Source organism: Nonomuraea sp. MTCD27 (genome assembly GCF_041950495.1).
Taxonomy (GTDB): domain Bacteria; phylum Actinomycetota; class Actinomycetes; order Streptosporangiales; family Streptosporangiaceae; genus Nonomuraea.
In genome coordinates this window covers 1-55,638 of the sequence record NZ_JBGNUW010000038.1, presented here as the reverse complement: position 1 = coordinate 55,638, position 55,638 = coordinate 1, and the positions used below count along the sequence as shown (strand labels likewise).

The window sequence follows — 55,638 nt, the reverse complement described above, 5'->3', positions numbered from 1 at the left end:
GTGGGCGGGTTCGGCGTCCTGCCCTCGCTCATCGCCACACCGCTGGCCATGGCGCTGACCGAGCTGTTGCAGAACGCGCTGCAACACGGGCGCCCCAAGAGGCTGGAAGTGGTCGTCGAGCCTACCCTCGAGCGGCTGAACGTGACCGTCTGGGACGACGGCCGGGGGCTTCCCGGGGGCTTCGATCTCGACAGCTCGACCAGCCTGGGGCTGCAGATCGTCCGTACGCTGGTGGAGGGGGAGCTGTCGGGGCGGCTCACCATCGAGCCACGCCTGGAAGGCGGCACCGAGGTCGTGCTGTCGATCCCGCTCCCGTCCAGCTGACGGCCCAGTTGACAGCACTGGGTGCCGTCGTTGTGTGAGGGTTTTCAGGCGGTGGCGCGGGCGCGGGCGCGAGCGGAGCGGCGCTTGACCGCGCGGCGCTCGTCCTCGCTCAGACCGCCCCAGACGCCGGCGTCCTGGCCGGACTCAAGTGCCCACTTCAGGCAGGCCTCGACGGCCGAGCAGGAACGACAGACCTGCTTGGCCTCCTCGATCTGCATGAGTGCCGGGCCGGTGTTGCCGATCGGGAAGAACAGCTCGGGGTCCACGTCACGGCAGGCAGCTCGGTGGCGCCAGTCCATGCGTCCACTCCTTAGTAGATGGAACCTCTGGTCGGCTCCGTGCGGCTACTTTGTGAAGAGTTTCACTAACTCGCGCGAACAATTACCCGGATCCTGTGTGGGACCGGGGTCGTCCGCTGGTCATCGGAGGACCTGGGGTTGTTAAAGGTCCTACGTTCCGACATCCAGAGCTTTTCAGCCACGGAGAGTGCACGCAAGGGGGTTGACGGGAAGTTTTGGCGGTTATGGATGTCGGATGCGTCACACAATGACCGAATGTAACCATCTAGACCAAAACTTGTAACGCGTTCGGTGTAGACCGGAATGTTACGGTTTCGCGTTCCCCCAGGTAGTCCCCGTCCAGCTGGAAGGCCACAGGGCGGCTCGCCGTGAGGGTGAACTCGGGCTCGTCATGGAGCTGGACGAGGTGCCGGCCGGACGGGAGGATGTCACTCTCCGTGAGGATGTGCCGGATCACCGGCGCGAGCGTCATGAGCCCCATGCGCCGTAGCCCCAGGAGGTCGAGCCCGGTCTCGAAGCCGGCCCACGGGGTGGGCCGGACGGGCCTGCTGCCCACGTAGGTCCACGGTGAGGTGTTGGAAACGATGGCCATGAACACCCCTCTGGCCGTCGGGATCCCGGGACCGGTCACGGTCATCGCGGGATGCCGCTTGTCCGTGGCCAGATAGTGCCGTAGAGCGGTGTTCACATACCGGGTCGGAGTAGCTTTACGGCCGGTGCCCCGCAGGCCCTCTACGGCCCGTACAACCTCTGCGTCGTATCCCATTCCCGAACAGAAGGTGAAATATCTGCTCTGGCCCTCCCAAAGGGCTTGGCCCAAACCCACGGTCCTGCGCCGGCCCTCCCTGAGCGCCTCCAGCACCACGCCCGTGGACTCCACCGGGTCGTTGGGCAGGCCCAGCGCGCGGGCGAAGACGTTCGCGCTGCCTCCGGGGATGACGATGAGCCCGGGCCGCCCGGCGCTGGGATCGCCGTCGGGCCGGACCTCCTCGCCGTTCACCGGGTTGAGCAGGCCGTTGACGGCCTCGTTGATCGTCCCGTCGCCGCCCAGCACCGCCACGACGTCGTAGCCCTTGGCGCGCGCCGTGGCCGCCAGCGACGCGGCATGACCGCGGTAACGGGTCTCCTCGACGGCGAGCTCCACGGCTGCGCCGAGCGCGCGGATCAACACGTTCCGCGTACGGGCGTTCGTGGTGGTGGCCTTGGGATTGACCAGCAGCATTGCGCGCATAGCGCCAGCGTAACCGCTGATCCTTGTCCGCCTTATCGGCCGAACGTCCTATTTTCCGGCCCGACCGGCCCGAGAGGTAGGGTACGGACCGTGAACGGTCGCCCGCTTACCCTCCTCGCCGCCGCCGCAGTCGTCGCCCTGGAGGGCCTGATCGCGCTCGGACTCGGCGTCTTCGTCGTGGTGGAGACCCTGACCGGGACGCCCGACGACCTGACCACCGCGCTGGCCGAGGCGGCGTTCGGGCTGCTGATCGGCGCCGGCCTGCTCTGGGTGGCCTGGGGCGGGCTGTTCAGGATGGAGCGGTGGGGGAGGGCGCCGGCCGTGCTGACCCAGATCTTCATGCTGCCCGTCGGCGGCACGCTCGTCACGTCGGACCAGCCGCAACTCGGGATCCCGCTGATCGTGGTCGCCCTGGCGGGGCTGGTGACCCTGCTGGCGCCTCCCACCACCCATGCTCTCTACGGCGATGGCTGATGCCCTTTCCGCACGTGACGTGCGGAAAGCCGGCTAGTCGTCGGCCGTCAGGCCCTCGCGCAGCTGGGCGAGCGTGCGGGCCAGCAGGCGCGAGACGTGCATCTGCGAGATGCCCAGCTCGGTCGCGATCTGCGACTGCGTCATGTTGCCGAAGAAGCGCAGCAGCAGGATGCGCTTCTCGCGCGGTGGCAGCCGCTCGAGCAGCGGTTTGAGCGACTCGCGATATTCGACGCCCTCGAGCGACTCGTCCACGATGCCGAGCGAGTCGGACACCGCGGGGGCGTCGTCGTCTCCCGAGTCGGGCGCGTCGAGGGACACGGTCGAGTAGGCGTTGGCCGACTCGAGCCCCTCCAGCACCTCCTCCTCGGTCATCTTCAGGTAGGAGGCCAGCTCGGCCACGGTCGGGGCGCGTCCCTCGCGCTGCGACAGATCGCTTATCGCCTTCGTCAGCGAGAGCTTCAGCTCCTGCAGGCGGCGCGGCACCCGGACCGCCCAGCCCTTGTCGCGGAAGTGACGCTTGATCTCGCCGACGATGGTGGGCGTGGCATAGGTGGAGAACTCCACGCCGCGATTGAGGTCGAAGCGGTCGATGGACTTGATCAGACCGATGGTGGCGACCTGGGTGAGGTCGTCGAGCCACTCGCCCCTGTTGCGGAAGCGGCGGGCCAGGTATTCGACCAGAGGAAGGTGAAGCTCGACCAGCTCATCCCTGATGCGCTGGCGGCGCGGCTCCTCGGGGCCCAGCTCGGCCAGCTCGGCGAAGAGCATGCGGGCGCGCACCCTGTCGGGCACGGCGTGTTCGCTGGTGGCCATGGCTCCAGTCCTTTCCGTCACGCCGGCCCCGCTGCACTCTGGGCCGCGCCTCGGCGCTTACGCAGGACGATCGCCATCCGATCGGCGGAGTCGGTCACCGCGTCGACGTCGTCGGCCAGGGCGGTCAGCACCATCCAGGCGAAGTCGTCGCGCTTGGGCGCGGAGCTGCCGACGGTGGCCACCTCGACCCTGACCTGCATCTCCTGCCCGGTGAGCTCGAACTCGGCGGTCAGGTCGGTGCCCGGCACCGCCTCGCTGAGCAGCATCGCGCAGGCCTCGTCGACCGCGATCCGCAGATCCTCGATCTCGTCCAGGGTGAAGTCAAGCCGGGCCGCCAGGCCGGCGGTAGCCGTACGCAGCACAGACAGGTAGGCACTCGCGGCGGGGAGCCTGATGCTCACCACATCGCGGATGCCGGCCACGCCCTCCGCGCGCGTCTCGGTTTCCTCGGTCACGTTCCTCCTCGCGAATCCGACGCTGACTGCAACTTACCGCCCCTGAGCGGTGGTTGGACTATTCAGACTCGCCATCAACGGAAAAGGCTCTGCGCGGCAGGTCGCCGCACAGAGCCTTATGTGCCGTTTTAGGCGGCCTTGGTCTCCCAGAAGATCTTGGAGATTTCGTCGATCTTGCCCAGGAGGTCCTCAGCCTTGGCGACCTCGACCGTGCCCTTGGCGCCGGCGGCACCCGCCAGCTTCGTGGCGTCCCAGAAGAGCTGGTGAAGCTGCGGGTACTGCTCGAGGTGCGGCGGCTTGAAGTAGTCGGTCCACAGCACCCACAGGTGGTGCTTGACCAGCTCGGCGCGCTCCTCCTTGATTTTGATCGCGCGGGCGCGGAAGACCGGGTCCTCGTTGGCCGCGTACTTCTCCATGATCGCCTTGACCGACTCGGCCTCGATGCGGGCCTGAGCGGGGTCGTAGACCCCACAGGGCAGGTCGCAGTGTGCGGAAGCGACATGCTTGGGTCGTAGCAGTCGTGCGAGCATCAGAAAGTCCTTCCTGGATGCTGAATCAGCTTGGTCCACAACCGACCTTACTCGTGTCCCAACGCCCGTGGAGTAGGGGGTCACAGCCCATGAGAGTGCGTGTCGAAGGGGATTCGATGCGTCCCGCGCTGGTGCCCGGTGACTGGCTCCTGGTCCGCCGGGGCGCCACCGTGCACCCGGGTGACCTCGTGGTGGCCAGGCTTCCGGACGATCCCGGCCGACTCATCGTGAAGCGGGCGCAGTGGCACGGAGAGGACGGCTGGTGGCTGGAGAGCGACAACCAGCGGGCCGGCGGTCGCCGTGACAGCTGGGACTTCGGTCCCGTGACCGACATCGTGGGCCGCGTGGTGCTGCGCTACTGGCCGCTCGTGCGGCGGGCCCGCTAGCGGCCGTCCAGGCGCCGCTCATGCGGCTGGCCCGTCGCTCAGGCGCCGTCCTTGCGGCGGGCCCGCCGTTCGGGCGCCGTCCTTGCGGCGGGCTCGTCGTTCAGGCGCCGTCCTTGCGGCGGGCGCGGAAGGCGGCCACGTTCGCGCGGCTGGCGCAGCGGGCCGAGCAGTAGCGGCGGGAGCGGTTGGAGGAGGTGTCGAGGAAGGCCAGCCCGCAGTGCGGCTCCTGGCACCGGCCGAGACGGTCCACGCCCAGCTCGGCGACGACGGCGGCCAGGCCCATCACGGCGGTCGCGGCCGGGTCCTCGGCGAGGTGGAGGTGCCAGCGGCGGCCGTCGTGGTCGGACAGCTGGGGGCGTACGGGATGGCGGTCGAGCAGGGCGTTGAGCCGCTCGGCCACGGCCCGCTCGTCACCGGCCGCGTCGAAGACGGCGGTCAGCTCGTCGCGCAGCCCCCTGAGCTCGGGTGGCGGGTCGGGGTCGTTCGCCAGCCGGACCGCCCACTCGGCGTAAGAGGTGAGGTCCATGCCGGTCTATTACAGCAGAGAGCGGGGCGACCGCGCGCGCCCCGCCCTCCGCGGTGGGCTACTCCTCGGGATGCAGGACGCGGCGCAGGAACGCACGGGTGCGCTCATGCTGCGGGTCGCCGATCACCTGGGCGGGCACGCCGTCCTCGACGATCACACCGCCGTCCATGAACACCACCCGGTCGGCCACCTCCCGCGCGAAGCCCATCTCGTGGGTGACCACGAGCATGGTCATCCCCTCCTCCGCCAGCTTGCGCATGACGGTGAGCACGTCGCCGACCAGCTCGGGGTCGAGCGCCGAGGTGGGCTCGTCGAAGAGCATCAGGTCCGGGTTCATGGCCAGCGCCCTGGCGATCGCGACGCGCTGCTGCTGCCCGCCCGAGAGCTGGCCCGGCAGGGAGTCGCATTTGGCGCCGACGCCGACCTTGTCCAGGTTCTCCCTGGCGACGACCTCGGCCTCCTTCCTGCTCCGCTTCAGCACCCGCTGCTGGGCGATCATGACGTTCTGCAGCGCGGTCATGTGCGGGAACAGGTTGAACTGCTGGAAGACCATGCCGATGCGGCGGCGTACGGCGTCGATGTCCACGTCGGGGTCGGTGACCTCGATGCCCTCCACGAACACCTTGCCCCTGGTGGGCGTCTCCAGCAGGTTCACGCAGCGCAGCAGGGTGGACTTGCCCGAGCCCGACGGGCCGATGACACAGACCACCTGGCCGGGCTCGACCGTCATGTCGATGCCCTTGAGCACCTCGTTCTTGCCGAAGTATTTGTGCAGGTCCCTCAGCTCGATGGCGTGCGTCATCGTGTGCTCCCCTTACGTCCCTCGAGCCGGGACGCGAGGTATCCCAGCGGGATGGTGACGATCAGGTACGTCACGCCGGCGACCATGATGGGCGTGGCGTTGGCGTACTGGGAGGCCAGGTCGTTGCCGAACTTGGCCAGCTCGACGTACTCGCCGGAGACGCCGAGGAACAGCACCAGCGACGAGTCCTTGAGCAGGGCCACGAACTGGTTGGTGGTCGGCGGGATGACCATCCGGACGGCCTGCGGGATCACCACGGTGATCTGGGACCGGGTGGCCGACATGCCCAGCGACCTGGCGGCCTCCGTCTGCCCCTTGGGCACGGCCTGCAGGCCGGCCCGGAACACCTCCGCCTGGTAGGCGGCGCCGACCAGGCCGAGCCCGAGGATGCCCTGTCCGTACGTGCCGAAGGGCACCTGGAACCCCGGCAGTGCCAGCGGCAGGAACGTGATCATCAGGAAGATCAGCAGCGCGGGCAGGCCGCGGAAGATCTCGATGTAGACGAGCGCGATCCACCGGTACGGCCGGACCTGCGAGAGACGCATGAGCGCCAGCAGCAGGCCCAGCACGAACGAGCACACGAATCCGCCGACCGCGTAGATGATCGTGTTGCGCAGCGCGACGGTGAACAGGTCGGGCAGCGCCTCACGCGCCACGTCGGGCTTGGCGAAGTTCTGGGCGAGGCTGCCCCAGTCCGCGTACAGGACGACGCCGACGAGCGCGGCGACCAGGACGAGGTACTGGATGCCGCGGCTGACCTGCTGCTTCTTCCGAGGGCTGAGCCTGGCACGCCCAGGCTCAGCCGTCTTCGGCTGGTCGGCCATGGATCAGCCCAGCTCGCCAGGCTTCTTGCCGAACCACTTCACGTAGATCTGCTCGTAGGTGCCGTCCTGCTTGGCCTTGGCGATCTCGTCGTTGATCGTCTTGAGCAGCGTCGGGTCGGAGCCCTTCTTCAGGCCGATGCCGTACTGCTCGCCGGTGTCGAGGCTGCCGATCAGCTCGAACTTCGCGGCGACATCGGGCTTCTTCAGCCAGGTGAGCACCACCGGGAGGTCCTGGATGATCACGTCGGCCTGGCCCGCCTGCAGGGCCAGCAGCTCCTTGGCCGAGTCGGCGTACTCGGTGGGGTCGAAGCCGTTCTTCTTGACGTACTCGAGGCCGGTCGTGCTGGCCTGGGCGCCCAGTTTGAGCCCCTTGGCCTTGACGTCCTCCAGCGACGTCGCGCCCGTCCCCTTCTTGGCCAGCAGTGCCTGCGTGGCGTCGAAGTAGGGCTCGGAGAAGTCGATGTTCTGCTTGCGCTCGTCGGTGATCGTCATGCCGGCGGCGGCCACGTCGCACTTGCCCGCGGCCATGGCGGCGCCACTCTTGATCACGGCGAAGTCGATGTCCACGATGTTCTGGGTCACGCCCAGCTTCTTCGCGGCGAGGTCGACGATGTCCACGTCGAACCCGACGATCTTGCCGCTCGCGTCCTTGAACTGGAACGGCTCGTACGGGATGTTCGTGCAGACCGTGAGCTTGCCGGGCTGCACCAGCTTGACGCCGCCCGCCGCGGAGGCGCTCGCACTGGTGGTGCCGCCGGAGCTCGAGCCGGTCTCGCCGCCGCACGCGGTCAGCGCGAGAACAGCTGTCAAGGCGAGCGCGCCGGCGGCGTAGCCACGGCGGCCCTTGGGTCTGAGGGCCATGTACGGCCTCCTCGATGTGAAATACCACGAAACTTGCGTTTTGTGCAGTTTAAGGGGGGTTTACCAGCGCTCCGTCATCCGGCGTTTAACGATGCGTCAACAGAACGGCGTCGTCTCCGACACCGAACACCATCTCACCATGTGGCACTATGGGGAGACGGGTGACCCCCGAACCCCCTCTCGAGATGATCGGCGAGGGGATCCTGGCAGCTACCGAAGCCAGCCCGCTCGCGCTCGTCCGCCGAAGGTCTCTTCCGCTACCAATGACTACAGGGGTCGCTGTGGCTGCCACGCCCGCTTCTGCTTCCGTCGAATCACTCGACCTCGATCCGGCATTCGCGCTGCACCGCGGAGGCAAGATCGAGATCCGCTCCACCGTTCCCGTCCGCGACGCGGACGACCTGGCCCTCGCCTACACGCCCGGGGTCGCCCGGGTCTGCACCGCCATCGCCGAGACGCCCGCTCTGTCCGACGACTACACCTGGGTCTCCAGGGTGGTCGCCGTCGTCTCCGACGGCACGGCCGTGCTCGGCCTCGGAGACATCGGCCCCTCGGCCGCCATGCCGGTCATGGAGGGCAAGGCGCTGCTGTTCAAGGAGTTCGCGAACGTCGACGCCGTCCCCATCTGCCTCGACTGCACCGACGTGGACGCGCTCGTCGAGACCGTGGTGCGCCTCGCGCCGTCCTTCGGCGGCATCAACCTGGAGGACATCAGCGCGCCCCGGTGCTTCGAGATCGAGGCCAGGCTGCGCGACCTGCTCGACATCCCCGTCTTCCACGACGACCAGCACGGCACCGCCATCGTGGTGCTGGCCGCCCTGCAGAACGCCGCCCGCCTGACCGGCCGCTCGCTGGGCGACCTGCGGGCCGTCGTGGCCGGCGCGGGCGCCTCGGGCGTGGCCGTCACCCGCATCCTCCTGGAGGCGGGCATTGGCGACATCGCGGTCTCCGACTCCAAGGGCATGATCTACGAGGGCCGTGAGGGCCTCAACCCGGTCAAGCAGGCGCTGGCCCGCGACACCAACAAGGCCGGCCACGCCGGCTCCACGGAGGAGGCGCTGGCCGGCGCCGACGTGTTCGTCGGGCTGTCGGGATCGACCGTGTCCGAGCAGGCCATCGCCTCCATGGCGGCCGACTCCATCGTGTTCGCCCTGTCGAACCCGACGCCGGAGGTGCACCCCGACGTGGCCGCCAGGCACGCCGGCGTGGTGGCCACCGGGCGGTCCGACTTCCCCAACCAGATCAACAACGTGCTGGCCTTCCCGGGGGTGTTCCGCGGCGCGCTCGACGTGCGGGCCACCACGATCACCGAGAACATGAAGGTGGCCGCGGCCAACGCGCTGGCGGGCGTGGTCGGTGACGACCTCTCGACGACGTACGTCATCCCCAGCCCGTTCGACGAGCGCGTCGCGCCCGCCGTGACGGCCGCGGTGGCCGCCCAGGCCCGGGCGGACGGCGTCGCGCGCCTGTGAGCCTCTGAGCTTGTGAGCCTGTGAGCGGGGGTCTTTCGGCCCCCGCTCACCCTTTTTGCGTCTCCACCCAGCTCGGAGGGGTCTTCGGGTTACTAGGCCGAGCCATGGGTAGGTGAGGTCCCCGTCCAGGAGCAAGAGCCGTCGGCCTGACCATGCGCAGAACCGGCGGAGGGTGTGGGTTGGAGTTGGAGTTTGGGTGACCTTTGGGAACTGCCGTAAATCGTTAACGCAAGGTGCTATAACAGTAGCTCTCTGTAAGGATGTGGGCGCCGACTCCTGTGACGAGGAGAGCGATGGAACGCGAGCCGAATCGACTGCTGCAGCAGCTCATCGCAGAGGCGGGTTTTTCCCACAAGGGATTGGCCAGGCGCCTCAACGATCTGGGAGCCGCACGCGGTACACCGGGCCTCAAGTACGACCACAGTTCAGTGCTGCGCTGGATCGGAGGTCAGAGGCCGCGTGATCCGGTGCCGTGCTTGCTCACCGAGATTTTCGCCCTACGGCTCGGCAGACAGATCACCTCGGAGGATCTGGGCATGCCGGCCGTCATCACGCCCCTCGACCTCGGACAGGAGTTCACGCACACGTGGCAGGAGGGGGTCGCGACCGTGACGGCGCTGTGGCGGGCCGACGTGGAGAGACGGAGGTTCCTGATCGATTCGACGTTCGCGATCGGAGCCGGCTCCGTTGGAGCCGTACGCTGGTTGACGTCCCCTTCCGAGGGACGCCCGAGCGGCATGGGCATGCGGCGGGTGGGCCGCGCCGACATCGCCGCCATCCACGAGGTCACCCGATCCTTCGGTGAGCTCGACAATCGCTTCGGCAGCGGCCGGGTCCGCTCGTCCGTGGTCAAATACCTCGACACCGCCGTCTCCCCCCTGCTCAAGGACGGCTCGTACGGCGACTCCACCGGCAAGCAGCTGGCCGCCGCCGCGGCCGAGCTGACCCGGCTGGCAGGCTGGATGGCGTACGACATGGAGCAGCACGGCCTCGCCCAGCGCTACCTGATCCAGGCCCTGCGCCTGGCCAGGGGGGCCGACGACCAGACCCTGGGCGGGGAGATCCTGGCCGGCATGGCTCACCAGGCCATCTACATGGGCCAGCCGGCGCACGCCCTCGACCTGGCCAGGGCCTCCCAGATCGCGGCCCGCAGGGCCGGGGTGCAGACGCTCCTGGCCTCCGCGCACGTCCTGGAGGCCCACGCGCACGCCGGCCTGGGCGACGCCCGCGCCTGCGGCATGTCCCTGCACGAGGCCGAGTGCGCCTTCGAGGCCCGCAAGCCCGCCGAGGAGCCCAAGTGGCTCAGCTACTTCGACGAGGCTTACCTGTCCGCCAAATTCGCCCACTGTTTCCGCGACCTCGGGGAGGGCGAGCGGGTCGTACGCCAGGCGCGCCGCTCCCTCGACATGGACTCCCGCTACGTACGGGGCCGCATGTTCAACCTGTCACTGCTGGCCGCCGGGCTGTTGCAGTGCGGGGAACTGGAGGAGGCGTGCTCGGCCGCGGCCGGCGCGCTGACGCTGGCCAGCGACCTGCAGTCGGCCCGGTCCCGCTCCTACGCCGCGGATCTGCGGCGGCGGCTGGAGCCGTACAAGAACGAGCGGCCGGTGCTGGCGCTGCGCGAGCGCACGCGGGAGCTCACGGCCGTGTGACCGCACGGGACGGCCCGGGCCTCATGGCCCGGGCCGTTGTGCGGGTTACTTGAGCAGTTCGCCGTTGGGGCCGACGATCGACTTCGTCTCCGCGTAGTTGGCCTTGTCGTAGACGGCGGCGGTCTCGCCGTCGAAGATGGCCGAGCTGATGTAGTCGATCCGGTTGTTGCCGTCGTTGTCGTGGAACATGCTGGTCACGCCGTTGACGTAGCCGGTGCGCTTGCCGTTGTTGTACTTCATGAGCCAGGGGCCGCCGTCGGCGCCGGCGGTCATGGAGCACTTGAGCACCTGGTGGGTCTCCACCTTGAACATGTTGACCTGGTAGCTCTTGGTGTTGGTCTTGCCCGCGCACCACTTGGGGGTGACGCCCGAGAACGGGCGGTCGCCGTCGGGGTGGGGGGCGCTGGGGTAACCGAAGACGGTCACCGGCTGGCCCAGCGGCTGGTTCCAGGCGAAGCCCTGCCCGCCGACCACGTCACCGAGACGGCCGAGGTCCTTGGCGATGCCGATGAAGTAGTGGGCCTCGTAGTACTTGCGGGAGGTGCCGGGCTTGACCCACTTCTGGGTGTAGTAGTGGGTGATGGTGTAGTTGCCGACCTTGTCGGGGCCCGCGCCCTTGTCACCAAGCCCCTTGTAGGCGTCCCACTCGTCCTTGGAGACCTGCTCCACGACCGGGTCGCCGAACTTGAAGCCCTGCCCCCTGCCGGTCTTCGCCTCGGTGTATGCCTCCTTGGAAACTTCCACCTTCTCCAGGGCGGCACCCGGGTAGTCGGGCCCGACCAGGTCAGCGGGCTTGTCCTCGCCTTCCGACCAGCAGTCGCCCAGGTTGATCAGGCACTTGCGGTATCCCTCGGCATCGATCTCGCGCGGCTTGATCCACTTGTCACCCGCCCACGCCTTGAACGCGTTGCGGGTCACTTCCTTCTCGCCCGCCAGCGCGAAGCCGTTGTGGACGGCCACGAAGGCGTAGTCGCCGTCGTAGTCGTCATAGGTGTCGAGGTCGAAATGCGTGAAGGCGTAGGCGCCCGCGTAGACGCCCCAAGGGGCCTTGCCCTGGTAGTAGCCCGGTACGAACACCCACTTGTCGTAGACGTCGTCCTTGCTGTTCTCGTAGACGCAGTGGCCCGCCGTGGCGACCAGGTTGCGGTGCCTGGACTGGATGGACGTGGCCGAGCACCAGCGGTAGTTGCCTCCCTTGTCCAGGAAGAAGACCTTGCCGATGGTCTTGGGGAGGTTGACGTTCTTGCTGGCGGCCGGCTTGGCGGCGGTCGTCGGGCCGGTCATGCCGGGCTTGCCGTCGGGCGCGCCCTGGCTGCCCGAGGAGACGAGCTTGGGGACGTCCTTGGCATCGACACGATATTGGGTCGCCTTGCGGAGGGCGGCGCCGTTGGCGTCCAGCCAGAAGTAGGCGGCACCGTACGCGTCGGCCGGCTTGGGGAGAAGGTTGTCGGTCGCCCAGTGCGGCTCCGCGCTGGCGGGCGCGGCGAGGACGGCGGCGCTCAGGCCGACGGCGGCTAGGGGGATGAGCAGGCGCTTCACGAGAGGCTCCACAGTTGTCAAAAGGGGTGTAAAGACCCTATCGACCCATTAGTCACTCTGGTAAGGGGAATTATCAATTTTCACCAGAAAGGCCAAAGGGCCCGGCAGGATGCCGAGCCCTTTGGTACTGCTACCGAACGAAGACCAGGTCGACGTTCCGATCCGCAGCGAACTACTTGATGAGCTTGCCGGACCACACGGCCGCAGCGGCCTTGTAGATCACGTTGGTCTCACCGTCGAAGTACGCCGAGGTGATCGTGTCGTAGCGCTTGTTGTCGTCGGTGTCAGCGATGAGGCTGGTGACACCGTTGACGTAGCCGAGCCGCTTGCTGTTGCTGTACTTGTACAGCCACGGGCCACCGTCGTAACCGGCGGTGACGGCGCACTTCAGGGACTGCTGCTCCTCGACCTTCTTGGACGGGATCAGCAGAGCCTTGCTCGCGGTCTTGCCGTAGCACCACTTCGGCGTAACGCCCGTGTAGGGGCGGTTGCCGTCCAGGTGCGGACCGTACGGGTAACCGAAGGTCCGGACGTACTTGCCGGCGGACGGCTGGTTCCACGCGAAGCCCTGCCCACCAACGTTGTCGCCGAGGCGGCCAACGCTCTTGAGCTTGTGGGAGATCACGTAGTAGTCGAGGCGGTAGAACTTGGTGTCCGTGCCGGGGACGTACCACTCCTGCACGTAGTAGTGCGTGATGAGGAAGTTCCCAGCGGCGTCCGTGGACTTGACACCCAGGCCCGAGTACGCGTCGTACGTGGCCTTGTCGACCTGCTCGGTGACCGGGTCGCCGTAGACGAAGTCCGTGCCGCGGCCGACCTTGCCAGCCGCGAGGGCCGCGTCGTAGGTAGCCTTGGTGACTTCCTTCTTGTCAACGACCGCACCGGCGTGGTCCGGGCCGGTGACCTTCTTGGCGGTGCCGGGCTTGATGTCGTAGTACGGGAAGGTCTTCGGGTCCTTGATGCCCGAGAGGTACTCGGCTTCCGTGACCTCGGTGCCCTTGATGTCAGTCTTCTGACCCTTGGCCGTGGCAGCCTTGTACTCTTCGAACGAGACCTTGTCCGCGCCGTACGCAACGCCGCCGATGCCGTCGTAGACGGTGACGAACGCGTAGTCGCGGTCGAAGTCCTCGTACACGTCGAAGTCGTAGTGGGTGAAGGCCTGCTTACCCACGTAGATGCCCCAAGGAGCCTTGCCCTGGTAGTAACCGGGGACGAAGACCCAGCGGGACACGACCTCGTCGTTGCCGGCGATGTCGTACACGCAGTGACCGGCCGTGGCGACCAGGTTGCGGTACTGCGCCTGGATCGAGGTGCCGGAGCACCAGTACAGCTTGCCGTCGCGACCCTCGAAGAAGACCTTACCGATGGTCTTCGGCAGGTTCACGTTCTGGACCTTGACGGCCGCCTTCTTCTCCTCGCCAATCGGGGCGGTGGAACCCGGCTTGGTGTCCGAGGTATAGCCACCACCGCTCTTGATCTTGGAGACCTCGAGGGCGTCGGGGTTGAAGGCGATGGCGCCCTTGAGCGCCGCGTTGTTGGACTTGGTCCAGAACTCGACGGTCTCGACGGCCTTCGCCTCGGCGGCGAGGACGTCAGAGGAGACGGTGTCGTCGGCCTGGGCGGTGCTGGCCAGACCAGCAGCCAGCAGACCGGTGGCCAGAATGGCGCCACCGGCGGGGAGGAGGATGCGCTTCAAGGTAACTCCTTGCGCTGTCGTGGAACGCCTCTTGCGTCCCATGCGTCAGTAAAGGGATAGCCAGGAACATACAGTGTCGATCTTGATAACCGGAAGCCGCTTTGGTGGGAAAAGATGCGACAAGCCGGTCGTGATCGTTCTGTGATGTTTAAGGGGCTGATGCGCAGGAGTCGAGGGAAGCTCGCCTTGTCCTCGTTTGCCCTGATCAACATAAGGAAGTTGTCAGTGTGACTCGCGGGGTGCGCGTGTCCTCATGATCCGGACCCCGGTGGCTATGTGACGCAGATCACATCAAGTTCATGGCACCGTCTGAGCGTCCCGTGCGTCCAAACGCCCTTCACTTTCGGGGCGAACGCAGAAGGGCCCGGCAGGATGCCGGGCCCTTCGCTTGCAACGGTTACACGAACGGTCTAAGTCCGGTCGCTATCCGTTACTTAGACAACCTTGCCGGACCACGCGACAGCGGCGGCCTTGTAGACGACGTTGGTCTCGCCGTCGAAGTACGGCGACGAGATGTAGTCCACGCGGCCGTTACCGTCCTGGTCGTTGAAGGTGCTGATGACACCGTTCAGGTAGCCGAGACGCTTGCTGTTGCTGTACTTGTACAGCCACGGGCCACCGTCGGCGCCCTCGGTCATGGCGCACTTGAGGGCGACGTGCTCCTCGATCTTCTTGGCGGCCGAACCCACGAGCTTCTTCGTCGTGGTGCCGTAGCACCACTTCGGCGTGACGCCCGTGTAGTTCTTGTTGCCGTCGGGGTGAGGAGCCGCCGGGTAGCCGAACACGCGAACCGGCTTGCCGGTCGGCTGGTTCCAGGCGAAGCCCTGACCGCCCACGTTGTCACCGAGGCGACCCGCGTCCTTGGCGAAGTCCTCGATGACGTAGTAGTCGACGCGGTAGTACTTGGCGTCGGTGCCGGGGACGTACCACTCCTGCACGTAGTAGTGCGTGATGTAGTAGTTCCCGAACTTGTCGGGGCCGTCGCCCTTGTCACCGGGGCCGTCGTACTTGGTCCAGGTGTCCTTGTCGACGTTCTCGGCGACCGGGTCGCCGTAGATGAAGCCCTGCCCGCGGCCGACACCCTTGGCCTTGGCGGCCTCGTAGTCAGCCTTGGAGACTTCCTTCTTGTCGACGACGGCGCCGGGGTAATCCGGTCCGGTGACCTTCTTCGCCGTGCCGGGCTTCATCTCGTAGTACGGGTACTTGTTCGGGTCCTTGACGGCCGACTCGTACTCGTCCTTGCTGACCTCGGCCGCCTTGATGTCGGTGACCTGGCCCTTGGCCTGGGCCGCCTTGAACTCGTTGATGGTGACCTTGGTGGCCTTGCCACCGTCCAGCTTGACGCCGTTGTACACGGTCACGAACGCGTAGTCGCGGTCGTAGTCCTCGTAGACGTCGAAGTCGTAGTGGGTGAAGGCCTGCTTGCCCACGTAGATGCCCCAAGGCGACTTGCCCTGGTAGTAACCGGGGACGAAGACCCACTTGGACATGACGTCCGTGTTGTTGGCGGTGTCGTAGACGCAGTGACCGGCCGTGGCGACCAGGTTGCGGTACTGCGACTGGATCGAAGTGGCGGAGCACCACTTCTTCTCGCCCTTGCTGTTGATGAAGAACACCTTGCCGATGGTCTTCGGCATGTTGACGTTCTGCACCTTGGTCGAGGTCTTCTTCTCCTCGCCGATCGGAGCGGTCGAGCCCGGCTTGGTGTCCGAGCTGTAGCCGCCCTTGCTCTGCAGCTTGGCGACGTCAGCCTTGTCCCAGACGTTCGACTCGGTAGCGGCCTTGAGGGCAGCACCGTTGTTCTCCGCCCAGAAGCTCGCGATGGCCTTCGCGTTGGCCGCGCTGGTCGCCAGGTTGTCCTTGGCGACGTCGCTGTCGGCGGAGGCCGTACCGGCGAGGCCGGCGGCCAGGAGGCCGGTGGCCAGGATGGCGCCACCGGCGGGGATGAGGATGCGCTTCAAGGGAACTGCTCCTTGCTCTGTCGTGGGTCGCAACATGCGTCCCATGCGTCAGTAAAGGGATAGCAAGGAACATAGCGTGGTGATCTCCGCAGGTGGAACTCGCTTTGGGCGGTTCGGTCGGCGCCGTTACCGCCGTGACCGTCCTGTTATCTGTCAGAGATCTTTGCGCGTTGTGATCATTGCGTTACGTTTTCGCAGGGTATGAAGGGGTTGTTGCTGCCGGTACGAATGTGCCGTTAGGGTCTCGCCACATAACGTAGCCGCCAAAACGTGACTTAGATCACAGGAACCAGATTGAAGCCTGTCCCGTCTAAGTTGACTCATTTCTCACAGGTGATCTTCAGGTTCGGGGTTTCAAGGCGGGTTCACTGCCTTCTTGGCTGCACCACGTCGCCCAGGAGGGCCTGGAGGCTGGCCAGGACTGCCGCGTCCCTGAGGTGGGAGAGGGGTGGCGGGGCGGTGTGGGGGCTGCCGGGGGCCGGTTGGTGCGTCCTGGGGGAGGCGTAGGCCGGTGGGGTCGTCGCCCTGCTCGTGGGGTCGCCGCCGCTCGTCCGCAGGGCGAGGGTGAGGCGTTGCCAAGTGCCGTCGGCGGTCCAGCGGCGGTGGCGCTTGTAGGCGGTGACCCAGCAGCCGTACCGGTCGGGCAGGGAGCGCCAGCGGACACCGGTGCGGGCCTGGTAGAGCAGTGCGTTGATCACCATGCGGTCGTCGGGCGACCGGTCGCCATGGTCGCCGTACGTGGAGAGCAGCGGCGCCACCCGTTCCCATTCGGCGTCTGTCAGATCATCACGACGCATGCGCCCATCGTGACAACGTAAACACTGTCTGTCAGGAGATCAAAGAAAGATCTCCGTGAAACGCCGAAGCGAGGACCTCGGGCGTGTGCCGAGGCCCTCGCTGAAGGGCTCTGAAGGGTTCTGCGGGGGCTTACTTGTACAGCTCGCCGTTCGGGCCCACGATCTTGCCGGACCACACGTTCTTGGCCGCGTTGTACACCGCGGCCGTCTCCCCGTCGAAGTACGGCGAGGTGATGTAGTCGACCCTGTCGTTGCCGTCCTGGTCGGCGAAGGTGCTGGTGACACCGTTCACGTAGCCGAGGCGCTTGGCGTTGCTGTAGTTCAGCAGCCAGGGGCCGCCGTCGTAACCGGGGGTCACGGCGCACTTGAGGCCGATGTGCTCCTCGATCTTCAGCCAGGAGGCGCCGACCGTCTTGGCGGTGGTGTTGCCGTAGCAGTGCTTCGGCGTCACGCCGCTGTACGGCTTGTTGCCGTCCGGGTGCGGGGCCGCAGGGTAGCCGAAGGCGCGCACGGGCTTGCCGGTGGGCTGGTTCCAGGCGAAGCCCTGGCCGCCGACGTTGTCGCCGAGGCGGCCGGCGTCCTTCGACAGCAGGATGTAGTAGCGCCCGCCCCACGACCGCTTCGGGCCGGTGAAGCGCTGGAAGTCCTTGCGGTCCACCTGCTTGACGCCGTTGAAGTGGATGCCGTTGTAGACGGTGACGAACGCGTAGTCGCGGTCGTAGTCCTCGTACGTGTCGAAGTCGAAGTGCGTGAACGCCTGCTTGCCCACGTAGATGCCCCAGGGAGCCTTCCCCTGGTAGTAGCCGGGGACGAAGACCCAGTTGTCCATCGTCGCGGCGTTGCTGTCGGTGTCGTACACGCAGTGGCCGGCCGTGGCGACCAGGTTGCGGTAGTTCGACTGGATGGAGGAGGCCGAGCACCAGCGGAACTTGCCGCCGGCGTCGACGAAGAAGACCTTGCCCACGGTCTTGGGGAGGTTGATGTTCTGGGCCCTGCCGGTCGACTTGGACTCGCCGGTCGGCGCCGTGGTGCCGGGGCGGCCGTCGGGGTCGGCGCCGCCCTTGGAGACGACCTTCCGAACTTCCTTGGAGTCCCACGGGTACTGGGTCGCGGACCGGAGCGCGGCGCCGTTCGAGGCCAGCCAGAAGGAGGCGACGGAGACGGCATCGGAGGTGTTGCGGGCCATCGGGTCGTGGGCGACGTCGCCGTCGGCCTGCGCCGTGCCGGACAGGCCGGAGGCGAGCAGACCGGTAGCCAGGAGGGCTCCGCCGGCGGGAAGAAGGATTCGCTTCAAGGTAACTCCAGGTTGCGCTGACATGAGGCGCCTCGTGCACCCCCAGAACTCAGCAAACGGACAGCCCGGAACCTACAGCTTTGACTAAGTGAATGTGAATTTTCGGTAGATCATGTCAACGCTCCCAAGTGGCGTCGTGACCTTGCCGAGACACAGAACTGGCTGATCACCCGTAGTGACCGGATGGTTGCTATGACTTACGTCACATTTGGGATGGTGGTCAGCCCCGCGGCGCGTCGGTAGACCTCGCCGGTGGTGGTGTCGAAGTAGGGGGAGGACACCGCGTCGTAGCGGCCCTTGGCGTCCCTGTTCCAGGTCAGGCTGTTGACGCCGTTCAGCGTGCCGAGCCTGCGCGAGTCGTCGTAGCCGATCAGCCACGGGCCGCCGCTGGCGCCGGGGCTGAAGTCGCACGGCTGCAGCTCGACGCCCTTCTGCAGGTCGCGGCCGGGGGCCACGGTGAAGCGGGTGGCGCGCTCGGGGCACTTGCGCAGCGTCTTGCCGTTGAACGGGGTCGAGCCGTCGGGCTGCGCGCCCGCCGGGTAGCCGAACGCGGCCACCGTGTACGAACCGGGCTCCTTGTTCAGGTCGATGCCCAGCCCGCCCACGTTGTCCTGGAGCCGGCCGACGTCCTGCATGACGTAGCCGCCGTCCTTGGCGACCCAGGTGAAGCCGCGGTGCACGGTCACGAACGCGTAGTCGTAGTCGTAGTCGGCCTTGCCCGACCAGTCCTCGTGCATGTTGATCGAGGCGCCCACGTAGATGCCGTCCGGCGTCTCGCCGTTGGGGCCGGGGTTAGGGACGAAGATCCAGTAGTCGGCCGGCTTGGCCTGGCGCGAGTCGTACGCGCAGTGCCCGGCCGTGGCGACGACGCTGCGGTTCTTGGCCGCGACCGCGCTGGCGGAGCACCAGTACTCCTTGTCCCCGAACCGGAAGAAGACCTTGCCCATCGTCCTGGCGGTGCCCTTGCGCGGCGGCACGGGCGCCACGCCCTGTGCGGCGGTCGCCTGCTTGACGGCGGCGACGGGCGCACCGGGGCCGGAGGCGGCGGCGGCCGACGAGGTCGTCGGGGCGGCAGCGGCGGCGGGCGTGGCGGGGCTGTAGTTGTCGGCCTGCTTGAGGCGGTCGGGCCGCCAGTAGGCGGCGACGCGCTTGACGTCCGAGAGGGTCTTGGCCAGCGGGACGGCGAACACCTTGCTGGCGGGCGCGGCATCGGCGACCCCCGTGAAGGCAGGCAGCATCAGCAGCGCGCTGCTCAAGGCAGCGGCAACGATGTGCCTGGCCCGGGGGATCATGAAATGCCTTTCTTGGGGTCGTAAGGGTGGATTTTTCCAGATGTACAGACTGTATTGCAGCTTGGATAGAGATTCGTTACCTGATCAAGGGTGCATCGCGAACTATAAGGATGCCGTCAGCCGAACGGTCCCGATACGTGTAAACGATCATTACTTGATGGCGTTTGCGCAGGTGGGAGCGGGTGCCGGGCGACGTTCGCGGGGATGGAATTGCGCGCATTCCCGGCCTCTTTCGAGCCGGTCGAGTGGCGCACGCCACGTCGTCGCCATCCCATTCCGATCCCAGGGGAAGGCCCCGGATCCCGAGGGAACCGGGGCCTGGTGCCAACTTGATCACGGCATGTTGCCGGTCCACCGGTTGGCGGCGGCCTTGTAGACCTTGTAGGTGTCGGAGTTGAAGTACGGCGACGAGATGTGGTCGTAACGGTCGTTGCCGTCGGTGTCCCACGCGACGCTGTTGACGCCGACCAGGTAGCCGGTGCGCGACGCGCTCTTGTAGTTGTAGAGGAACGGTCCGCCGCTCGCGCCGGCGGTGAAGGAGCACTTGAAGCCGATGTGCTCCTGCAGGTTGTACTTCTTGGCCTCGGGCATCGCCTTGGTCTTGCCGTAGCAGTACTTCATCGTCCGGCCGGTGAACGGCTTGTCGCCGTCGGGGTGCTCGCCCGCCGGGTAACCGAACGAGAACACGTTCAGCTTCGTGCTCCGGTTCCAGGTGAAGCCCTGGCCGCCGACGTTGTCACCGAGCCGGCCGGCGTTCTTGACGGTCCACTTCCAGCGGCCGTTGACCTTCTCCCAGCTGACCTTGATGCCGTTGTAGACGTTGACGAACGCGTAGTCGAAGTCGTAGTCCTCCTTCACCACGAAGTCGTCGTGCGCGTTGAAGGTCTTGGCGGCGTAGATGCCGTAGGGCGCCTTGCCGTTCCAGACCTTGTCGCCGTCCCAGTACGACGGGATGAAGATCCAGTTGTCGTAGAAGGTGTTCTTCTTGGTGTCGTAGACGCAGTGGGCGGAGGTCGCCACCAGGTTGCGGAACTTGCTCTGCACGGAGCTGGCCGAGCAGTAACGCCAGTTCTTCGGGTCACGCGGGTCGGCCTTCGGCAGCGTGAAGAACACGCGGCCGACGGTGTTGGGCAGGTTGACGTGCTTGCTCTTCTTGCTCGTCGTCTTCTCCGCGCCGATCGGCGGCACGGAGCCGGGGGGTCCGTCAGGGGTGTCGTTGCTGCCCTTGACGCCCTTGGACGACAGGTCGAGCCCGTCGTCGTAGTCACTGGCCAGCTTGATGCGGTCGGGCGTCCAGAACTGGATCGCCTGCTCCGCGGGGGTCGCCGCATTCTTGGACACGACATCGGAGGGTGCGGTCGCGCCCGCGGCGCCGCTGACCATGCCCGCCGCCAGCCCTATGGCCACGAGGCCGGCGAGGGGGATCGCGATGCGCCTTGCTCGGGAATACATGGAGCTCCTCTCAGCTTTCGGCGGCCCAGAGCGGGGTACTGCGCCCCGGTGGGCCAGGAAAACGATGGGAACGTTAATGAATGGCTCGATCCGGCGGCCAGGAAACGACGTGAAAAAGCATGGGCCGGTTCCGTTCCGTTATAGAAATAGCGAATCCGCATGTATTCCTGATTGGCATTTCTGCAGGTGGGGGCGTTGTTAATTCTTCTGCAGTAACACCGGTAACGTTTATTATCAGACGCCACTCCGCGTTTGTTCCGGATGGTGGGGCTCATTGGGCCCGTCAATCTCTTTGGGGCCGGTGCGGGTGCGGGTGCGGCTCGACGCCGACGAGGAGTGGGCTGAGGGGGCCGCACCGGCCATCGGGCATGGTTGTGAATTCGTGACCTGCGACAAGGATTTCGCCAGGTTCCAGGGCTTGCGCCGGCGGTCGCCGCTCAACTGAACTGAAGCGTAAGGGCGCAAGCCGGCACTACTCGGCTAGGAACGTCGTGGCTGACCAGTTCGACGTCATCGAGGCAGGCGAGCGCGGCCGTCGCCGGTGGGTCGGGCTGGTGGTGGTTCTGGCGCTCCTGCTGGTCCCTGTCATCGGCCTGCTCGCCAGCCGCGATCCGGTGCCCGAAACGCTGCCCGCGAGCCCGACGCCCGAGCCCATCCGGTCGCTCACCAGGCTCGACAACGCGCCCAACACCATCGACGTGCCCGCCGTCGCCAAGGGGGGCGACGAGGTGCTCCCGGTGGTGTTCCCGCACGGGGCGCGCGCCGAGGTGCGCTATCCGAAGGAGCTCGATCTCGACGAGATGGGGTCGCGGCCGTTCCAAGGGGGCTGGGTCGGGGGGAGATACCGGCAGTTCGTCGCCCCGTACGGCGGCGAGGTCGAGATCACCCGGGGTGGCCGGCCGATCAGGAACTACACCGACAACGTGACCCTCTGGCCGCGCCAGGCCGGGAGCGGGTTCTACGGGCAGGTGCTGTTGTTCGCGTTCGGGCCGTGGCGGCTGGCGATGTACGACCGGGGGCAGGGGCTGACGTTCGAGCAGCGGATGGCTCTCGCGCAGAACCTCAAGGGGAGGGTGACGAAAGAGGGTTACCTGGTGCTGTCGGCCGAAGGGGACCTGCGGCTGGCCAGGCCGGGGGAGATCGCGGAGGACGAGCCGATCGGGCCGCAGCTGTGGTTCGGCGGTGGCGCGGGGCAGATGGTCGCGCTCGTGCCCACGCCCGACTGCGAGAAGCGGGCCAGGATGCCGGATGTGATCGAGGGGCGCGGGCGGCCGACCGACATGGTGTGCCGCGGGGACGTGCTGGTCGCCGTCACCGGGCCGACGAGGTTCCGGGAGATGGCGATTTCGGGCATCCGGATCACGATGAAGTGAGGGTGCGCTTCCGCTTCAGGGCAGGCTCCGGAGCGGCCGCGGAGGGGGTGGCGTGCTCGGAGTGGTCGGTGGGGGTTGGGGTGGCCCGGGGGGCAGGGGTAGGAGGTCTTAGGGCGGTGGGGGTTCGGGGGAGGGGCGCCGGGCTGAAGTAAGGTGCGGCCATGTTCGCCGTAACCGCCACACAGACCGATCCCGACAACCCGCTCGCCGGCCTGACGCTCGGCGAGCACCCCGAGCCAAAGGTGCCGGACGGATGGACGACCGTCTCCGTCCGGGCGGCCGCGCTCAACCACCACGACCTGTGGACGCTCAAGGGCGTCGGCATCAGGCAGGACCGGCTGCCGATCGTGCTCGGCTGCGACGCCGCCGGGGTGGACGAGGACGGCAACGAGGTCATCGTGCACTCCGTGATCGGCACGGGCGCCGACGAGACGCTCGACCCCAAGCGCACGCTGCTGTCCGAGATGTACGACGGCACGTTCGCCGAGCGCGTGGCCGTGCCGTGCCGCAACCTGGTGCCCAAGCCGGCCGCCCTCAGCTTCGAGCACGCGGCCTGCCTGCCGACGGCCTGGCTGACCGCGTACCGGATGTTGTTCGACAAGGCCGGGCTCGAGCCCGGCTCCACCGTGCTCGTGCAGGGCGCCGGCGGTGGCGTCGCCACCGCGCTGATCGCGCTCGGCCGGGCCGCCGGCTACCGGATCTGGGCCACCAGCCGGTCCGAGGGCAAGCGGGAGCGCGCCCGCCAGCTCGGCGCCGACCAGGTGTTCGAGCCGGGCGCGCGGCTGCCCGAGCGGGTGGACGCGGTCATGGAGACCGTCGGGCAGGCCACCTGGGACCACTCGCTCAAGTCGCTCAAGCCCGGCGGGCGCATCGTCGTCTCCGGTGCCACCAGCGGCGCGGTCCCGCCCGCCGACCTGAACCGGGTCTTCTTCCTGCAGCTGTCCGTGGTCGGGTCCACGATGGGGACGCGCGAGCAGTTGCAGCGGCTGGCCGTGTTCCTGGAGCAGACGGGGCTGCGGCCCGAGATCGACCGGGTGCTGCCGCTGGCCGAGGCGCGCGACGGGTTCGCCGCCATGGCCGCCGGGGAGATCTTCGGAAAGATCGTCTTTGCCGGCTGAATAAGTGAAGGGTTACTTCTGACCTTCCTGGGTGATACAAGAGATGTGGGGTTGTATCACCCAGGAGGCAGTCATCATGAACGTTGAGCCCTTCGGCCCAGGTTCGATGCACTGGGACACGGCCGGCGAATATCGCAATCTGCTCGTGGCCGGCAGCGCGCTGGTCCTCCAGACGATGCACCCGGCGGTCGGCGCGGCCGTCGCGGAGCACTCCACGTACAAGGACGATCCGTGGGGGCGGCTGGAGCGCACGCTCGCGTCCGTGCAGAAATGGGTCTACGCCGGACCCGGCGGCCCCGCCGAGGGGCGGCGGCTCAGGGAGCTGCACAAGCCGATCAGCGGGGTGGACGAGCAGGGCAGGCACTACCACGCGCTGAACGGCGAGGCGTGGGCGTGGGTGCACCTGACGCTGTTCGAGCGGTTCATCGCGCTCAACCGCTACTTCGGCACCCCGTTCACGCGCGAGCAGGAGAAGCGGCTCTACGCCGAGTCGCGGCAGCTCGGTGCGATCCTGCGGGTGCCCGAGCGGGAGCTGCCGGACGACCTGGAGGCGTTCTGGCGCTACTTCGACGACATGGTGGCCGAGCGGCTGGAGGCGCATCCGACCGCGCTCGACGTGCTGTCGGTCATGCGCGGCACGCCGGCGCCGCCGGGTCTGCCCGCTCCGCTGCGCCGGCTGTGGACGCCGGTGGGGGCCGGGGCGGGGGAGTTCAACTACTTCATCACCGTCGGCACCCTGCCTTCCGCCGTACGCCGGAAGCTGGGGCTGCGCTGGACGGCTCGGGAGGAGCGGCGGCTGCGGCACCTCGGGCATGCGGTGGCGATGCTGACGCCGCGGTTGCCGGAGCGGCTGCGGTACATGCCGATCGCGTACCACGCTCGTAAGGCGGCGCGGGGGTCGCGTCGCGTGGAGCGGCTTTCGTCGGCTGCTCGCTCCGCATAGCCCCGTCCAGGTTCTCGCCCGTTGCCCGCTTGCCGGGACGCCTTCCGCCACCGCGCCGTACTTCGGTGCGGTCCTTGTGGGGTGGGGAGGGGGGCCGGTCGGCCTGCGCGGCGACCGCCTCGGCCCGCGTTGTACGGCGCGTGGGGAACACGGTGAGGTGGTCGGAGGGGGAGCGCGGCAAGTGGTACGTCCCCGCGCTGAAGGTGCGATGTGAGAGGCGCAGGGCCGCGTCCAGAAGGCGCGACGGGAGGGGCGCAGACCTGTCTGGGAGCGGGGGGTGCGGCGGCCGCTCGTGTTCGGGGAGCGGCGGCCGCGTGCGTGCGTCGTGATGTGGTCGGGCGGTGGGCTCTCGGTCAGCGTTCGAGGATGTCGCGGATGCGGCGGCTCGCCTCGTCCAGCGTCGTACGCAGCTCGGCCAGCTTCTCCGGCGTCAGCCGGGCCTCCGATGCCTCCTCGCGAGCCTCGGCGACGAAGTCGGCCAGCAGCTCGCCCAGCTCCGCGTCGAGTTCGGCCCGGTTGGAGGGCGCGTCGGAGGGTGCGCCGCCGAGCGTGGTCCAGACCTCGGACCAGATCCGGCGCCACTCCATGCTCAGCCGCTCGCCCGAGTCCTGCCAGTGGTTGGCGTGTTCCATCCACTGGCGCTTCTGCTGGTCCCTGAGCCGCCTGAGGTCCTCCTTCTGCCTCTCCCGCAGCCGCCTGGTGTCATCGGTGGCCCCCGTGCGTACGTCCTTGGCCATCCGCGTCAGCTCGTCGCGCAGCGACTTGACCGTGTCGCGCACGTCCTCCTTGACCTCGCGGGCGATGTCGCGCACCGAGGCGGAGATCTCCTGCTCCAGGTCGTCGAGCTCGTCGAGCCGGGCGTTCAGCTCCTCGCGGCCCTTGTCGGTGATCGAGAACACCTTCTTGCCCTCGACCACCTCGTGCGTCACCAGGCCCTCCTCCTCCAGGCGGGCCAGGCGCGGATAGATCGTGCCGGGAGAGGGCGAGTAGACGCCGAGGAAGCGGTCCTGGAGCAGCCGGATGACCTCGTAGCCATGGCGCGGGCTCTCTTCCAGCAGCTTGAGCAGGTACAGCCGAAGCCGGCCGTGACCGAAGACAGGGCTCATTCCTTCTCTCCCTTGAGCAGCGTGACCTCGCCGGAGACCGTGATCGCCGACAGAGACGCCATGCCGCCACCCAGCCGTCCCGACAGCACTTTCATGCCGGGACCGCTCTTGTCTGACAGTTCCTCGAACGCGCTGACCAGCCTGCCGGAGGTGGACCTGGCGCTGATGTCCGCCTCGACGTTCTCGGGCAGCCTGACCAGGATGTCACCGGAAACGCTGTTGAAAGTCACGTGACCCGTCGGTCGCAGCGTGAGATCTGCCGTGATGCGGCCGGAGACGGTGTTGGCCTTCAGCCGGTGCGGCGTGCCGCCCGCCACGGTCAGGTCGCCCGAGACGCTGATGAACGACAGGTCGCCGTCCATCGCCCGGCTTTCCACGGCTCCCGAGACGGTGTTGGCGACCACGTTGCCGCTGACCGCGTCGAGCACGATCTCCCCGGACACGCCCTTGACGTGCGTCACCCGCTCGAACCCGGCCAGCACGGCGGACGCGGACACCACCCCGGCCTTGACCTTGCAGGTCTTGGGCACCGCGATGGACAGCACCGTCCTGCGCCGGTCCGGTTTGAGCCAGCCGAGCAGGCCGTCCCAGGTGAGCTCGCGGTAGGTGATGGTGAGCTCCCTGGCCGCCTCGTCGTACGTCACGAGGAGCGGCGAGGCCGAGTCCATCTCGGCGATCTCCAGGGTGGGCGGACCCTCACTGGCCAGCACGTCCAGCCGGCCGGCGACGATGCGTACGTCGAGTGAATCCACATCGCCGAACGTCAGTTGCCCGGGCTCATCGATCGTCCACTGCTGCATTGGCTCCCCCGCCCCTCTCTGATGGCACGTCCCTACATCAATCACGATATGTCGCGTTTCGTGAAAACTCAAGATGTATCGCGTTCTCCAGCATATGGCTTTCCGGCGGGAACGGGCGTACCGCGGTGGTGACCACTGCGGGAGTGTCGGCGTCTTGCCAGGTGAGGACCGGCGGTGGCGGGCGTGGCCCGTCCCGGCTCAGTCGTCCTCGTCGTCGTCCAACCGCGCCAGCCACGTGGCCAGGCGCTCGATCGGGGTCTCGAACTCGGGGTTGAGGTCCACGAACTCGCGCAGCCGCTCCCCGAGCCACAACAAGCTGACCTCCTCCTCGCCGCGCCGCTCGACCAGCTCCTCGATCCCCCGATCGGTGAAGTACATCGCTCTCCATTCATCGCCGGGGCACCGCGCCCCGCCTGACTTTAACCTGCCTGAACAGCAGCGAACCCCCGGCCGTGGCACGGCCGGGGGCTCACTGGTGGTGGTCGCTCAGCCGAAGATCTGGTGCAGGATCTCCTCGAGCTCCGTGTCGTGCGAGTTGTGCGAACCCGTGGCCGGCGAGCTGTTGGGCGTGCGCGACACGCGCCGCAGCGCCCGGCCGCCCAGCGTCTGCGGGTCCTCGGCCAGCTTGAGCGTCAGGTACGGCCACGGCCCCATGTTGGCCGGCTCGTCCTGGGCCCAGAACAGCTCGACCTGCGACCCGTAGCGGGCCAGCTCCGCGGCCAGCTCCTCCGACGGGAACGGGTAGAGGCGCTCCAGCCGCACGATCGCCACGTCGTCGCCGCCGACCTTGTCGCGGTGGGCGGCAAGGTCGTAGTAGAGCCGGCCGGAGGTCAGCACGACCTTGGTGACCTTGCCGGCGTCGACGGTCGTGTCGCCCAGGACCGGCTGGAAGGCGCCCGAGGTGAAGTCGGACGACTTCGACGTGGCCGCCTTGTGGCGCAGCAGCGACTTGGGCGTGAAGACCACCATCGGCTTGTGCCGCTCCGACTCCACCTGCCAGCGCAGCAGGTGGAAGTAGTTGGCCGGCGTGCTGGGCTGCGCGACCGTCATGTTGTCGAGCGCGCAGACCTGCAGGAACCGCTCGATGCGGGCCGAGGAGTGGTCGGGGCCCTGGCCCTCGTAGCCGTGCGGCAGCAGCAGCACGACGGAGGACTTCTGGCCCCACTTCTGCTCGCCCGACGAGATGAACTCGTCGATGATCGTCTGGGCGCCGTTGACGAAGTCGCCGAACTGCGCCTCCCAGAGGACCAGGGCGTCGGGCCGGACCACGCTGTAGCCGTATTCGAAGCCGAGCGCCGCGAACTCGCTGAGCAGCGAGTCGTAGACGTAGAACTTCGTGGTGCCCTCGTTGAAGGTCTTGAGCGGCGTGTGGTCGGCGCCGGTCATCCGGTCTACCAGGACGGCGTGGCGCTGGGTGAACGTGCCGCGGCGCGAGTCCTGGCCGACCAGGCGCACCGGGTGGCCGTCCATCAGCAGCGAGCCGAACGCGAGCGTCTCGCCCATCGCCCAGTCGATCGCGTCCTGCTCGACCATCTGACCGCGGCGCTGCAGCACCGGCGCCAGGCGCGGGTGCGGCGTGAAGCCGTCGGGCAGGTTGAGCTGGGTGTCGACGATGCGCTTGAGCGTCTCGTGGGTGATCGCCGTCGGGGTGTCGTCGTGGGACCACTTGACGACCTCGGCCGGCGGCACCCGCATGGCGCCCGCCTCCAGCGGCTTCTTCGCCGCCTCGCGGGTCTCGGTGAACGCCTGCTCCAGCTTCACCTGGTAGTCGCGCAGCGCCTGCTCCGCCTCCTCGACCGTGATGTCGCCCCGGCCGATCAGCGCCTCGGTGTAGAGCTTGCGGGTCGAGCGCTTGGCGTCGATCAGGTCGTACATCAGCGGCTGGGTGAAGGCCGGGTTGTCGCCCTCGTTGTGACCGCGGCGGCGGTAGCAGATGAGGTCGATGACGACGTCCTTGCGGAACGCCTGGCGGTATTCGTAGGCCAGCTCGCCCACGCGCACCACGGCCTCGGGGTCGTCGCCGTTGACGTGGAAGATCGGCGCCTGGATCATCCGCGCCACGTCGGTCGCGTAGACCGAGGAGCGGGACGAGGCGGGCGAGGTCGTGAAGCCGACCTGGTTGTTGACCACCACGTGCACGGTGCCGCCGGTGCGGTAGCCGCGCAGCTGCGACAGGTTGAGCGTCTCGGCCACGACGCCCTGGCCGGCGAAGGCCGCGTCACCGTGGATGAGGACCGGCAGGACGGTGAAGCCCTCCTCGCCGCGCTCCAGGAGGTCCTGCTTGGCGCGGACGACACCCTCCAGGACCGGGTTGACCGCCTCCAGGTGTGAGGGGTTGGCGACCACGGAGGCGGTGATCGTCTTGCCGCTCGGCGCGGTGAACGTGCCGGTCGCGCCGAGGTGGTATTTCACGTCGCCCGAGCCGTGCGCCGTGCGCGGGTCGATGTTGCCCTCGAACTCGCCGAAGATCTGCGCGTAGGACTTGCCCACGATGTTGGCCAGCACGTTGAGGCGGCCGCGGTGGGCCATGCCGATGACGACCTCGTCGAGGTCCTCGTCGGCGGCGTCGCTGATCACCGAGTCGAGCAGCGGGATCAGGGACTCGCCGCCCTCCAGCGAGAAGCGCTTCTGGCCGACGAACTTCGTCTGCAGGAACGTCTCGAACGCCTCGGCGGTGTTGAGCCGCGACAGGATGTTGAGCTGCTCGTCGCGCTCGGGCGACTTGTGCGGCTTCTCGACCCGTGCCTGGATCCAGGCCCGCTCCTCGGGGTTCTGGATGTGCATGTACTCGATGCCGACGGTGCGGCAGTAGGAGTCGCGCAGCACGCCCAGGATCTCGCGCAGCTTCATCAGCGGGCGACCGCCGAACCCGCCGGTCGCGAACTCGCGCTCCAGGTCCCACAGCGTCAGGCCGTGCGACTGGATGTCGAGGTCGGGGTGCTTGCGCTGCTTGTATTCGAGCGGGTCGGTCTCGGCCATCAGGTGGCCGCGTACGCGGTAGGCGTGGATCAGCTCGATCACGCGAGCGGACTTGGCCACGTCGTCGTCGTGGGAGGCCGAGATGTCCTGGACCCAGCGGACCGGCTCGTACGGGATCCGCAGCGCCTCGAAGATCTCGTCGTAGAAGCCGTCCTCGCCGAGCAGCAGCCGGTGGATCTGCCGCAGGAAGTCGCCCGACTGGGCGCCCTGGATGATCCGGTGGTCGTAGGTGCTGGTCAGCGTCATGACCTTGGAGACGGCCAGGCGCGAGAGCGTGTCGGGGGAGGCCCCCTGGTATTCGGCCGGGTATTCCATCGCACCGACGCCGATGATCGTGCCCTGGCCGGGCATCAGGCGCGGAACGGAGTGGACGGTGCCGATCGTGCCGGGGTTGGTCAGCGAGATCGAGGTGCCGGCGAAGTCGTCGACACCGAGCTTGCCGGCCCGGGCCTTGCGGACGACGTCCTCGTAGGCCATCCAGAACTGCCGGAAGTCCATCTCCTCGGCGCCCTTGATCGAGGGCACGAGGAGCTGGCGCTCGCCGTTGCTCTTCTGTACGTCGATCGCCAGGCCGAGGCCGACGTGCTCGGGCTTGACGAGCGTCGGCTTGCCGTCGATCTCCGCGTAGGAGTAGTTCATCTCCGGCATGGCCCGCAGCGCCTTGACGATCGCGAAGCCGATCAGGTGCGTGAAGGAGACCTTGCCGCCGCGACCCCGCTTGAGGTGATTGTTGATCACGATGCGGTTGTCGATGAGCAGCTTGGCCGGGATGGCCCGGACGCTGGTCGCGGTCGGCACCGACAGCGACAGGTCCATGTTGGCGGCAGTGCGTGCCGCCGCGCCGCGCAGCTTGACCTCTTCGGCGCCCTTGGGCACCGGAGTGGCCGGCTGCTTCGGCTTCTCGGCCGCCGGTGGCGCCTTGGGAGGTGCCTTGGGAGCCTGGGGAGGAGCGGGGGCGGTCACAGTGCCGTTCGCCGCCTCCCTGACCGGGGTTCGACCCGGCCCGTAATCAGGGTTGTAGTCAGCGAAGAAGTTCCACCAGGCCTTGTCGACAGACTCGGGATCTTGGAGGTACTTCTGGTACAGCTCGTCGACAAGCCACTCGTTCTGACCAAAGCTTGCCAGCGGGTTTGTCCGCGACGACTCAGACGACACGGCGGAAATCGCCCTCTTCCGCAGATCGGCGTTGATGTTAGAGAACCTGTCCAAGGCTACTCGCCCGGACCGGCAGCGCGCGCCTAAGAGCCCGTGCCGCCTCGAACGATCCTCTCAGGACCGCGCAAAGAGGTCACGCCCGCCTAGTCAATCCGGGTGGTGCAGCCTTTATTACTCTTTGGTATCAACGTCGCTCCAGGAGGTTTATTTCCCATTGGACACGAGTCTGCTTGTGATCTGCACCTCTGGCGACAAGACGGACAGAAGGTCTGCCAGCTCCTCGCCCGCCTGCTTGAGCTCCTCCAGCGACATCGGCTCAAGGCGCTCGAGAAGGAAGATCGCGTTGGTGGTCTCCTCCGTGAGACGGGTGCGCACGACCTGACGCCAGTTCCACCGCCGGCAGGTGACGCCGAGGTCGTCGCGCCAGATCACCTCGCCGGGCTCCGGCTGCCCGAGCGCCTCCTCCGACGCCTCGTCGCCGGTCGCCCGCACCAGCCGCGCCGTGCCGACGTAATGGTCGAGGTCCTCGCCGCCGATGGGCAGCGCGTGCTTGACGCTGATCGAGTTGTACGCGTCCACGGCCCGGTTGATCTCCGGCAGCGGCATCCGCCGGGTGAGCGCGTCGACCGACGGCCGGGTCCGCTGCGGCTTGGCCCCGAACGCCCGGTAGGCGTCCTTCCAGGCGTCGATCTTGTCCGCCTGCACCTCCACCGCCGACGCCTCCGCCAGCCAGGCGCGGGTCCGGTCGTCGGTCGGCCCGTTGCCCAGGCCGTGTGCGGTCATGATGAGCACCGCGAAGTCGGGTCGCAGTGCGAAGACGGAGTCGTCCACCCAGATGTCGTCGAGCATCCCCACAGTTTAGAAGCGCGGACAACCGCAAAATTCATTTTGCAAAATTTATTTTGCGGTCTAGGGTGAGGGCATGGAGGAGCGCTACAAGATCACGGACCCCCAGGTGCTGAAGGTGGTCGCCCACCCGCTGCGCAGCCGGCTGCTCGGCCTGCTGCGCACCGACGGCCCGGCCACCGCCAGCGAGCTGGGGCGCAAGACGGGCGAGAGCTCCGGCTCGACCAGCTACCACCTCCGTGAGCTGTTCAAGCACGGCTTCATCGAGGAGGACCCCGACCGGAGCGACGGTCGCGAGCGCCGCTGGCGGGCCCGCCACCGCTACACCTCGTGGAACAGCCGCGAGCTGGTCGGCTCCCCGGGAGGGCGCGAGGCGGTCGAGGTCATCCGGCTGCGGCAGGCCCAGGTCCTCGCGGAGGGCATCCGGGAGTTCGACGAGTCCGCCTGGTCCCCGGAGTGGGTGGAGGTGGCGGGCCTCAGCGACCACTTCCTGGCGCTCACACCGGCCGCGATGGCCGAGTTCATGGCGCGTACCGAGGAGATGCTCAACGAGCTCTCCGCACGCGACGCGGGTGCTCCTGACGCGCGGGACGTGCACGTCTGGGTCGGGGGCTTCCCCCGCATGCGAAAGGAGGGGCCGTGACCGCGCGTTCGGCCTTACGGCGTTACATGCTCGTCAGTTTCCTCACCTGGCTGCCCGTGGGGCTGATGGTGGCCAGCATGGTCCTGCTCATGACCGAGCGGGGGCTCAGCCTGGTCCAGGTCGGGGTGGTGGTGACGGTGTTCTCGATCGTGACCGTGAGCCTCGAGCTGCCCACGGGCGGGCTGGCCGACGTGGTGGGTCGGCGCGTGGTGCTGGCCGCCTCGGCCGCGTTCACGGTGGCGGGGCTCGCGCTGATCAGCGTGTCCACCGCGTTCTGGATGTTCCTGGTGAGCGGGGTGTTCAAGGGCGTCGCCCGGGCGCTGTCCAGCGGCCCGGCCACCTCCTGGTACGTCGACACGCTGCACGGCATCGAGGGCCCCGACGCCGACCTCAAGCCCGGCCTGGCCAAGGGCGGCGCGATGGAGTCGGTGGCCCTGTGCGTCGGCGTGCTGGCGGGCGGCGCCTTGCCGCTGCTGGTGCCGCCCTCGCTGATCTTCCCGCTGGCGGCGCCGCCCCTGCTGGGTGCGGTGGCGGCGGTGGTCCTGCTGGTCGTGGTGGTGTTCGCGCTGCCCGAGCCGGCCCACGGGCGCCGCTCCCTCAAGAGCGTGCTGCGCGAGGTGCCCGCCACGGTGGCCGGCGGGCTCCGGCTGGCCATGGGAGGCGTGACGCTGCGCAGGCTCATGGCCGCCGCCGCGGCGTCCGGCGTGGTGCTGACGACCATCGAGCTGCTCACGCCGGGCCGGCTGGCCGAGCTGGCGGGCACGGCCGAGCTCGGCAGCCTGGCCTACGCGGTGGTCGCGGCGCTCGGGTTCGCGGGCAGCGCCCTGGGCAGCGCGCTCGTCCCGCGCGTGGCCCGCATGGCCGGCGGCTCGGTCGGCGGCGCGGTCGGCGGGACGGTGCTGACCGCGCTCTCCGTGGGGGCGCTGGCCGCGACGGCGGGGCTGGGCGGCCTGCCCGGGCTGCTGAGCGCCGGGCTGGCCTACGTCCTGCTCTTCGTGGGCGGTTCGGTGACGGGCCTGCTGTGCCTGGAGATGACCCACAATTCGGTCACCGCCGCCGAGCGCACCACCGTCACCTCGACGAGCTCGCTCTCCCTGCAGGGCGGCGGGATCCTGGCCAACCTGTCGCTCGGCGCCCTGGCCGCGCAGGCGGGCCTGGCCGCCGCCTGGGGCGTCGCGGCCGTGGTGATGCTGTCGTCGGTCCTGCTGTTCGTGCGGATGCCGGCGGCTACGAGCTCCAGTCCAGCTCAGGCCCTACCGGCACGATCCGGCTCGGGTTGAGGTTGGTCTGGGTGATGTAGTAATGACGCTTGATCTGGTCGAAGTCGGTGGTTTCCCGGAAAGCTGGGATGGCGTACAACCTACGGGCGTACGCCCACAGCGCGGGATAGTCCACCAGCCGCCTGACCGAGCACTTGAAGTGCGCGTAATAGACGGCGTCGAACCGGGCCAGGGTCGTGTAGAGGCGCACGTCACTGTCGGTGAGCGTGTCGAAGAGGAACTCCGACTCGGCCAGGCGCACCTCCAGGAAGTCGAGGGTGGTGAACACCCGTGCCACCGCCTCCTCGTACACCTGCTGGTCACGGGAGAAGCCGGCCTCGTAGACCGCGTTGTTGAGGCCGTGGTAGAGGCGGTCGTTCATGATGTCGATGTCGGGGCGCAGACGCTCCGGATAGAGGTTGGGCGAGGTGCCCCATGACGTCTCCAGATCGAGGGTGATCTGGGGGAAGTCGTTGGTGACGATCCGCTCGTCCCTGGTGTCCCAGACGCACGGGACGGTGTAGCGGCCCACATAGCCCGGGTCGGTGGCGTGGTAGAGCTCCGACAGGTATTCCGGGTCGCCGCCCGGCACCCGCCAGCCCTTCTCGTCGCGGATGGGGTCGACGATCGTGACGTCCAGCAGGTCCTCCAGGCCGAGGAGTGCCCGGACGATCAGCACGCGCTGTGCCCAGGGGCAGGCGTAGGAGGCGTAGACCCGATAGCGGCCGGGCTCGGGTGGTCCGAGCCGATCCGTGAACCGGTTCGGCTGCCGGACGAAGCGGCCATCTTCGGAAAGCTCGCGGCTCAGCTTCATGACCCCTAGTAGAACACGATTCGGATACAGAACTATATTCGGGCATGTGGCGAATTTCGTAGTGACACCCTCGAACGCGGCACAGCGAGAGGCGTGGGTCGGCGGGGCCATCCCCGAAGTCGAGCGGGTACGCCCGGGGCTGTGGTCGGTCCCGGTGCCGATCCCCATCAACCCCCTCCGGTACGTGCTGGTCTACGTCCTCGAGCTGGCCGACGGCGTGGCGATCATCGACGCCGGCTGGAACACGGACGAGGCGTACGACGCGCTCGTGGCCGGCCTGGGCGTGGCCGGTTACGAGATCACCGACGTCAAGGGTGTGCTCGTCACCCACATCCACCCCGACCACTACGGGCTCGCGGGGCGCGTGCGCGAGATGTCGGGCGCCTGGATCGCGCTGCACCCGGCCGACGCCCGCCTGGTCCGCGAGCGGTACGACGACGAGGCCATCGACTCCCTGGTCCAGCGGGAACGGGCGCTGCTGCGGCGCTGCGGCGTCCCCGAGCTGACGCTGGACGAGCTGGCCGGGGCCTCCATGATGATCCGGCACATGGTCTCGATGGCCAAGCCCGACCGCCTGGTCGAGGACGGCGACGACCTCGGCCTGCCGGGCTGGGACCTGCGGGCCGTCTGGACGCCCGGCCACTCGCCGGGGCACCTGTGCTTCGTCTCGCCGGAACGCAAGGTGCTGTTCTCCGGCGACCACGTGCTGGCGAAGATCACGCCCATCGTGGCCGTGCATCCCCAGTCGGGGCCGAACCCGCTGGCCGACTACCTCGACTCGCTGGCCGCCGTGCGCAAGCTGGAGGTGGAGGAGGTGCTGCCGGCGCATGAATTCCGGTTCCTGGAGCTGGCCGAGCGGGTGGACACCGTGATGGCCCACCACGACGCGCGGCTGGCCGAGATCGAGGGCGTCGTGGGCGCGCTCGACGGGGTCGCCTGCTGGGAGGTGGCCACGCGGTTGACCTGGTCGCGGCCGTGGGAGACGATCCCGCCGTTCATGCGTCGCTCGGCCAACAACGAGACGCTGGCGCACCTGGCCTGGCTGGAGGCGAAGGGCCGGGTGATCAGGGAACCTGGTGAGCCGGACCTGTGGCGACCGGCCTGAGGCGGTTATCGTACTCGTACTAGAATGTTGTTCTCCTGCGTAGGAGGTTCGATGCTTCGGTTCGATGACAGGGTCGCGATCATCACGGGGGCCGGGCACGGCCTCGGGAAGTCGCACGCGCTCATGCTGGCCGAGAGGGGCGCCAAGGTCGTGGTCAACGACCTCGGAGGCGCGCTCGACGGCACGGGCGCCTCGGCGGGGCCCGCCGCCGAAGTCGTCGATCTCATCACGAAGAACGGCGGCCAGGCCGTGGCGAACGCCGACAACATCGCCACGCCCGAGGGCGCCAGGGCCGTCGTGCAGGCGGCCGTGGACGCGTACGGCAGGGTCGACATCGTCGTCAACAACGCGGGCATCCTCCGGGACAAGTCGTTCGGGAAGATGACGGTCGAGGACTTCGACGGGGTGCTGGCCGTGCACGTACGCGGCTCCTACCTGGTCAGCCAGGCCGCCTACCCGCTGATGAAGGAGGCCGGCTACGGGCGGATCGTCAACACCTCAAGCCCCGCCGGGCTGTTCGGCAACTTCGGCCAGGCCAACTACTCCACCGCCAAGATGGGCCTGGTGGGCCTGACCAAGACGCTCGGGATCGAGGGCGCGCGCAGCGGCATCAGGGCCAACGCGATCGCGCCCATCGCCTGGACCCGGATGACGGAGGCGCTGCTGCCTGCCGAGTTCGAGGCCAAGTTCACGCCGGAGCGGGTGAGCGCGCTGGTGGCGTACCTCGTGCACGAGTCGTGCGAGGCCAGCGGCGAGGTGTTCAGCGTCGGCGGCGGCCGGGTGGCGCGGGTGTTCGTGGCGGAGGGGCCGGGCTGGAAGACCGACGACCTCACGCCCGAGGCGATCGCGGACAACTGGGAGTCGGTCATGGCCGAGCAGCCGTACGTGCTGACGGCGGCCGACTCCATGAAGGCGATGCTCTAGAACGGGGGTTCTGGACGGGACGCGGCGCCGGTCTCCTCGTACGAGGGGGCCGGCGCTTTCGCATGCCGCGACAAGTGCCGAAATGTCGGTGAAAGCGGGCTTTGTTCGATCTTCGGCGGAAGTTGGGGGAGTTTGGTCGATTATCACTCTTGATTTGCCGCATCGGTGATCTTATTGTCGCGACATGACCCCCCAGCCGGGCTCCGCCGGCGACGTGCTGACGCTGATCAGCGCGGGCTCCGCAACGACCCGTTCCGATCTGGCGAGGCTTACCGGCCTGGCCAGATCCACGATCTCCCAGCGTGTGGACGCGCTCATCGAGCGTGGCCTGGTCGAGGAGACCGAGAGCGGCGAGTCCACCGGCGGCCGCCCGCCGCGCCAGCTGCGCCTGCACACCGAGGACCACGCCTTCGCGGGCGTGGACCTGGGCGCCACGCACTGCCGGGTCGCGCTGATGGACATCTCCGGCAACGTGCTGGCCGAGTGCGAGGACGGGCTGCTGATCGGCGAGGGCCCCGAGAAGGTGCTCGCCCACGTCGACCAGCGGCTCGACCATCTGCTCGGCCGGGTGGGACGCCCCCGTGCGGCGCTGCGGGCGGTCGGGATCGGGGTCCCGGGGCCGGTGGAGTTCGCGACGGGACGGCCGAACAACCCGCCGATCATGCCGGGCTGGAACGACTATCCCGTCCCCGAGTACTTCGCGGGCGTCGAGGTCCTGGTGGACAACGACGTCAACGTGATGGCGCTGGGCGAGCACCGCAACGCCTTCGCCGGCACCAGTCACCTGCTGTTCGTCAAGGTCGGCACCGGCATCGGCTGCGGGATCATGGCGGAGGGCAAGCTGCACAGGGGCGCCCAGGGTTCGGCCGGCGACATCGGGCACATCCGGGTCAGCGGCCACGAGGACGCCGGCTGCCGGTGCGGCAACAGCGCCTGCCTGGAGGCCGTGGCCGGCGGCGCCGCGATCGCGCGGCGGCTGACCGAGCTGGGGCTGCCGGCGGAGTCGGGCGCCGACGTCGTGGCGCTCGTGCAGTCGGGCAACACCCAGGCGCTGCGCCTGGTCAGGGAGGCGGGCCGGCTCATCGGTGAGGTGCTGGCCAGCCTGGTCAACTTCTTCAACCCCGAGGTCATCGTCATCGGCGGCGCGCTGTCGCGGGTGCACGAGCATCTTCTGGCCGGGATCAGGGAGACGGTCTACCGCAGGTCGCTCCCGCTGGCCACGCACCACCTGTCGATCACTCCGAGCCGTACGGGGATCAACGCCGCCACACTCGGCGCCGGGATCCTCGCCATCGAGCACTACCTGTCACCGGACAACATCAACCGCATCGTCAACGCCTGATACAACGCCTGAAGGGACTTCCCGATGCTGGTCATGCAGGGCATCGTCAAGCAGTTCCCCGGCGTGCGCGCGCTGGACGGGGTCGACCTGGACGTACGAGCAGGCGAGGTGCACTGCCTGCTCGGCCAGAACGGCGCCGGCAAATCCACATTGATCAAGGTGCTGGCCGGAGTCCATCAGCCGGACGAGGGCACGATCCTGTTCAACGGCGCGGAAGTGCGCCCCGGCAGCCCCATCGACGCCATCAAGCTCGGCTTCGCCACCATCTACCAGGAACTGGACCTGGTCGACGGGCTCAGCGTGGCCGAGAACATCTTCCTCGGCCACGAGCACGCCCGCCTGGGCTTCGTGAACCGGGCCGCCGGCCGCCGTGCCGCCCGCGAGGTGCTGGAACGGCTGGGCCACCCCGAGATCCGGCCGTCGGCCGAGGTCGGGCGGCTGTCGCCGGCGGCCAAGCAGGTCGTCTCGATGGCCCGCGCGCTCTCCCACGACGCCCGCCTGATCATCATGGACGAGCCGTCGGCCGCCCTCGCGCACGACGAGGTGGCCAACCTCTTCCGCATCATCCGCGAGCTCACCGCCCAGGGTGTGGCCGTGGTCTACATCTCCCACCGCCTGGAGGAGATCCGCGAGATCGGCGACCGGGTCACGGTGCTGAAGGACGGCCGCACGGTCGCCGTCGGCCTGCCCGCCCGCGACACCCCGACCACGCAGATCGTCTCCCTCATGACGGGAAGGAACGTCGAGTACGTCTTCCCGCCCAGGGGCGGGCGCGAGCCGGGCGAGGAGGTGCTCCGCGTCGAGGGCCTGGCCTCGCCCGGAGTGTTCGCCGACGTCTCGTTCTCCGTGCGGGCGGGCGAGATCGTGGGCCTGGCCGGGCTCGTCGGCTCGGGCCGCTCGGAGATCCTGGAGGCCGTGTACGGCGCCCGCCCCGCCTCGGGCCGCGTCCTGCTCCAGGGCCGCCCGGTACGCCGCGGCGTCGTCAGCATGGTCAGGAACGGCATGGGCCTGGCCCCCGAGGAACGCAAGGCCCAGGCCCTGATCCTCGACCAGAGCGTCACCTCGAACATCACGCTGGGCACCCTGCCGGCCTTCTCCAGGTTCGGCTGGATCGACCGCAAGCGGGAGCGGAGCGAGGCCAAGCGCCTGTCGGAAATGCTGGACATCCGACCACCCGACCCCGAACGACCGATCAGGAACCTGTCGGGCGGTAACCAACAGAAGGCCGTGCTCGCCCGCTGGCTGCTCGGCGGTCGCAAGCTGCTCCTGCTCGACGAGCCGACCCGCGGCGTGGACGTGGGGGCCAGGGCCGAGCTGTACGCGGTGATCCACGACCTGGCCGCGAAGGGCATCGGCGTGCTGCTGGTCTCCAGCGAGGTGCCGGAGGTGCTGGGCCTGGCCGACCGGGTGCTGGTGCTGCGCGAGGGGTCGGTCATCCATGAAGGAGAGGCGGCTGAGCTGGACGAGCACCGCGTACTTGACATGATCATGAATGGGAGGGCGGCGTGATGAGCGAGCCCACGACGGATCGGCCCGCCGGGAAGGCGGTCGCGCCAGTACTGAGATCGACGTGGGGCCTGGGCGAGATGCGGCATCTGGGCCTCTTCGGAGCGATCGCCCTGCTGGTCGTGGTCGGCCTGGTCACCCGGCCCGACAATTTCGCCACCGCCTCGAACCTGGTCAGCATCCTGTCCCTGGCCGCCACGATCGGCGTGATCACGGTCGGGGCCACGTTCGTGATCATCGGCGGCGGCATCGACCTGTCGGTGGGGGCCGTGATGGCCCTGGCCAGCGTGTGGGCGACGACGCTGGCCACGCAGTCGTACGGGCCGGTGGTGATGGCGATCTGCGCCATCCTCGTCGGCACGGGGGCGGGGCTGGTCAACGGACTGCTGATCGCGTACGGGCGGCTGGTGCCGTTCATCGCCACGCTGGCCATGCTGGTGGCCGCCCGCGGGCTGGCACAGCGCATGTCCGACCGCAAGACCCAGCTCATCCAGTCGGACAACACGGCCCTCGTGGACCTGTCGACCACGCGCCTGGCCGGCATCCCCCTGCTGGTCTACATCTTCGCCCTGGTGGTGGTGCTCGGGTGGGTCGTGCTCAACCGCACGACCTTCGGGCGGCGCACGTACGCGGTCGGCGGCAACCCCGAGGCGGCCCGCCTGGCCGGGATCGACGTACGCAAGCACACGATGCTGCTCTACGCGCTGTCCGGGCTGTGCTGCGGCATCGCCGCCATCCTCATCATGGCGCGCACCACGACGGGCTCGTCCACCCACGGCGACCTGTACGAGCTCGACGCCATCGCCGCAGTGATCATCGGCGGCACCCTGCTCACCGGAGGGCGAGGGACGATCATGGGCTCCATCCTGGGCCTGCTGATCTTCACCCTCATCACGAACCTCTTCATTCTCAACGGGCTCAACACCAGCGACCAGCTGATCGCCAAGGGCCTGATCATTGTCGTCGCCGTCCTTCTCCAGCGGCGGAACCTGAAGGAGAGAGCACCATGAGTGACAACGTCGCGCGCCGGGGATTCCTCGTCGGCGGAGCCGTTCTTTTAGCAGCAGGTTGCACGAGCAACGAGCCCGCGGCCTCGCCGACGAGCGCGGCCCCGGCTCCCGCTCCGGCAGCCAGCGGCAACGATCAGCCCGGGACGAAGGTGGTGATCGGCTTCTCGGCCCCCGCCGCGGACCACGGCTGGATCGCGGCCATCGCCAAGAACGCCGAGAGCGCCGCCAAGCAGTATTCCGACATCGAGTTCAAGCCCGTCGAGCCGACGAACGACATCAACCAGCAGATCTCCGCGGTCGAGTCGCTCATCGCGGCCAAGGTGAACGCGCTGGTCATCCTGCCCAACGACGGCCAGCAGCTGAACCAGGTCGCGCTGCAGGCCACCGAGGCCGGCATCCCGGTCATCAACCTCGACCGCATCTTCCCCGACAAGCTGGCCTACCGGACGTGGATCGGCGGCGACAACTACGGCATGGGCGTGGCCGCCGGGCACTTCATCGGCAAGCAGCTGAAGGACAAGGGCGTGTCGAACCCCGTGATCGTCGAGATCCAGGGCATCGCCACGCTGCCGCTGACCCAGGACCGCAGCAAGGGGTTCGCCGACGCGCTGAAGACGTACGGGTTCAGCGTCACGGCCAAGCAGGACGCCAAGTTCACGGTCGAGACCGGCAACCAGGTGGCCACGTCGCTGCTCCAGGCGCACAAGAAGATCGACGCGCTCTGGAACCACGACGACGACCAGGGCGTCGGCGTGCTCGCCGCGATCAACGAGGCGAGCCGCAAGGAGTTCATCATGGTCGGCGGCGCCGGCTCGCTCAACGCGATGAAGGAGATCCAGTCGGGCAACTCCGTGCTGCAGGCCACAGTCACCTACAGTCCGACCATGGCCTCCTCGGCGATCAAGCTCGCGCGTCTGATAGCACAGGGGAAGGGCATGAGTGATCTGGTGGAGAACCAGGTGCCACAGTCGATCACACTCGCGTCCGAGACCATCACCAAGGAGAACGTCGAGAAGTACCTGGCGCTCGGCTTCGAATCCTGATCCTGATCGGGGGTTGCATGTCAGACAGAACCACCATCGGCGTGGGCATGGTCGGCTACGCCTTCATGGGCCGCGTCCACTCCCAAGCCTGGCGAAGCGTCGGCGCGTTCTTCGACCTGCCGCTGGCACCGCGCATGGCGGTGCTCTCCGGCCGGTCGAAGGAACGCACCGAGGCGGCCGCAGCGCAGCTCGGCTGGGCCGACATCGAGACGGACTGGAGAGAGCTGGTCAAGCGCGACGACGTGCAGATCGTGGACATCTGCACGCCCGGCGACTCCCACGCGGAGATCGCGATCGCCGCGCTGGAGGCCGGCAAGCACGTGCTCTGCGAGAAGCCGCTGGCCAACACCGTCGCCGAGGCCGAGGCCATGGTGGCGGCCGCCGCTTCGGCGACGGGCAAGAGCATGGTGGCCTTCAACTACCGGAGGGTGCCCGCGGTGGCGCTCGCCCGCCGGTTCGTGGAGGAGGGCCGGATCGGCGAGGTCAGGCACGTACGCGCCGCGTACCTGCAGGACTGGATCATCGATCCCGAGTTCCCGCTGGTCTGGCGGCTGCAGAAGGACAAGGCCGGGGCGGGCGCGCTCGGCGACATCGGCTCGCACATCATCGACGCCGCGCAGTTCATCACCGGCGAGCGCGTGGTGGGCGTGTCGGCGCTGACCGAGACGTTCATCAAGGAACGCCCGCTGGCGACGGAGTCGGCGGGGCTGGGCGCCACCGGCTCCGCCGCCAGGGGACCGGTGACCGTGGACGACGCGGCGCTGTTCATCGGGCGGCTGTCGGGCGGCGGGCTGGCCTCGTTCGAGGCGACCCGCTTCGCCGGCGGTCGCAAGAACGCGATGCGCATCGAGATCAACGGCTCGCACGGCAGCGTGGCCTTCGACTTCGAGGCCATGAACGAGCTGTGGTTCAGCGAGGGCAGCGGACCCTTCGAGCGGATCCTGGTCACCGAGCCCGACCACCCGTACGTCGGCGCCTGGTGGCCGCCCGGCCATGGCCTCGGCTACGAGCACACCTTCACCCACGAGATCAAGGACTTCCTGGAAGCGGTCGCCACCGGAGCCGACCCGACACCGTCGTTCGCGGACGGCCTGCGGGTGCAGCGGGTGCTGGAGGCGGTCGAGCGCAGCGCGGCCGAGGGTAGCCGCTACACGGACGTGGAGGACTGATGAGACCGGTCACGCTGTTCACGGGACAGTGGGCGGACCTGCCTTTCGAGGAGGTCTGCCGGCTGGCGGCGGAATGGGGCTACGACGGGCTGGAGATCGCCTGCTCGGGCGACCACTTCGACGTGGCCCAGGCGGTGGCGGACCCGTCGTACGTGGAGCAGAAGCGCGCCCAGCTCGACAAGCACGGCCTCAAGGTGTGGACGATCTCCAACCACCTCGTCGGGCAGGCGGTCTGCGACCACCCCATCGACGAGCGCCACAAGGCCATCCTCCCGGCCCGCATCTGGGGCACCGGCGACCCCGAGTCCGTACGCCAGGCCGCGGCCGAGGACCTGAAGAACACCGCGCGTGCCGCCGCCCTGCTGGGCGTGGACACCGTGGTGGGCTTCACGGGGTCGTCGATCTGGCACACGGTGGCCATGTTCCCGCCGGTGCCCGCCTCCATGGTGGAGGCCGGCTACCAGGACTTCGCCGACCGCTGGAACCCGATCCTGGACGTCTTCGACGAGGTGGGGGTGCGCTTCGCCCACGAGATCCACCCGAGCGAGATCGCCTACGACTACCACACCACCGTGCGGACCCTGGAGGCCATCGGCCACCGGCCGGCGTTCGGGCTGAACTGGGACCCGTCCCACATGGTCTGGCAGGACCTGGACCCGGTGGCGTTCATCCTGGACTTCAAGGACCGCATCTACCACGTGGACTGCAAGGACACGCGGGTGCGGGTCGGCGACGGTCGCAAGGGCCGCCTCTCGTCCCACCTGCCGTGGGCGGACATGCGCCGGGGCTGGGACTTCGTCTCCACCGGCCGCGGCGACGTGCCCTGGGAGGACTGCTTCCGGGCGCTCAACTCCATCGGGTACGAAGGCCCGATCTCGATCGAGTGGGAGGACGCCGGGATGGACCGGCTCGACGGGGCCAAGGAGGCGCTGGGCTACATCCGCAAGCTCAACTCCATCACCCCGCCGACGACGGCCTTCGACGCGGCCTTCTCCACCACCTAGGCTCCTGCGGGGGCGGGGGGCAGCCCATTGGCCTTCCGCCCCCGCAGGTAGGACAGCCCTGTAGGGATCGCAGCGGGCCCGCGAGCCATGTCGAGCCTGGTTTTCTTTCATCCACGCCGCGACCGTGAAAGAATACGGATTATCCTTTCACGCCGACGGGAGAGGTGAAAGGATAACGGGGTGGCGGAATACCTCGAGGCGTCGTGGTCTGCGGCGTGGGATGCCCCGAGCAAGCGAAACAGGCGTGGGGGCGTCTATCGCCCCTATGTGCCCGACAGGCTGACGGGCGGAAGCGTCCTCGTATCGCCGGACATCGCGCAGGAAGCCGCCAAGGCGGAAACGCTCGTGCAACGGCTCACCGCCCACTCCGCCAGCCACGGGGTGGATGGCCTCGCCCGCTTCCTTCTCCGTTCGGAGGCCATCGCCTCGTCGCGTATAGAAGGACTCCAGACATCCCCCCAGCAGGTTGCCCTCGCCGAACTGGCTGCTCACGAAGCTGGCGTGTCGCGGGGATTCACGGCGACGGCGGCTCTGGTCGCCAACAACGTGACGGCACTTCGGCGGGCGGTCACCGAGCTCGTGGGCGTCGAGGCGGTGGCCACGGCGGACATCGTCGCCCTGCATACCGCGCTACTTCCCGAGGAGAAGCACCACGGTCTACGTGAGGTACAGAACTGGGTCGGGGGAGGCGATTGGCATCCCCTGGACGCCGAGTTCGTCCCTCCGCCGCCTGAGCTGGTACGCCCGTTGATGGATGATCTCGTGTCGTACATCAACACGGCGGAGCACGCGCCGCTCATTCAGGCAGCTCTGGCCCATGCGCAGTTCGAAACGATCCACCCGTTCACGGATGGTAACGGCAGAGTCGGCCGGGCTCTGGTGCACACGATTCTCACACGACGAGGGCTGACACCTCATGCGGTCCTTCCGATAAGCCTTGTACTGCTCACTCGATCGGATGCCTACGTTGACGGGCTGACGGCCTACAGGCATGGCCGAGACCGTCACTCGGCTGAGGCGCGGCAGGGGACGGATGCGTGGCTAAGAGTGTTCCTCGCGGCTACGACCACGGCCGTTGAGCAGGCCAAGAGGTTCGCCGACGAACTTGACGAACTGCACGTTGAGTGGTTGGAACGGCATCGGCGATTTCGCCAGTCACAGGGATTGCGGTCGGTGCCACGAGCCGACTCAGCGGTCGCGCGTCTGCTGAATCTCCTGCCTGCGGCGCCGCTCGTGACCGCCCGGACCGTGCAGTGCCTGCTTTCCGTCACGCACCCGGCTGCCCGGCAGGCGCTGGAGGAGCTCGCGGGAGCGGGCATTTTGCATCCGAAGCAGGTCGAGAGAAATACAAGGGGATATCTGGCTCGCGAGATCTTCGAGCTGCTCACATTGACCGAGCGTCGCTTGGCGAGTACCCGCTGGGATACCCGCGAATCGCCGCCCGGGCGAATTGTTCCCGCCCGGCCACAAAGGTGAGTGTCTTCGGGGAGGGGCCGTGGCAGTGCGTGATGCGAGGGCCGATCCTCCCCGAGGAGAGGATCGGCCGTAGGGTCAGTCCATCAGGACGATCTGGCGAAGGACCTCGCCGCCTCGCAGGGCCGCCACCGCGTCGTTCAGGTCGCCGAGGCGGATGCGGGAGCTGATCATCGACTCGAGGTCCAGCAGGCCGGTCTTGTGCAGCTTGGCGAAGTAGGGGAAGTCGTGCCGGACGTCCGCCTCGCCGTACAGGCTGGAGAGCAGGTTCTTGCCCTCGAACAGCAGGCTGAACGCCGAGATCGACACCATGTCGTCCATCGCGCCCGCCCCGACCACGATGACGTCGCCGCCGGCCCGGGTGATCTGCCAGGCGCTCTGGATCGTGGCCGACTTGCCGACGACCTCGAAGCCGTAGTCGAAGCCGCCGCCGCCGGTGAGCTCGTTCAGCGCCTCGGGGACCTGCTCGGGCGTCACCGCGTGCGTGGCCCCGACCTTCCTGGCCAGCTCGTGCTTGGACTCCAGCGGGTCCACCGCCAGGATCGTCCTGGCGCCGGAGACGCGGGCGCCCTGGATGACGGACAGGCCGACGCCGCCGCAGCCGATCACCGCGACCGTGGAGCCCGGGCGTACCTTCGCCGTGTTGATCGCGGCGCCCACGCCGGTCGTGATGCCGCAGCCGATCAGGGCCGCCGCCTCCCACGGCACGTCATCGTCGATCTTGATCGCGCCCTGCCAGGGCACGATGATCTCCTCCGCCCAGGTGCCGCACCCGGCCATCCCGAACACCGTCGCGTCGTCGCCGCCGAGCCGGAAGTTGCCCTTGCTGAAGGACTCGATGACGTACTTCATGCACAGGTACGGCTGGCCGCCCACGCACAGGTCGCACTCCTGGCAGGCCGGGCGCCAGCTGATGACCACGTGGTCGCCCGGCTTGACCGAGGAGACGTGCTCGCCCACCTCGACCACCTCGCCCGCGCCCTCGTGGCCGGGGACGAGCGGCACGGGTTGCGGCAGCACGCCGGACATGGCCGACAGGTCCGAGTGGCAGACGCCCGTCGCTCTGATCCGAACGCGTACGTCCGTCGGCCCGACCGGGGCCAGGGTGACGTCGTCTCGGATGTCGAGCTTGTCGTTGCCTACGGCGTGCAGGATCGCGGCGCGCATGGGGGTTCCTCCTCGTGCCTGGGGCTATTCCTCGAAGGACAGAGCGGCTTTCGGGCAGGACCTGACCGCGTGGCGGACGCGGTCCTGCAACTCGGGGGGTGGTTCGGGAAGAAGGATGTGCAACTGGTCGTCGTCGTCCACGTCGAACACCTCGGGCGCGAGCCCCATGCACACGGCGTTGGCCTCGCAGACCAGCTCGTCCACCTTGACCTTCATCGCAGCCTCCTGTGGTCCCATGAGACCACTCTGGTGCGCTCGACGACGTACGCGACCCGCTTGAGGCCGGTTTTCTCCACGTACGGACGGAGCAGTTCGTCCGGCACACCAGGGGTCATCCTGCGGGCGATCAACAGGCCGATGGCCATGACGCGGTCGCGGTCGTCCACCTGCCGGGCCTCGCCGTACAGCAGGACGCCGCGGAGCTCGTCGTAGTCGTCGCCGGTCTCGATGAGGCAGCTCACCCGGGGGTCGCGGGCCAGGTTCCGGGCCTTCTGCGCCTTGCCGTAGGTCCAGAAGGCGATCCGGCCCTCGTCGAGGCCGTAGAACATGGTCACCAGATGCGGGGTGCCGTCCGGGTTGATGGTGGCCAGCTGCAGCTTGCGCGAGTTCTCCAGGAACGAGGTGACGTCGTCGTCCGACATGGCGATGCGAGCGCGCTGATTCACGCTGCCAAGTAGAACAGGTTGCAGAACGGCCCTGCAAGAGTCCGCTGGAATGTTATTCGGTTCGGCTAGGGTGCATCTTCATGACGATGCCGTCGGAGCTGCTGTACGCGGCGAAACATGCCAAGGGATTCATGCCGCCCGACGAGGGTCTGGCCCTGTTCGAGACCGCCTGCCGCTACGGGAAGGTCGGTCCCATCTGCGAGATCGGCACCTACTGCGGCAAATCGGCCATCTACCTCGGTGCGGCCGCCCGGCAGGCCGGGTCGGTGGTCGTCACCGTCGACCACCACCGCGGCTCCGAGGAGATCCAGCCGGGCTGGGCGCACCACGATCCGACCCTGGTGGACCCCAGGTTCGGGAAGATGGACTCGCTGCCGACGTTCAGGTCCACGATCGCGGCGGCCGGGCTGGAGGAGGAGGTGATCGCCATCGTCGGGAAGTCGGAGCGGGTCGCGGGCCTCTGGAACACGCCGCTGGGCATGCTGTTCATCGACGGGGGGCACTCCGAGGAACCGGTGACCCGCGACTACGAGGGCTGGGCGCCGCACGTCCTGGCGGGCGGGGCGCTGGTCTTCCACGACGTCTATCCGAACCCGGCAGACGGGGGGCAGGCCCCGTACCGGGTCTACCAGCGGGCGCTGGCGTCGGGCGCGTTCGACGAGGTGGCCGTGACGGGCTCGCTGCGCGTCCTCGAACGCGTCGGTCCGGGGATCTAGCGGCAGGGCGTCAGCGCGGCCCTCAGTAGCGGTGGCGGCGGGTCCAGGAGCGGCGGGTCTGCGACTGCCAGCTCTGGAAGTCCTCGTGCGTGTGCGCCTCGTGCCCGAGCGCGATGAGCGCGCGGTCGGTCCACGAGGCCGCCTCCTCGGGCTCGGCGTCCGCCAGGATCGGTACGGCCTGCGCCACGTGGTCGGGCAGCTCCCCGGACCGCAGCCGCGCGGTCACGGCGAAGGCGCACCCCTGGGCCAGGTACGCGCGGAACCCGTCGGCCCCCGCGTGCTCGGTCAGCCACCACAGCTCGTCGGCCTCGGCCCCGCCCGTGTACGTGGCCGCGAACCCGACCCCGCTCCACAGGTCGGCCCGCCGCGCCGCCGGATACCCGCTGATCCGGGCGCCGACGTCGTCGGGCGAGGCGCAGTCGTGGTACCAGAGCAGCCGCCCCAGCCCCTGGTCGAACACCGCGCAGTGCGCCCTGGTGAGCAGGTCGGGCATCGTGCGCTCGCCCACCATGCGATCGGTCCTGGACAGGCCCCACTGGAAGCCGAACCCGTCCACCGCCAGCCACCGCAGCAGCGGATGGGCCCGCCGCGCACCCCAGACCGGGCGCAGCCGCAGCAGCGCGTACCCGCGCCCGGCCCCGAGGTAGGCGGCGTGGCGGTGATGTTGGGCGGGGCCGGCCAGTAGCTCGTGAAGGCGCCGGCCCCGAGTCAGGGTGAGCAGGTCGAGTACGGTGCAGGCAGCGGCCGCCCCCTCGTAGCCGAAGGGCCGCTGCTCATCCGGAATTTCCTCGACCTTCTCCACTTCTCGCGACATCACCGCGTTGTAACCGAAGACGTAGGACTTCTCGGCCTTCGTGAAGACCGTCCGCGGTGCTCCGCCCCTGAGCCGGAACCTGCGCCGGCTCAGATCGGACTCCAGCGGATCCTTCGCCAGGAACCTCCGCAACCCCCTGGCCCGTGACAGCGTCGGCCCAGTGGACGACGCAGTTGTCGGCCCGGTTGTCGGCCCGGTTGTCGGCTCGGTCCTGACCTGGTCCAAGAACGATGTTGTGCCCGTGTCGCCCACGCTTCCCCCGAAGACGCCTCGTACGGCCAGACACGAAGCTAGTAAGCGCATTGCGCCTTTCATCGGCGGCACACCGGATTTCCCCGGCAAAGAACCCGCAAAAGCCCTTGTGCCCCGGGGTCAGCGCCCCTCGTCGGCCCCCTGCGGAGGCACCCGTACGGCGGCGCACCCGCACACCTCGGGGTCGGACACGGCAGTCCCGTCGATGTCGCGGAACAGCCCGGCCCCCGGCGAGAAACCGAACAGCGCGTCGGCCGCCAGGACGGTCGCGGCGGCGGTGTAGCCGGAGCGCTCGTGCGGGAAGTGCTTGCGGTTGGCGAACTGCCACCCGGTCCAGTACGAGCCGTCCTCGTGCCGCAGGTGCTGCATGTCGGCGAACAGCGCGAGCGCCCGCTCCCTGTCGCCCAGCGCGTCGAGCGCCAGCACCAGCTCGCACGTCTCGGCCCCCGTGACCCACGGCTGGTCGGAGACGCAGCGGATGCCGAGCCCCGGCACCACGAACGTGGCCCACTCCCGCTCCAGCAGCTCGAACGCCTCCCGCCCGCGCACGGCGCCGCCCAGCACCGGGTAGTACCAGTCCATGGAGAAGCGGCTCTTGTCCGCGAACGCCTCGGGGTGGGCCGACAGCACGTGCGCCAGCCGGTCGGCGGCCAGCTCCCAGTGCGGCTGCGGGTCCCCCAGGTCGTCCGCGAGCAGCACGCCGCAGCGCAGCCCCTGGTGGATGGAGGAGCAGCCGGTGAGCAGCGCGTACGTCGAGGCTCTGCCCCGCGCGTCGCGCTCCCAGACGATCTCGCCCCGCTCGGTCTGGAGCCCCGCCACGTAGTCGAGCGCCGCCTTGACCATCGGCCAGCTCTGCTCGGTGAAGCGCCGGTCGCCGGTGACGAGGTGGTGGTGCCAGACGCCGACGGCGATGTAGGCGGCGTGGTTGGTCTCGCCGCCCAGCTCGGTGGGCACGCCGTCGACCAGCTTCATCGGCCAGGAGCCGTCGGGGCGCTGGTGGCGGGCCAGCCAGGCGTAACCCCGGCGTACCGGCTCGGACAGCCCCGCCACGGACATCGCCATCAGGCACTCGACGTGGTTCCAGGCGTCGACGTGGCCCTCCGGCCACGGCACGCCCCCGTCGTCCTGCTGGATCGCCGCGATGCTCTCGGCCGTCCTGACGACCTCACCGCGGGAGATCATGGCTTCCTGACGTAGAGGACCACGCTCTTGCCGATGATCGGGTTGAGCAGGGTCTCGGCGATCCTGGTCGCGGCCGGGCGCTTCATGATGTCCCAGACCAGCAGCTCGTGGTACGCCTTCGCGAGCGGGTGCTCGTCGTTGTTGACGCCCACCGCGCACTTGATCCACCAGTAGGGGGCGTGCAGGCCGTGGGCGTGGTGGTGCGGGCCGATCTCGAACCCGGTGGACTTGAGCTTAGCCGACAGCTCGGCGAGCGTGTAGATGCGTACGTGCCCGCCGGGAGCGGTGTGGTAGTCCTCGTCCAGCGCCCAGCAGATGCGCTCGGGCAGGAAGCTGGGCACGGTGATGGCGGCCGTGCCGCCCGGCTTGAGCACGCGGAAGATCTCGCTCATGGCCGCCATGTCGTCGGGGATGTGCTCCAGCACCTCGGCCGCGATGACCCGGTCGAAGCTGCCGTCCTCGAACGGCATGTCCAGCGCCGTGCCCTGGACGATCTCGCCGGTGGCGCCGTCGGGCACCTCGCCCGCCTTGTCCATCGCCACGAACATGGCCGCCACGCCGTCCAGCTCCGACTGGTCCATGTCGAACGCGATCACGTCCGCGCCCCTGCGCAGCACCTCGAAGGCGTGCCTGCCGCCGCCGCAGCCCAGGTCGAGCACGCGCACGCCGGGGCCCACGGGAAGCCGGGCGAAGTCCACGGTCAGCACTTGTCGCTTCTCCTTGTGATCATTTCCGGTGGGCCGAGATGGCCTCGTGGTAGGCCTCGACGGTCCTCTTGGCCACGACGCGCCAGGTGTAACGCTCCATGACGCGGTCGTATCCGGCCTTGCCCACCCGCTCGCGCTCCTCCGGCGAGTCGTGCAGGCGGCGCAGCACCGAGGCCAGCTCCTCGGCGTCGCCCGGCGGCACCTGTACGGCCGCGTCGCCGACGACCTCGGGCAGCGCGCCCGTACGGCTGGCGACCAGGGGCGTGGCGCAGGCCATGTGCTCGACGGCGGGCAGCGAGAAGCCCTCGTACAGCGAGGGCACGACCGAGATCTCCGAGGTGGCGATCAGCTCGCCCAGCTCGTCGTCCGAGATGCCGTGCACGAAGCGCACCCGGTCCTGGAGCGAGAGCTCCTGGACGAGCTGCTCGGTCGGGCCGCCCGGGGTGGGCTTGCTCACGACGGTGAGGTTCACGTCGCGCTCGGTGGCCAGCTTCGCCACGGCCCGCAGCAGCGTCGAGACGCCCTTCATGGGGGAGTCGGCGCTGGCCACGGCCACGATCGAGCCCTTGCGCCGGGGCTTGTCCGGGCGCGGGTGGAAGTAGCGGGTGTCGACGCCCAGCGGGATCAGGCGCATGTTGGCCTGGGGAACGTTGAAGTCGCGGTGGATGTCGGCCAGCGAGGACTCGCTGACGGTCAGGATCGGGCTCAGCCGGGGCGCGACGCGGGACTGCATCTTCACGAAGCCGTACCAGCGGCGCATGGTCAGCTTCTTCGCGCCCGTGGCGGCCTCGAGCTCGATGCGCCGGTCCACGCTGATCGGGTGGTGGATGGTCCCGACCACGGGGAACAGCTTCTGGATCCCGAGCAGGCCGTAGCCGAGGGTCTGGTTGTCCTGCACGACGTCGAAGTCGCCGACCCGCTTCTTCAGCTCACGGTAGGCCCGCAGCGTGAACGTCAGCGGCTCGGGGAAGCCGGCGGTCCACATGGTGCCGACCTCGAGCCAGTCGATCCAGTCGCGGTATTCGTGCAGCTTGGGCGTTCTGAACGGGTCCTCGTCGCGGTAGAGGTCGAGGCTGGGCACCTTCCGCAGGATGACGCCCTCGTCGAGCTCGGGGTAGGGCTGACCGGAGAACACCTCGACGTGGTGCCCGAGCGCGACCAGCTCCCTGCTCAGGTGACGGAGATAGACGCCCTGGCCGCCGCAGGTGGGTTTGCTGCGGTAGGACAGAAGCGCGATCCGCAGGGTTCGTTCCCGCACGGACACCCCTTTCTCCGCCGGTAGGGCCCGAAGTCGGGCGTGTACCGTGAAAGATGACCTTAGTCCGAGAAGGCTACCATTCGGTAGGTCGGCTGGAATTGTTCACAATGGCCGTCGCAGGTCGTGCGAACTGCGACGTTACCGTAACCGAGCGTGGTTCGGTGGAACGTGTTCTAGGTGGCTTGATGCCCTATTGGGGTGCTTGGCTGTACATTCCCGTCCCAAAGGGCACGGCGTCGGTGGCCGTGTCCAGCAGTGATAGTTGGAGGACCCCTTGGCCAGGCGCGCTCTGATCACCGGCATCACCGGCCAGGACGGTTCCTACTTGGCGGAGCACCTGCTGGAGCAGGGATACGAGGTGTGGGGCCTGGCCAGGGGTCAGGCGAACCCGCGCGTGTCGCGGATGCGCAGGCTGCTGGCGGACGTCCAGGTCGTGCGTGGTGACCTGCTGGACCAGGGGTCGCTGATCTCGGCGGTGGAACGCGTTCAGCCGGACGAGGTGTACAACCTGGGGGCGATCTCGTTCGTGCCCATGTCGTGGGAGCAGGCGGAGCTCACTGCCGAGGTGACCGGGATGGGCGTCCTGCGGATGCTTGAGGCGATTCGCGTGTGTTCGGGCGTGTCGCGGGGCGGTACGGGCGCGGCGGGGCAGATCCGCTTCTATCAGGCTTCGTCGTCGGAGATGTTCGGTCAGGTCAGCGAGACGCCCCAGAACGAGCGCACCGCCTTCCACCCGCGCTCCCCGTACGGGGTGGCCAAGGCGTACGGGCACTTCCTCACGCAGAACTACCGCGAGTCGTACGGGATGTTCGCCGTGTCCGGGATCCTGTTCAACCACGAGTCGCCGCGCCGCGGGGCCGAGTTCGTCACCAGGAAGGTGTCGCTCGGGGCGGCCCGGATCAAGCTGGGACTGGCCACCGAGCTGCGGCTGGGGAACCTGGAGGCGCGGCGCGACTGGGGCTTCGCCGGCGACTACGTCAAGGCCATGCACCTGATGTTGCAGGCCGGCAACCCCGAGGACTACGTGATCGGCACCGGGCGGATGAAGTCCGTCAGGGAGCTGGTGGAGGCGGCCTTCAACGCGGTGGGGCTGGACTGGGAGCAGTACGTGGTGACCGACCAGACGTTGCACCGGCCGGCCGAGGTGGACCTGCTGTGCGCGGAGCCGAAGAAGGCGCGGACGCAGCTCGGGTGGGAGCCGCGGGTGGCGTTCGACGAGCTGGTGGCGATGATGGTCGAGTCGGATCTGCGGCTGCTCACCGACGGTGGCGACCCCCATGAGGACAGCTCCTGGCCGTGATGCGCCTGACCGTGATGCGCCTGGCCGTGATGTGCCTGGTCCGGGCCTGTTCCGTCAGCTGACGGCCCGGCGGTAGGCGCCGGGGGTGAGGCCGAAGTAGCGGGTGAACCAGCGGGTCAGGTGGCTCTGGTCGGCGAAGCCCGTCGCCGCGGCGGCCTCGCTGATGGGGGTGCCGGCGGCGATCAGCGCGCGGGCCCTTCTGAGGCGGAGCTGGCGCTGGTAGTCGCTGGGCGGGAGGCCGTACTCGGCGTGGAAGGCTCGGTAGACGGCGTACCGGCTGGTGCCGGTCTCCCTGGCCAGGTCCTCGATGGTGAGGTCGTCCGTCATGCGGTCGTGCAGGAGCTGCCTGGCCGCCCTTGCCGAGGCTGATCTCTCTCGCCTTTCCCGGACGGGGGAGGCGGCGGCTCTCCGCACGATGGCCGCGATCGTGGCCGTGAGCAGCTCGTCGCGGCGCAGCGCGGGCGTGCCGTCGTCGAGGAGGGCCGCGTGCAGGGCGCGCAGCGCGCCCGCGAGCGCGGGGTCGTCCACCACCGGGGCGGCGAAGAGGGGCAGGCCCGTACGGCGGCCCGACACGTCCGCCAGGGCACCGGCCACCAACTCCGGACCGATGTGGACGATGCGGTAGGTGAAGCCGAGCGCGTCCGTGGCGTGGCCGTCGTGCGGGTCCTCCGGGTTGAAGGCCATGACCATGCCCGCCGCGCTCGTGTGCGCCGAGCCCCGGCACGAGAACGACTGCGCGCCGGCCTCCGTGACCCCGAAGGAGTAGGTCTCGTGGCTGTGCCGGTGGTAGACGTGCCGCTCGAAGTGGGCGTGCATGGCCTCCAGCGGCCGGTCGGGTGACCGCCAGTATCGGGACCAGCCATGCGCCACCCCTCCATTGTGCCGCCGTATTGACAAAGATGATTTTTACGTAAAAGATTGTTTTTGCGATGAGAGACGTCCTGTATCTGGAAGAGATCGAGCAGGCCGAGGCACTGCTCAAGCCGCAGCGCGTGGAGGTGCTGCGGCAGCTGGCCGAGCCCCGCACCTGCTCGGAGGTCGCCGAACGGCTCGGGCAGACGCCGCAGCGGGTCTACTACCACGTCAAGCGGCTGGTCGAGGCGGGGCTGGCCGAGCTGGTGTCCGAGCGCAAGGTGCGCGGGGTCCACGAGGGCATCTACCAGGCCGGCGCGCGGTCCTACTGGCTGTCGCCGCGCCTGGTCGGCCGGATCGGGCTGCGCAAGGCCCGCGACGAGCTGAGCCTCGGCTACCTGCTCGACCTGATGGAAGAGGTTCAGGCCGACATCGCGGCGCTCGACAGGGCCGCCCCCGAGCTGCCGTCGATCGGATTGTCCGGGGAGATCCACGTGCGGCCGGAGAACCGGCAGGAGTTCCTGAACGAGCTGCAGGGCCTGCTGCAGGACCTGTTCACCCGGTACGGCGGGTCGGAGGGCGACGCCTTCAAGCTGGCCCTGGCCTGCTATCCCAAGACAGAGCCCAGAGGAGAAAGAGACGATGACTGAGCCCATGATCATCCGCGCCCGCATCCCGGCACCGGCCGATCAGGTGCGCCGCGCGCTGACCGACCCGGCCGCCATGCGGATCTGGCTGGCCGAGCACGTCGAGGTGGAGGTGCCGGAACGGTTCGGGTTCTGGGGGCGTACGACCCCGGAGGGGGACGCGCCGCACCAGCGGCTGCTGCACGTTGACGAGCGTACGGTGCGGTTCGCGTGGCTGCTCGACGGCGAGGAGACGACCACCGAGCTGACGGTGGAGGCGGACGGGGCCGATCGGACGATCCTGACCCTGTCGCAGACGCACTGGGACTTCGAGGACGTCGTCACGGGCAAGAGCATCCGGGGGGTGCTGCAGACGTACTGGTGCCAGGTGCTGACCAACCTCGCCGAGCACTTCGAGGGGCGGCCCCTGACGCCGATGCAGGACTACACCTCGACGGAGATGCGGGTCGAGATGGAGGTCGGGGCGTCGCCGTCGGAGGTGTTCGAGTCGATCACCTCGTCCGAGGCGGTGACGAAGTGGTTCGGCTATCTCATCGAGATCGAGCCGCGCGTGGGCGGGCGGCTCGCGATGGGCGGCTTCGACAACAACCCCGACCCGGCGAAGGTGCTGGAGCTCGAGCCCGACCGGAAGTTCGCCGTTGACTGGGGCGCTGCGGGGGTCGGGACGTGGGAGCTGGCTGGGTCCGGCGGGAAGACGCGGCTGACGCTGGTGCAGAGCGGGTTCGACGAGGCGCGGCCGCCGTTCGCGGCCTGGGGCGGGTTCCTGTCGGGCTTCGCCGAGCTGCGGCGTTACCTGGAGGTGCCCGACTGGCAGCCGGTCATCATGGCGTAGGCGTACGAACGGGGCGGGCGCCTGGGGTGGGCGGGCTGCCGGGCCTTGCTAGGCCGAAGGGGCGTCCCGGCTGGATGAGGCGCCCGCGCGGTCACGATGGCGTGGGCGCACGAGCGTTCAAGACCGGGAGTGGGCGGGGCGGCAAGACTGGCGGCCATGCGTTTCGACACCAAGATCGGCATTGTCGTCCGGTCGGACCTGGCCACCTGGCAGCGCCTCAACGTCACCGCCTTCCTCGCCGGCGCCGTGGCCGGCGGGGTGCCCGGGATGGTGGGGGAGCCCTACTCGGACGCGTCGGGGAACTCGTACCTGCCGACGTTCCGGCAGCCCGTGCTCGTGTACGAGGCGGACCTGGCCTCACTCCGGAGCGTCCGGGAGAGGGCCGTGGGGCGGGGGATGGACGTGGCCGTGTACATCGAGGAGATGTTCAAGACCGGCAACGACACGGACAACCGGGCGGCTGTGCGGGGGGTTGTGGCGGGGGAGCTGGAGTTGGTGGGGGTGGCCGTACATGGGGCGAAGAACGGGGTGGACAAGGTCCTGAAGGGCCTGCGCCTGCATCCTTGAGGTTGCGGTCGCACGTTAGGCGTCGGGGGCGTTGGCCTGTGGATATCGCCCCGCCCTCCACAGAACCACGTTCGGCCGCCCTTCGCCCGGCCTCGCCGGACCATCCTTACGGCCATGAACCACCCGCTCCCCGCGCTGTCCTCCTCACCAACAGACCGCCCCACCCCGACCCCCAATCTCCCTACCGCAACCCCCAAACCCCCAACCCCCACTCACAATCCCCTCACCGAAACCCCCACTCCCCCCACCTCCGCCCACACTGCCCCCACCTCCGCCCACACTGCCCCCACCTCCGCCCACACTGCCCCCACCTCCGCACACACTGCCCCCACCTCCGCCCACACTGCCCCCACCTCCGCCCACACTGCCCCCACCTCCGCCCACACT

The 55,638-nt window shown here is 68.5% G+C and carries 54 protein-coding genes (1 of these 54 only partly in view); 24 read left to right on the top strand and 30 right to left on the bottom strand.

The features are described from left to right. Positions 1-324: the 3' portion of a histidine kinase N-terminal domain-containing protein gene (locus tag ACBJ59_RS58480; RefSeq protein WP_375118624.1), read on the top strand. The gene continues 1,146 nt to the left of window position 1, outside the view; only the last 324 of its 1,470 coding nucleotides appear in the window; the start codon falls outside the window, past its left edge; its stop codon occupies positions 322-324. A 44-nt stretch (positions 325-368) separates the two neighbouring features. Here ACBJ59_RS58480 and ACBJ59_RS58475 read toward each other — a convergent pair whose 3' ends face one another. Next, positions 369-623 carry a WhiB family transcriptional regulator gene (locus tag ACBJ59_RS58475; protein ID WP_364125850.1) on the bottom strand — a complete coding sequence of 85 codons (255 nt, stop codon included), beginning with the start codon at positions 621-623 and terminating at the stop codon, positions 369-371. Positions 624-888: 265 nt separating this feature from the next. Beyond that, entirely contained in the window at positions 889-1,854 is a 966-nt protein-coding gene (locus ACBJ59_RS58470) for a diacylglycerol/lipid kinase family protein (RefSeq protein WP_375118623.1), read from the bottom strand. A 90-nt stretch (positions 1,855-1,944) separates the two neighbouring features. On the opposite strand from ACBJ59_RS58470, the gene ACBJ59_RS58465 reads away from it, so the two are divergent. Beyond that, the gene (locus tag ACBJ59_RS58465; protein ID WP_375118622.1) at positions 1,945-2,328 is read left to right on the top strand and encodes a hypothetical protein; all 384 of its coding nucleotides are present in this window, start codon (positions 1,945-1,947) and stop codon (positions 2,326-2,328) included. Positions 2,329-2,361: 33 nt separating this feature from the next. Here ACBJ59_RS58465 and ACBJ59_RS58460 read toward each other — a convergent pair whose 3' ends face one another. The 3 genes from ACBJ59_RS58460 to sodN all read right to left on the bottom strand — a co-directional run bounded on the left by ACBJ59_RS58460 (position 2,362) and on the right by sodN (position 4,126). Then, complete coding sequence (locus ACBJ59_RS58460) at positions 2,362-3,141, bottom strand: RNA polymerase sigma factor SigF (RefSeq protein ID WP_171074665.1); 780 nt, start codon at positions 3,139-3,141, stop codon at positions 2,362-2,364. A gap of 17 nt (positions 3,142-3,158) precedes the next feature. Then, positions 3,159-3,596, bottom strand: coding sequence for an anti-sigma factor (locus ACBJ59_RS58455; protein ID WP_364125859.1), 438 nt, complete (start codon positions 3,594-3,596; stop codon positions 3,159-3,161). Positions 3,597-3,724: 128 nt separating this feature from the next. Further along, positions 3,725-4,126, bottom strand: a complete 402-nt coding sequence (sodN, locus tag ACBJ59_RS58450) for a superoxide dismutase, Ni (RefSeq protein WP_148442130.1) — start codon at positions 4,124-4,126, stop codon at positions 3,725-3,727. 17 nt (positions 4,127-4,143) lie between these two features. Here sodN and ACBJ59_RS58445 point away from each other — a divergent pair, with 17 nt between their 5' ends. Then, positions 4,144-4,512, top strand: a complete 369-nt coding sequence (locus ACBJ59_RS58445; protein ID WP_375118621.1) for a S24 family peptidase — start codon at positions 4,144-4,146, stop codon at positions 4,510-4,512. A 100-nt stretch (positions 4,513-4,612) separates the two neighbouring features. On the opposite strand, the gene ACBJ59_RS58440 is transcribed toward ACBJ59_RS58445, so the two are convergent. From ACBJ59_RS58440 to ACBJ59_RS58425, 4 genes are read right to left on the bottom strand one after another with little or no spacing between them, the layout of a single operon-like run. Then, entirely contained in the window at positions 4,613-5,038 is a 426-nt protein-coding gene (locus ACBJ59_RS58440; RefSeq protein ID WP_375118620.1) for a CGNR zinc finger domain-containing protein, read from the bottom strand. Between the two features lie 58 nt (positions 5,039-5,096). Further along, positions 5,097-5,840, bottom strand: a complete 744-nt coding sequence (locus ACBJ59_RS58435) for an amino acid ABC transporter ATP-binding protein (protein ID WP_375118619.1) — start codon at positions 5,838-5,840, stop codon at positions 5,097-5,099. Beyond that, entirely contained in the window at positions 5,837-6,664 is an 828-nt protein-coding gene (locus ACBJ59_RS58430) for an amino acid ABC transporter permease (protein WP_375118618.1), read from the bottom strand. The genes ACBJ59_RS58435 and ACBJ59_RS58430 overlap by 4 nt, the downstream gene beginning before the upstream one ends. Before the next feature lie 3 nt (positions 6,665-6,667). Further along, a complete protein-coding gene (locus ACBJ59_RS58425) occupies positions 6,668-7,525 on the bottom strand; it encodes an ABC transporter substrate-binding protein (protein WP_375118617.1) in 858 nt (285 codons plus the stop codon). A 263-nt stretch (positions 7,526-7,788) separates the two neighbouring features. Here ACBJ59_RS58425 and ACBJ59_RS58420 point away from each other — a divergent pair, with 263 nt between their 5' ends. Together ACBJ59_RS58420 and ACBJ59_RS58415 are read left to right on the top strand one after the other, a co-directional pair. Next, a complete protein-coding gene (locus ACBJ59_RS58420) occupies positions 7,789-8,997 on the top strand; it encodes an NADP-dependent malic enzyme (protein WP_375118616.1) in 1,209 nt (402 codons plus the stop codon). 536 nt (positions 8,998-9,533) lie between these two features. After that, positions 9,534-10,649 (top strand): hypothetical protein, encoded by a 1,116-nt coding sequence (locus ACBJ59_RS58415; RefSeq protein ID WP_375118615.1) that lies wholly within the window; start codon positions 9,534-9,536, stop codon positions 10,647-10,649. Positions 10,650-10,694: 45 nt separating this feature from the next. Here the strand turns inward: ACBJ59_RS58415 and ACBJ59_RS58410 are convergent, their stop codons facing one another. From ACBJ59_RS58410 to ACBJ59_RS58380, 7 genes are all read right to left on the bottom strand, one after another. After that, a complete protein-coding gene (locus ACBJ59_RS58410; RefSeq protein WP_375118614.1) occupies positions 10,695-12,188 on the bottom strand; it encodes a trypsin-like serine peptidase in 1,494 nt (497 codons plus the stop codon). A 172-nt stretch (positions 12,189-12,360) separates the two neighbouring features. Next, positions 12,361-13,884 carry a trypsin-like serine peptidase gene (locus ACBJ59_RS58405; RefSeq protein WP_375118613.1) on the bottom strand — a complete coding sequence of 508 codons (1,524 nt, stop codon included), beginning with the start codon at positions 13,882-13,884 and terminating at the stop codon, positions 12,361-12,363. Positions 13,885-14,318: 434 nt separating this feature from the next. Continuing rightward, positions 14,319-15,845, bottom strand: coding sequence for a trypsin-like serine peptidase (locus tag ACBJ59_RS58400; protein ID WP_375118612.1), 1,527 nt, complete (start codon positions 15,843-15,845; stop codon positions 14,319-14,321). A gap of 365 nt (positions 15,846-16,210) precedes the next feature. After that, positions 16,211-16,642, bottom strand: coding sequence for a transposase (locus tag ACBJ59_RS58395; RefSeq protein WP_375118611.1), 432 nt, complete (start codon positions 16,640-16,642; stop codon positions 16,211-16,213). 130 nt (positions 16,643-16,772) lie between these two features. Next, a complete protein-coding gene (locus tag ACBJ59_RS58390; protein WP_375118610.1) occupies positions 16,773-17,936 on the bottom strand; it encodes a trypsin-like serine peptidase in 1,164 nt (387 codons plus the stop codon). Positions 17,937-18,133: 197 nt separating this feature from the next. Continuing rightward, positions 18,134-19,192: a trypsin-like serine peptidase gene (locus ACBJ59_RS58385; protein WP_375118609.1), complete on the bottom strand. Its 1,059-nt coding sequence runs from the start codon at positions 19,190-19,192 to the stop codon at positions 18,134-18,136. Between the two features lie 369 nt (positions 19,193-19,561). After that, positions 19,562-20,680: a trypsin-like serine peptidase gene (locus ACBJ59_RS58380; RefSeq protein WP_375118608.1), complete on the bottom strand. Its 1,119-nt coding sequence runs from the start codon at positions 20,678-20,680 to the stop codon at positions 19,562-19,564. 491 nt (positions 20,681-21,171) lie between these two features. On the opposite strand from ACBJ59_RS58380, the gene ACBJ59_RS58375 reads away from it, so the two are divergent. From ACBJ59_RS58375 to ACBJ59_RS58365, 3 genes are all read left to right on the top strand, one after another. Then, positions 21,172-22,053, top strand: coding sequence for a hypothetical protein (locus ACBJ59_RS58375; RefSeq protein ID WP_375118607.1), 882 nt, complete (start codon positions 21,172-21,174; stop codon positions 22,051-22,053). A gap of 161 nt (positions 22,054-22,214) precedes the next feature. After that, the gene (locus ACBJ59_RS58370) at positions 22,215-23,171 is read left to right on the top strand and encodes a zinc-binding dehydrogenase (protein WP_375118606.1); all 957 of its coding nucleotides are present in this window, start codon (positions 22,215-22,217) and stop codon (positions 23,169-23,171) included. A 76-nt stretch (positions 23,172-23,247) separates the two neighbouring features. Continuing rightward, positions 23,248-24,114 (top strand): oxygenase MpaB family protein, encoded by an 867-nt coding sequence (locus tag ACBJ59_RS58365; protein WP_375118605.1) that lies wholly within the window; start codon positions 23,248-23,250, stop codon positions 24,112-24,114. A 353-nt stretch (positions 24,115-24,467) separates the two neighbouring features. Here the strand turns inward: ACBJ59_RS58365 and ACBJ59_RS58360 are convergent, their stop codons facing one another. From ACBJ59_RS58360 to ACBJ59_RS58340, 5 genes are all read right to left on the bottom strand, one after another. Then, positions 24,468-25,220: a PadR family transcriptional regulator gene (locus tag ACBJ59_RS58360; RefSeq protein ID WP_375118604.1), complete on the bottom strand. Its 753-nt coding sequence runs from the start codon at positions 25,218-25,220 to the stop codon at positions 24,468-24,470. Continuing rightward, positions 25,217-26,020, bottom strand: a complete 804-nt coding sequence (locus ACBJ59_RS58355; protein WP_375118603.1) for a DUF4097 domain-containing protein — start codon at positions 26,018-26,020, stop codon at positions 25,217-25,219. The genes ACBJ59_RS58360 and ACBJ59_RS58355 overlap by 4 nt, the downstream gene beginning before the upstream one ends. 198 nt (positions 26,021-26,218) lie before the next feature. Next, positions 26,219-26,398: a DUF6104 family protein gene (locus ACBJ59_RS58350; RefSeq protein WP_080045373.1), complete on the bottom strand. Its 180-nt coding sequence runs from the start codon at positions 26,396-26,398 to the stop codon at positions 26,219-26,221. A 108-nt stretch (positions 26,399-26,506) separates the two neighbouring features. Next, complete coding sequence (locus tag ACBJ59_RS58345) at positions 26,507-30,154, bottom strand: multifunctional oxoglutarate decarboxylase/oxoglutarate dehydrogenase thiamine pyrophosphate-binding subunit/dihydrolipoyllysine-residue succinyltransferase subunit (RefSeq protein WP_375118602.1); 3,648 nt, start codon at positions 30,152-30,154, stop codon at positions 26,507-26,509. Positions 30,155-30,358: 204 nt separating this feature from the next. Next, complete coding sequence (locus tag ACBJ59_RS58340; protein WP_375118601.1) at positions 30,359-31,003, bottom strand: B3/4 domain-containing protein; 645 nt, start codon at positions 31,001-31,003, stop codon at positions 30,359-30,361. 73 nt (positions 31,004-31,076) lie between these two features. Here ACBJ59_RS58340 and ACBJ59_RS58335 point away from each other — a divergent pair, with 73 nt between their 5' ends. After that, entirely contained in the window at positions 31,077-31,643 is a 567-nt protein-coding gene (locus ACBJ59_RS58335) for a helix-turn-helix domain-containing protein (RefSeq protein ID WP_375118600.1), read from the top strand. Further along, positions 31,640-32,923 (top strand): MFS transporter, encoded by a 1,284-nt coding sequence (locus tag ACBJ59_RS58330; protein WP_375118599.1) that lies wholly within the window; start codon positions 31,640-31,642, stop codon positions 32,921-32,923. The genes ACBJ59_RS58335 and ACBJ59_RS58330 overlap by 4 nt, the downstream gene beginning before the upstream one ends. Here the strand turns inward: ACBJ59_RS58330 and ACBJ59_RS58325 are convergent. Further along, positions 32,871-33,716 carry a glutathione S-transferase family protein gene (locus tag ACBJ59_RS58325; protein WP_375118598.1) on the bottom strand — a complete coding sequence of 282 codons (846 nt, stop codon included), beginning with the start codon at positions 33,714-33,716 and terminating at the stop codon, positions 32,871-32,873. The genes ACBJ59_RS58330 and ACBJ59_RS58325 overlap by 53 nt on opposite strands. Before the next feature lie 46 nt (positions 33,717-33,762). Here ACBJ59_RS58325 and ACBJ59_RS58320 point away from each other — a divergent pair, with 46 nt between their 5' ends. The 9 genes from ACBJ59_RS58320 (at position 33,763) to ACBJ59_RS58280 (ending at position 44,295) form a co-directional block, all read left to right on the top strand. Beyond that, entirely contained in the window at positions 33,763-34,821 is a 1,059-nt protein-coding gene (locus tag ACBJ59_RS58320; RefSeq protein ID WP_375118597.1) for an MBL fold metallo-hydrolase, read from the top strand. Between the two features lie 51 nt (positions 34,822-34,872). Further along, a complete protein-coding gene (locus ACBJ59_RS58315; RefSeq protein WP_364125928.1) occupies positions 34,873-35,745 on the top strand; it encodes an SDR family oxidoreductase in 873 nt (290 codons plus the stop codon). A 184-nt stretch (positions 35,746-35,929) separates the two neighbouring features. Further along, on the top strand, positions 35,930-37,087 hold the full coding sequence (locus ACBJ59_RS58310; RefSeq protein ID WP_364125930.1) for an ROK family transcriptional regulator: 1,158 nt from the start codon (positions 35,930-35,932) through the stop codon (positions 37,085-37,087). 24 nt (positions 37,088-37,111) lie between these two features. After that, positions 37,112-38,596: a sugar ABC transporter ATP-binding protein gene (locus ACBJ59_RS58305; RefSeq protein ID WP_375118596.1), complete on the top strand. Its 1,485-nt coding sequence runs from the start codon at positions 37,112-37,114 to the stop codon at positions 38,594-38,596. Next, entirely contained in the window at positions 38,596-39,603 is a 1,008-nt protein-coding gene (locus ACBJ59_RS58300; RefSeq protein ID WP_364125935.1) for an ABC transporter permease, read from the top strand. Before ACBJ59_RS58305 ends, ACBJ59_RS58300 begins: the two co-directional genes overlap by 1 nt. Beyond that, positions 39,600-40,646, top strand: coding sequence for an ABC transporter substrate-binding protein (locus tag ACBJ59_RS58295; RefSeq protein WP_364125938.1), 1,047 nt, complete (start codon positions 39,600-39,602; stop codon positions 40,644-40,646). The genes ACBJ59_RS58300 and ACBJ59_RS58295 overlap by 4 nt, the downstream gene beginning before the upstream one ends. Before the next feature lie 17 nt (positions 40,647-40,663). Continuing rightward, positions 40,664-41,815 (top strand): Gfo/Idh/MocA family protein, encoded by a 1,152-nt coding sequence (locus tag ACBJ59_RS58290; protein ID WP_375118595.1) that lies wholly within the window; start codon positions 40,664-40,666, stop codon positions 41,813-41,815. Beyond that, a complete protein-coding gene (locus ACBJ59_RS58285) occupies positions 41,812-42,819 on the top strand; it encodes a sugar phosphate isomerase/epimerase family protein (protein ID WP_364126044.1) in 1,008 nt (335 codons plus the stop codon). The genes ACBJ59_RS58290 and ACBJ59_RS58285 overlap by 4 nt, the downstream gene beginning before the upstream one ends. 180 nt (positions 42,820-42,999) lie before the next feature. Further along, a complete protein-coding gene (locus ACBJ59_RS58280; RefSeq protein ID WP_375118594.1) occupies positions 43,000-44,295 on the top strand; it encodes a Fic family protein in 1,296 nt (431 codons plus the stop codon). A 75-nt stretch (positions 44,296-44,370) separates the two neighbouring features. Here the strand turns inward: ACBJ59_RS58280 and ACBJ59_RS58275 are convergent, their stop codons facing one another. Genes ACBJ59_RS58275 through ACBJ59_RS58265 form a run of 3 tightly spaced genes read right to left on the bottom strand, consistent with a single transcriptional unit; the run spans position 44,371 to position 46,124 of the window. Continuing rightward, the gene (locus ACBJ59_RS58275) at positions 44,371-45,459 is read right to left on the bottom strand and encodes a Zn-dependent alcohol dehydrogenase (RefSeq protein WP_375118593.1); all 1,089 of its coding nucleotides are present in this window, start codon (positions 45,457-45,459) and stop codon (positions 44,371-44,373) included. A gap of 24 nt (positions 45,460-45,483) precedes the next feature. Beyond that, entirely contained in the window at positions 45,484-45,675 is a 192-nt protein-coding gene (locus tag ACBJ59_RS58270; protein WP_364125950.1) for a ferredoxin, read from the bottom strand. Further along, the gene (locus ACBJ59_RS58265; protein ID WP_364125952.1) at positions 45,672-46,124 is read right to left on the bottom strand and encodes a pyridoxamine 5'-phosphate oxidase family protein; all 453 of its coding nucleotides are present in this window, start codon (positions 46,122-46,124) and stop codon (positions 45,672-45,674) included. Before ACBJ59_RS58265 ends, ACBJ59_RS58270 begins: the two co-directional genes overlap by 4 nt. A gap of 86 nt (positions 46,125-46,210) precedes the next feature. Between ACBJ59_RS58265 and ACBJ59_RS58260 the strand changes: the two genes are divergently transcribed. Next, a complete protein-coding gene (locus tag ACBJ59_RS58260) occupies positions 46,211-46,840 on the top strand; it encodes a class I SAM-dependent methyltransferase (RefSeq protein ID WP_375118650.1) in 630 nt (209 codons plus the stop codon). A 22-nt stretch (positions 46,841-46,862) separates the two neighbouring features. Here ACBJ59_RS58260 and ACBJ59_RS58255 read toward each other — a convergent pair whose 3' ends face one another. The 4 genes from ACBJ59_RS58255 to ACBJ59_RS58240 form a co-directional block, all read right to left on the bottom strand. Then, complete coding sequence (locus tag ACBJ59_RS58255; protein ID WP_375118592.1) at positions 46,863-47,786, bottom strand: DUF1702 family protein; 924 nt, start codon at positions 47,784-47,786, stop codon at positions 46,863-46,865. A 240-nt stretch (positions 47,787-48,026) separates the two neighbouring features. Continuing rightward, a complete protein-coding gene (locus tag ACBJ59_RS58250; RefSeq protein WP_375118591.1) occupies positions 48,027-49,088 on the bottom strand; it encodes a prenyltransferase in 1,062 nt (353 codons plus the stop codon). Next, entirely contained in the window at positions 49,085-49,795 is a 711-nt protein-coding gene (locus tag ACBJ59_RS58245) for a class I SAM-dependent methyltransferase (protein ID WP_375118590.1), read from the bottom strand. Before ACBJ59_RS58245 ends, ACBJ59_RS58250 begins: the two co-directional genes overlap by 4 nt. Positions 49,796-49,814: 19 nt before the next feature. After that, positions 49,815-51,059, bottom strand: a complete 1,245-nt coding sequence (locus ACBJ59_RS58240) for a glycosyltransferase family 4 protein (RefSeq protein WP_375118589.1) — start codon at positions 51,057-51,059, stop codon at positions 49,815-49,817. A gap of 268 nt (positions 51,060-51,327) precedes the next feature. Here ACBJ59_RS58240 and ACBJ59_RS58235 point away from each other — a divergent pair, with 268 nt between their 5' ends. Then, positions 51,328-52,353, top strand: a complete 1,026-nt coding sequence (locus ACBJ59_RS58235) for a GDP-mannose 4,6-dehydratase (RefSeq protein WP_375118588.1) — start codon at positions 51,328-51,330, stop codon at positions 52,351-52,353. Between the two features lie 54 nt (positions 52,354-52,407). On the opposite strand, the gene ACBJ59_RS58230 is transcribed toward ACBJ59_RS58235, so the two are convergent. Beyond that, positions 52,408-53,223, bottom strand: coding sequence for an AraC family transcriptional regulator (locus tag ACBJ59_RS58230; protein ID WP_375118587.1), 816 nt, complete (start codon positions 53,221-53,223; stop codon positions 52,408-52,410). Between the two features lie 59 nt (positions 53,224-53,282). Here ACBJ59_RS58230 and ACBJ59_RS58225 point away from each other — a divergent pair, with 59 nt between their 5' ends. The 3 genes from ACBJ59_RS58225 (at position 53,283) to ACBJ59_RS58215 (ending at position 55,251) form a co-directional block, all read left to right on the top strand. Beyond that, positions 53,283-53,855, top strand: a complete 573-nt coding sequence (locus tag ACBJ59_RS58225; protein ID WP_375118586.1) for a helix-turn-helix domain-containing protein — start codon at positions 53,283-53,285, stop codon at positions 53,853-53,855. Next, complete coding sequence (locus tag ACBJ59_RS58220) at positions 53,848-54,684, top strand: SRPBCC domain-containing protein (protein ID WP_375118585.1); 837 nt, start codon at positions 53,848-53,850, stop codon at positions 54,682-54,684. The genes ACBJ59_RS58225 and ACBJ59_RS58220 overlap by 8 nt, the downstream gene beginning before the upstream one ends. A 156-nt stretch (positions 54,685-54,840) precedes the next feature. Continuing rightward, a complete protein-coding gene (locus ACBJ59_RS58215) occupies positions 54,841-55,251 on the top strand; it encodes a DUF2000 family protein (RefSeq protein WP_375118584.1) in 411 nt (136 codons plus the stop codon). Positions 55,252-55,638: the final 387 nt, after the last annotated feature.

What these genes read in the sequence shown, in the direction of transcription:
- ACBJ59_RS58475 (WP_364125850.1), bottom strand. Translation starts at nt 623, where the DNA reads ATGGACTGGCGCCACCGAGCTGCCTGCCGTGACGTGGACCCCGAGCTG.
- ACBJ59_RS58470 (WP_375118623.1), bottom strand. Translation starts at nt 1,854, where the DNA reads ATGCGCGCAATGCTGCTGGTCAATCCCAAGGCCACCACCACGAACGCC.
- ACBJ59_RS58460 (WP_171074665.1), bottom strand. Translation starts at nt 3,141, where the DNA reads ATGGCCACCAGCGAACACGCCGTGCCCGACAGGGTGCGCGCCCGCATG.
- sodN (WP_148442130.1), bottom strand. Translation starts at nt 4,126, where the DNA reads ATGCTCGCACGACTGCTACGACCCAAGCATGTCGCTTCCGCACACTGC.
- ACBJ59_RS58445 (WP_375118621.1), top strand. Translation starts at nt 4,144, where the DNA reads ATGCTGAATCAGCTTGGTCCACAACCGACCTTACTCGTGTCCCAACGC.
- ACBJ59_RS58440 (WP_375118620.1), bottom strand. Translation starts at nt 5,038, where the DNA reads ATGGACCTCACCTCTTACGCCGAGTGGGCGGTCCGGCTGGCGAACGAC.
- ACBJ59_RS58435 (WP_375118619.1), bottom strand. Translation starts at nt 5,840, where the DNA reads ATGACGCACGCCATCGAGCTGAGGGACCTGCACAAATACTTCGGCAAG.
- ACBJ59_RS58430 (WP_375118618.1), bottom strand. Translation starts at nt 6,664, where the DNA reads ATGGCCGACCAGCCGAAGACGGCTGAGCCTGGGCGTGCCAGGCTCAGC.
- ACBJ59_RS58425 (WP_375118617.1), bottom strand. Translation starts at nt 7,525, where the DNA reads ATGGCCCTCAGACCCAAGGGCCGCCGTGGCTACGCCGCCGGCGCGCTC.
- ACBJ59_RS58420 (WP_375118616.1), top strand. Translation starts at nt 7,789, where the DNA reads ATGACTACAGGGGTCGCTGTGGCTGCCACGCCCGCTTCTGCTTCCGTC.
- ACBJ59_RS58415 (WP_375118615.1), top strand. Translation starts at nt 9,534, where the DNA reads ATGCCGGCCGTCATCACGCCCCTCGACCTCGGACAGGAGTTCACGCAC.
- ACBJ59_RS58395 (WP_375118611.1), bottom strand. Translation starts at nt 16,642, where the DNA reads ATGCGTCGTGATGATCTGACAGACGCCGAATGGGAACGGGTGGCGCCG.
- ACBJ59_RS58380 (WP_375118608.1), bottom strand. Translation starts at nt 20,680, where the DNA reads ATGTATTCCCGAGCAAGGCGCATCGCGATCCCCCTCGCCGGCCTCGTG.
- ACBJ59_RS58370 (WP_375118606.1), top strand. Translation starts at nt 22,215, where the DNA reads ATGTTCGCCGTAACCGCCACACAGACCGATCCCGACAACCCGCTCGCC.
- ACBJ59_RS58365 (WP_375118605.1), top strand. Translation starts at nt 23,248, where the DNA reads ATGAACGTTGAGCCCTTCGGCCCAGGTTCGATGCACTGGGACACGGCC.
- ACBJ59_RS58360 (WP_375118604.1), bottom strand. Translation starts at nt 25,220, where the DNA reads ATGAGCCCTGTCTTCGGTCACGGCCGGCTTCGGCTGTACCTGCTCAAG.
- ACBJ59_RS58355 (WP_375118603.1), bottom strand. Translation starts at nt 26,020, where the DNA reads ATGCAGCAGTGGACGATCGATGAGCCCGGGCAACTGACGTTCGGCGAT.
- ACBJ59_RS58350 (WP_080045373.1), bottom strand. Translation starts at nt 26,398, where the DNA reads ATGTACTTCACCGATCGGGGGATCGAGGAGCTGGTCGAGCGGCGCGGC.
- ACBJ59_RS58340 (WP_375118601.1), bottom strand. Translation starts at nt 31,003, where the DNA reads ATGCTCGACGACATCTGGGTGGACGACTCCGTCTTCGCACTGCGACCC.
- ACBJ59_RS58335 (WP_375118600.1), top strand. Translation starts at nt 31,077, where the DNA reads ATGGAGGAGCGCTACAAGATCACGGACCCCCAGGTGCTGAAGGTGGTC.
- ACBJ59_RS58325 (WP_375118598.1), bottom strand. Translation starts at nt 33,716, where the DNA reads ATGAAGCTGAGCCGCGAGCTTTCCGAAGATGGCCGCTTCGTCCGGCAG.
- ACBJ59_RS58315 (WP_364125928.1), top strand. Translation starts at nt 34,873, where the DNA reads ATGCTTCGGTTCGATGACAGGGTCGCGATCATCACGGGGGCCGGGCAC.
- ACBJ59_RS58310 (WP_364125930.1), top strand. Translation starts at nt 35,930, where the DNA reads ATGACCCCCCAGCCGGGCTCCGCCGGCGACGTGCTGACGCTGATCAGC.
- ACBJ59_RS58305 (WP_375118596.1), top strand. Translation starts at nt 37,112, where the DNA reads ATGCTGGTCATGCAGGGCATCGTCAAGCAGTTCCCCGGCGTGCGCGCG.
- ACBJ59_RS58300 (WP_364125935.1), top strand. Translation starts at nt 38,596, where the DNA reads ATGAGCGAGCCCACGACGGATCGGCCCGCCGGGAAGGCGGTCGCGCCA.
- ACBJ59_RS58295 (WP_364125938.1), top strand. Translation starts at nt 39,600, where the DNA reads ATGAGTGACAACGTCGCGCGCCGGGGATTCCTCGTCGGCGGAGCCGTT.
- ACBJ59_RS58290 (WP_375118595.1), top strand. Translation starts at nt 40,664, where the DNA reads ATGTCAGACAGAACCACCATCGGCGTGGGCATGGTCGGCTACGCCTTC.
- ACBJ59_RS58275 (WP_375118593.1), bottom strand. Translation starts at nt 45,459, where the DNA reads ATGCGCGCCGCGATCCTGCACGCCGTAGGCAACGACAAGCTCGACATC.
- ACBJ59_RS58270 (WP_364125950.1), bottom strand. Translation starts at nt 45,675, where the DNA reads ATGAAGGTCAAGGTGGACGAGCTGGTCTGCGAGGCCAACGCCGTGTGC.
- ACBJ59_RS58260 (WP_375118650.1), top strand. Translation starts at nt 46,211, where the DNA reads ATGCCGTCGGAGCTGCTGTACGCGGCGAAACATGCCAAGGGATTCATG.
- ACBJ59_RS58250 (WP_375118591.1), bottom strand. Translation starts at nt 49,088, where the DNA reads ATGATCTCCCGCGGTGAGGTCGTCAGGACGGCCGAGAGCATCGCGGCG.
- ACBJ59_RS58225 (WP_375118586.1), top strand. Translation starts at nt 53,283, where the DNA reads ATGAGAGACGTCCTGTATCTGGAAGAGATCGAGCAGGCCGAGGCACTG.
- ACBJ59_RS58220 (WP_375118585.1), top strand. Translation starts at nt 53,848, where the DNA reads ATGACTGAGCCCATGATCATCCGCGCCCGCATCCCGGCACCGGCCGAT.
- ACBJ59_RS58215 (WP_375118584.1), top strand. Translation starts at nt 54,841, where the DNA reads ATGCGTTTCGACACCAAGATCGGCATTGTCGTCCGGTCGGACCTGGCC.